Source organism: Streptomyces sp. NPDC001507, assembly GCF_042894765.1.
Lineage (GTDB): Bacteria > Actinomycetota > Actinomycetes > Streptomycetales > Streptomycetaceae > Streptomyces.
The window spans coordinates 443,270-498,514 of record NZ_JBIAVV010000008.1; the positions used below are offsets into that span (position 1 = coordinate 443,270).

General features: G+C 71.7%; 54 protein-coding genes and 3 pseudogenes (2 of these 57 only partly in view). 19 read left to right on the plus strand and 38 right to left on the minus strand.

The window, feature by feature from the left end; genetic code table 11:
• Nucleotides 1–1,840 carry the end of a lipopolysaccharide biosynthesis protein gene (locus ACFY0K_RS27060; protein ID WP_390642012.1) on the plus strand. The gene continues 2,009 nt to the left of window position 1, outside the view, so the window shows 1,840 of its 3,849 coding nt (coding positions 2,010–3,849); its start codon lies beyond the left edge, outside the window; its stop codon occupies nt 1,838–1,840.
• 27 nt (nt 1,841–1,867) lie between these two features.
• Here ACFY0K_RS27060 and ACFY0K_RS27065 read toward each other — a convergent pair whose 3' ends face one another.
• Entirely contained in the window at nt 1,868–3,292 is a 1,425-nt protein-coding gene (locus tag ACFY0K_RS27065; RefSeq protein ID WP_390642013.1) for a xylan 1,4-beta-xylosidase, read from the minus strand.
• 197 nt (nt 3,293–3,489) lie between these two features.
• Between ACFY0K_RS27065 and ACFY0K_RS27070 the strand changes: the two genes are divergently transcribed.
• Together ACFY0K_RS27070 and ACFY0K_RS27075 are read left to right on the plus strand one after the other, a co-directional pair.
• Nucleotides 3,490–4,584 carry a DUF5925 domain-containing protein gene (locus ACFY0K_RS27070; protein ID WP_351962484.1) on the plus strand — a complete coding sequence of 365 codons (1,095 nt, stop codon included), beginning with the start codon at nt 3,490–3,492 and terminating at the stop codon, nt 4,582–4,584.
• Between the two features lie 19 nt (nt 4,585–4,603).
• On the plus strand, nt 4,604–5,374 hold the full coding sequence (locus ACFY0K_RS27075) for a DUF72 domain-containing protein (protein WP_390642014.1): 771 nt from the start codon (nt 4,604–4,606) through the stop codon (nt 5,372–5,374).
• A gap of 237 nt (nt 5,375–5,611) precedes the next feature.
• Here ACFY0K_RS27075 and ACFY0K_RS27080 read toward each other — a convergent pair whose 3' ends face one another.
• Nucleotides 5,612–5,983, minus strand: a complete 372-nt coding sequence (locus ACFY0K_RS27080; RefSeq protein ID WP_390642015.1) for a GntR family transcriptional regulator — start codon at nt 5,981–5,983, stop codon at nt 5,612–5,614.
• A gap of 69 nt (nt 5,984–6,052) precedes the next feature.
• Between ACFY0K_RS27080 and ACFY0K_RS27085 the strand changes: the two genes are divergently transcribed.
• Together ACFY0K_RS27085 and ACFY0K_RS27090 are read left to right on the plus strand one after the other, a co-directional pair.
• Entirely contained in the window at nt 6,053–6,982 is a 930-nt protein-coding gene (locus tag ACFY0K_RS27085; RefSeq protein WP_390642016.1) for a GNAT family N-acetyltransferase, read from the plus strand.
• Nucleotides 6,963–7,472, plus strand: coding sequence for a DUF402 domain-containing protein (locus ACFY0K_RS27090; protein ID WP_390642017.1), 510 nt, complete (start codon nt 6,963–6,965; stop codon nt 7,470–7,472). Before ACFY0K_RS27085 ends, ACFY0K_RS27090 begins: the two co-directional genes overlap by 20 nt.
• A 6-nt stretch (nt 7,473–7,478) precedes the next feature.
• Here the strand turns inward: ACFY0K_RS27090 and ACFY0K_RS27095 are convergent, their stop codons facing one another.
• On the minus strand, nt 7,479–8,093 hold the full coding sequence (locus ACFY0K_RS27095; protein WP_390642018.1) for a class I SAM-dependent methyltransferase: 615 nt from the start codon (nt 8,091–8,093) through the stop codon (nt 7,479–7,481).
• Between the two features lie 135 nt (nt 8,094–8,228).
• Between ACFY0K_RS27095 and ACFY0K_RS27100 the strand changes: the two genes are divergently transcribed.
• Nucleotides 8,229–8,363, plus strand: coding sequence for a hypothetical protein (locus ACFY0K_RS27100; RefSeq protein ID WP_289918472.1), 135 nt, complete (start codon nt 8,229–8,231; stop codon nt 8,361–8,363).
• A gap of 21 nt (nt 8,364–8,384) precedes the next feature.
• On the opposite strand, the gene ACFY0K_RS27105 is transcribed toward ACFY0K_RS27100, so the two are convergent.
• Nucleotides 8,385–8,834 carry a GNAT family N-acetyltransferase gene (locus ACFY0K_RS27105; RefSeq protein ID WP_390642019.1) on the minus strand — a complete coding sequence of 150 codons (450 nt, stop codon included), beginning with the start codon at nt 8,832–8,834 and terminating at the stop codon, nt 8,385–8,387.
• A 178-nt stretch (nt 8,835–9,012) separates the two neighbouring features.
• On the opposite strand from ACFY0K_RS27105, the gene ACFY0K_RS27110 reads away from it, so the two are divergent.
• Nucleotides 9,013–9,231, plus strand: coding sequence for a hypothetical protein (locus ACFY0K_RS27110; protein WP_390642020.1), 219 nt, complete (start codon nt 9,013–9,015; stop codon nt 9,229–9,231).
• 73 nt (nt 9,232–9,304) lie between these two features.
• Here the strand turns inward: ACFY0K_RS27110 and ACFY0K_RS27115 are convergent, their stop codons facing one another.
• On the minus strand, nt 9,305–10,165 hold the full coding sequence (locus ACFY0K_RS27115) for an esterase/lipase family protein (protein WP_390642021.1): 861 nt from the start codon (nt 10,163–10,165) through the stop codon (nt 9,305–9,307).
• Nucleotides 10,166–10,335: 170 nt separating this feature from the next.
• A complete protein-coding gene (locus ACFY0K_RS27120) occupies nt 10,336–10,782 on the minus strand; it encodes a MarR family winged helix-turn-helix transcriptional regulator (protein WP_351962475.1) in 447 nt (148 codons plus the stop codon).
• A gap of 85 nt (nt 10,783–10,867) precedes the next feature.
• On the opposite strand from ACFY0K_RS27120, the gene ACFY0K_RS27125 reads away from it, so the two are divergent.
• Entirely contained in the window at nt 10,868–11,242 is a 375-nt protein-coding gene (locus ACFY0K_RS27125) for a cupin domain-containing protein (RefSeq protein WP_390642022.1), read from the plus strand.
• A gap of 312 nt (nt 11,243–11,554) precedes the next feature.
• Here the strand turns inward: ACFY0K_RS27125 and ACFY0K_RS27130 are convergent.
• The 3 genes and pseudogenes from ACFY0K_RS27130 to ACFY0K_RS27140 form a co-directional block, all read right to left on the minus strand.
• Nucleotides 11,555–11,957, minus strand: a pseudogene (locus ACFY0K_RS27130) (DDE-type integrase/transposase/recombinase); the annotation flags it as partial.
• Between the two features lie 32 nt (nt 11,958–11,989).
• Nucleotides 11,990–12,104: pseudogene (locus tag ACFY0K_RS27135) on the minus strand (DUF2267 domain-containing protein); the annotation flags it as partial.
• Between the two features lie 63 nt (nt 12,105–12,167).
• Nucleotides 12,168–12,599: an Hsp20/alpha crystallin family protein gene (locus ACFY0K_RS27140; RefSeq protein WP_390642023.1), complete on the minus strand. Its 432-nt coding sequence runs from the start codon at nt 12,597–12,599 to the stop codon at nt 12,168–12,170.
• A 128-nt stretch (nt 12,600–12,727) separates the two neighbouring features.
• Between ACFY0K_RS27140 and ACFY0K_RS27145 the strand changes: the two genes are divergently transcribed.
• Nucleotides 12,728–13,378, plus strand: coding sequence for a type III effector protein (locus ACFY0K_RS27145; protein ID WP_390642076.1), 651 nt, complete (start codon nt 12,728–12,730; stop codon nt 13,376–13,378).
• Between the two features lie 129 nt (nt 13,379–13,507).
• Nucleotides 13,508–15,427 carry a molecular chaperone HtpG gene (htpG, locus tag ACFY0K_RS27150; protein ID WP_390642024.1) on the plus strand — a complete coding sequence of 640 codons (1,920 nt, stop codon included), beginning with the start codon at nt 13,508–13,510 and terminating at the stop codon, nt 15,425–15,427.
• A gap of 124 nt (nt 15,428–15,551) precedes the next feature.
• Here htpG and ACFY0K_RS27155 read toward each other — a convergent pair whose 3' ends face one another.
• The 9 genes and pseudogenes from ACFY0K_RS27155 to ACFY0K_RS27195 form a co-directional block, all read right to left on the minus strand.
• A complete protein-coding gene (locus ACFY0K_RS27155; RefSeq protein ID WP_390642025.1) occupies nt 15,552–16,541 on the minus strand; it encodes an ImpB/MucB/SamB family protein in 990 nt (329 codons plus the stop codon).
• Nucleotides 16,538–19,990, minus strand: a complete 3,453-nt coding sequence (locus ACFY0K_RS27160) for a DNA polymerase III subunit alpha (RefSeq protein ID WP_390642026.1) — start codon at nt 19,988–19,990, stop codon at nt 16,538–16,540. Before ACFY0K_RS27160 ends, ACFY0K_RS27155 begins: the two co-directional genes overlap by 4 nt.
• A 507-nt stretch (nt 19,991–20,497) precedes the next feature.
• Nucleotides 20,498–21,577 carry a S1 family peptidase gene (locus ACFY0K_RS27165; protein ID WP_390642027.1) on the minus strand — a complete coding sequence of 360 codons (1,080 nt, stop codon included), beginning with the start codon at nt 21,575–21,577 and terminating at the stop codon, nt 20,498–20,500.
• A 259-nt stretch (nt 21,578–21,836) separates the two neighbouring features.
• Nucleotides 21,837–22,673, minus strand: coding sequence for a slipin family protein (locus ACFY0K_RS27170; RefSeq protein WP_390642028.1), 837 nt, complete (start codon nt 22,671–22,673; stop codon nt 21,837–21,839).
• 123 nt (nt 22,674–22,796) lie between these two features.
• On the minus strand, nt 22,797–23,696 hold the full coding sequence (locus ACFY0K_RS27175; RefSeq protein ID WP_390642029.1) for a S1 family peptidase: 900 nt from the start codon (nt 23,694–23,696) through the stop codon (nt 22,797–22,799).
• Nucleotides 23,697–23,968: 272 nt separating this feature from the next.
• The gene (locus ACFY0K_RS27180; protein WP_390642030.1) at nt 23,969–24,748 is read right to left on the minus strand and encodes a DUF1684 domain-containing protein; all 780 of its coding nucleotides are present in this window, start codon (nt 24,746–24,748) and stop codon (nt 23,969–23,971) included.
• Nucleotides 24,749–24,812: 64 nt separating this feature from the next.
• Nucleotides 24,813–25,628, minus strand: a complete 816-nt coding sequence (locus tag ACFY0K_RS27185) for an LLM class flavin-dependent oxidoreductase (protein ID WP_382728164.1) — start codon at nt 25,626–25,628, stop codon at nt 24,813–24,815.
• A 64-nt stretch (nt 25,629–25,692) separates the two neighbouring features.
• On the minus strand, nt 25,693–27,447 hold the full coding sequence (locus tag ACFY0K_RS27190) for an FAD/NAD(P)-binding protein (protein ID WP_390642031.1): 1,755 nt from the start codon (nt 27,445–27,447) through the stop codon (nt 25,693–25,695).
• 543 nt (nt 27,448–27,990) lie between these two features.
• Nucleotides 27,991–28,089, minus strand: a pseudogene (locus tag ACFY0K_RS27195) (ATP-binding protein); the annotation flags it as partial.
• An 829-nt stretch (nt 28,090–28,918) separates the two neighbouring features.
• On the opposite strand from ACFY0K_RS27195, the gene ACFY0K_RS27200 reads away from it, so the two are divergent.
• Nucleotides 28,919–29,359 carry a cell division protein SepF gene (locus ACFY0K_RS27200; RefSeq protein ID WP_293991899.1) on the plus strand — a complete coding sequence of 147 codons (441 nt, stop codon included), beginning with the start codon at nt 28,919–28,921 and terminating at the stop codon, nt 29,357–29,359.
• A gap of 37 nt (nt 29,360–29,396) precedes the next feature.
• Here the strand turns inward: ACFY0K_RS27200 and ACFY0K_RS27205 are convergent, their stop codons facing one another.
• Nucleotides 29,397–30,590, minus strand: a complete 1,194-nt coding sequence (locus ACFY0K_RS27205; RefSeq protein WP_352363576.1) for an acyl-CoA dehydrogenase family protein — start codon at nt 30,588–30,590, stop codon at nt 29,397–29,399.
• A 351-nt stretch (nt 30,591–30,941) separates the two neighbouring features.
• On the minus strand, nt 30,942–32,558 hold the full coding sequence (locus ACFY0K_RS27210; RefSeq protein ID WP_390642032.1) for an MFS transporter: 1,617 nt from the start codon (nt 32,556–32,558) through the stop codon (nt 30,942–30,944).
• A gap of 440 nt (nt 32,559–32,998) precedes the next feature.
• On the opposite strand from ACFY0K_RS27210, the gene ACFY0K_RS27215 reads away from it, so the two are divergent.
• Together ACFY0K_RS27215 and ACFY0K_RS27220 are read left to right on the plus strand one after the other, a co-directional pair.
• Nucleotides 32,999–34,291 carry a mannosyltransferase family protein gene (locus ACFY0K_RS27215; RefSeq protein WP_390642033.1) on the plus strand — a complete coding sequence of 431 codons (1,293 nt, stop codon included), beginning with the start codon at nt 32,999–33,001 and terminating at the stop codon, nt 34,289–34,291.
• A 238-nt stretch (nt 34,292–34,529) separates the two neighbouring features.
• Nucleotides 34,530–35,549, plus strand: coding sequence for a phosphatase PAP2 family protein (locus ACFY0K_RS27220; RefSeq protein ID WP_390642034.1), 1,020 nt, complete (start codon nt 34,530–34,532; stop codon nt 35,547–35,549).
• A gap of 106 nt (nt 35,550–35,655) precedes the next feature.
• Here the strand turns inward: ACFY0K_RS27220 and ACFY0K_RS27225 are convergent, their stop codons facing one another.
• Both ACFY0K_RS27225 and ACFY0K_RS27230 read right to left on the minus strand, forming a co-directional pair.
• Nucleotides 35,656–35,871 (minus strand): I78 family peptidase inhibitor, encoded by a 216-nt coding sequence (locus tag ACFY0K_RS27225; protein ID WP_093504858.1) that lies wholly within the window; start codon nt 35,869–35,871, stop codon nt 35,656–35,658.
• A gap of 494 nt (nt 35,872–36,365) precedes the next feature.
• Complete coding sequence (locus ACFY0K_RS27230; protein WP_390642035.1) at nt 36,366–37,061, minus strand: transglycosylase family protein; 696 nt, start codon at nt 37,059–37,061, stop codon at nt 36,366–36,368.
• A 541-nt stretch (nt 37,062–37,602) separates the two neighbouring features.
• On the opposite strand from ACFY0K_RS27230, the gene ACFY0K_RS27235 reads away from it, so the two are divergent.
• Together ACFY0K_RS27235 and ACFY0K_RS27240 are read left to right on the plus strand one after the other, a co-directional pair.
• On the plus strand, nt 37,603–38,388 hold the full coding sequence (locus tag ACFY0K_RS27235) for a hypothetical protein (protein WP_390642036.1): 786 nt from the start codon (nt 37,603–37,605) through the stop codon (nt 38,386–38,388).
• Nucleotides 38,389–38,550: 162 nt separating this feature from the next.
• Entirely contained in the window at nt 38,551–38,955 is a 405-nt protein-coding gene (locus ACFY0K_RS27240) for a hypothetical protein (protein WP_390642037.1), read from the plus strand.
• A gap of 57 nt (nt 38,956–39,012) precedes the next feature.
• On the opposite strand, the gene der is transcribed toward ACFY0K_RS27240, so the two are convergent.
• The 6 genes from der to ACFY0K_RS27270 all read right to left on the minus strand — a co-directional run bounded on the left by der (nt 39,013) and on the right by ACFY0K_RS27270 (nt 43,841).
• Complete coding sequence (der, locus tag ACFY0K_RS27245) at nt 39,013–40,497, minus strand: ribosome biogenesis GTPase Der (RefSeq protein WP_390642038.1); 1,485 nt, start codon at nt 40,495–40,497, stop codon at nt 39,013–39,015.
• A gap of 208 nt (nt 40,498–40,705) precedes the next feature.
• Entirely contained in the window at nt 40,706–41,293 is a 588-nt protein-coding gene (locus tag ACFY0K_RS27250) for a lysophospholipid acyltransferase family protein (RefSeq protein ID WP_390642077.1), read from the minus strand.
• A gap of 53 nt (nt 41,294–41,346) precedes the next feature.
• The gene (cmk, locus tag ACFY0K_RS27255; RefSeq protein WP_390642039.1) at nt 41,347–42,033 is read right to left on the minus strand and encodes a (d)CMP kinase; all 687 of its coding nucleotides are present in this window, start codon (nt 42,031–42,033) and stop codon (nt 41,347–41,349) included.
• Nucleotides 42,034–42,128: 95 nt separating this feature from the next.
• On the minus strand, nt 42,129–43,214 hold the full coding sequence (locus ACFY0K_RS27260; protein ID WP_390642040.1) for a prephenate dehydrogenase: 1,086 nt from the start codon (nt 43,212–43,214) through the stop codon (nt 42,129–42,131).
• Nucleotides 43,211–43,573 carry a chorismate mutase gene (aroH, locus tag ACFY0K_RS27265; RefSeq protein WP_390642041.1) on the minus strand — a complete coding sequence of 121 codons (363 nt, stop codon included), beginning with the start codon at nt 43,571–43,573 and terminating at the stop codon, nt 43,211–43,213. Before aroH ends, ACFY0K_RS27260 begins: the two co-directional genes overlap by 4 nt.
• Nucleotides 43,574–43,667: 94 nt before the next feature.
• Nucleotides 43,668–43,841 (minus strand): hypothetical protein, encoded by a 174-nt coding sequence (locus tag ACFY0K_RS27270; protein WP_351962401.1) that lies wholly within the window; start codon nt 43,839–43,841, stop codon nt 43,668–43,670.
• A gap of 124 nt (nt 43,842–43,965) precedes the next feature.
• On the opposite strand from ACFY0K_RS27270, the gene ACFY0K_RS27275 reads away from it, so the two are divergent.
• Genes ACFY0K_RS27275 through ACFY0K_RS27290 form a run of 4 tightly spaced genes read left to right on the plus strand, consistent with a single transcriptional unit; the run spans nt 43,966 to nt 46,099 of the window.
• Nucleotides 43,966–44,250, plus strand: coding sequence for a hypothetical protein (locus tag ACFY0K_RS27275; RefSeq protein ID WP_390642042.1), 285 nt, complete (start codon nt 43,966–43,968; stop codon nt 44,248–44,250).
• Between the two features lie 16 nt (nt 44,251–44,266).
• A complete protein-coding gene (locus ACFY0K_RS27280; RefSeq protein WP_390642043.1) occupies nt 44,267–44,851 on the plus strand; it encodes a DUF6529 family protein in 585 nt (194 codons plus the stop codon).
• Entirely contained in the window at nt 44,848–45,333 is a 486-nt protein-coding gene (locus tag ACFY0K_RS27285; protein WP_351962403.1) for a Rieske (2Fe-2S) protein, read from the plus strand. The genes ACFY0K_RS27280 and ACFY0K_RS27285 overlap by 4 nt, the downstream gene beginning before the upstream one ends.
• 22 nt (nt 45,334–45,355) lie before the next feature.
• Entirely contained in the window at nt 45,356–46,099 is a 744-nt protein-coding gene (locus ACFY0K_RS27290) for a DNA polymerase beta superfamily protein (protein WP_390642044.1), read from the plus strand.
• Here ACFY0K_RS27290 and ACFY0K_RS27295 read toward each other — a convergent pair.
• From ACFY0K_RS27295 to ACFY0K_RS27340, 10 genes are all read right to left on the minus strand, one after another.
• Nucleotides 46,025–46,783 carry a DNA polymerase beta superfamily protein gene (locus ACFY0K_RS27295; RefSeq protein WP_390642045.1) on the minus strand — a complete coding sequence of 253 codons (759 nt, stop codon included), beginning with the start codon at nt 46,781–46,783 and terminating at the stop codon, nt 46,025–46,027. The genes ACFY0K_RS27290 and ACFY0K_RS27295 overlap by 75 nt on opposite strands.
• A gap of 4 nt (nt 46,784–46,787) precedes the next feature.
• Nucleotides 46,788–47,810, minus strand: a complete 1,023-nt coding sequence (locus tag ACFY0K_RS27300; RefSeq protein WP_390642046.1) for an ADP-ribosylglycohydrolase family protein — start codon at nt 47,808–47,810, stop codon at nt 46,788–46,790.
• Nucleotides 47,807–48,526, minus strand: coding sequence for an NUDIX domain-containing protein (locus tag ACFY0K_RS27305; protein WP_390642078.1), 720 nt, complete (start codon nt 48,524–48,526; stop codon nt 47,807–47,809). The genes ACFY0K_RS27300 and ACFY0K_RS27305 overlap by 4 nt, the downstream gene beginning before the upstream one ends.
• A 198-nt stretch (nt 48,527–48,724) precedes the next feature.
• Nucleotides 48,725–49,849, minus strand: a complete 1,125-nt coding sequence (locus ACFY0K_RS27310; RefSeq protein WP_382727944.1) for a pseudouridine synthase — start codon at nt 49,847–49,849, stop codon at nt 48,725–48,727.
• Between the two features lie 11 nt (nt 49,850–49,860).
• Complete coding sequence (gene scpB, locus ACFY0K_RS27315) at nt 49,861–50,511, minus strand: SMC-Scp complex subunit ScpB (protein ID WP_390642047.1); 651 nt, start codon at nt 50,509–50,511, stop codon at nt 49,861–49,863.
• Nucleotides 50,508–51,629, minus strand: a complete 1,122-nt coding sequence (locus ACFY0K_RS27320) for a segregation and condensation protein A (RefSeq protein ID WP_390642048.1) — start codon at nt 51,627–51,629, stop codon at nt 50,508–50,510. The genes scpB and ACFY0K_RS27320 overlap by 4 nt, the downstream gene beginning before the upstream one ends.
• Nucleotides 51,630–51,647: 18 nt before the next feature.
• Nucleotides 51,648–52,241: a hypothetical protein gene (locus ACFY0K_RS27325; protein WP_390642049.1), complete on the minus strand. Its 594-nt coding sequence runs from the start codon at nt 52,239–52,241 to the stop codon at nt 51,648–51,650.
• A complete protein-coding gene (locus ACFY0K_RS27330) occupies nt 52,226–53,353 on the minus strand; it encodes a ParA family protein (RefSeq protein WP_351962411.1) in 1,128 nt (375 codons plus the stop codon). The genes ACFY0K_RS27325 and ACFY0K_RS27330 overlap by 16 nt, the downstream gene beginning before the upstream one ends.
• Nucleotides 53,354–53,758: 405 nt before the next feature.
• Entirely contained in the window at nt 53,759–54,883 is a 1,125-nt protein-coding gene (gene ald / locus ACFY0K_RS27335) for an alanine dehydrogenase (protein ID WP_390642050.1), read from the minus strand.
• Nucleotides 54,884–55,018: 135 nt separating this feature from the next.
• Nucleotides 55,019–55,245: the end of a tetratricopeptide repeat protein gene (locus ACFY0K_RS27340; protein WP_390642051.1), read on the minus strand. It continues 1,849 nt past the right edge of the window; only the last 227 of its 2,076 coding nucleotides appear in the window; its start codon lies off the right edge, out of view — the gene reads right to left on this strand; it ends in the stop codon at nt 55,019–55,021.

Below are 55,245 nucleotides of genomic sequence, written 5' to 3' on the forward strand. Positions count from 1 at the left end.
GTTCGCCGCGCTGCTGTGGCTGCGCCGGGAGCACAAGGCGCTGCTCCTGGTCACGGTGCTGGCGACGGTCGTGTCGCTGCACGCGCTGCCCGCCGTGATCGAGACGGAGCCGCGCTTCCCGACCGCCTGGCAGCACCTCGGGTTCATCGACTACATCGACCGGACCGGCTCGGCCGTGCCCGACCTGGACGCCCGCTGGAGCTGGCCCGGCTTCTTCGCGGCGGCCGCGTTCCTCGGCCGGGCGTGCGGGGTCACGGACTTCACCGAGGTCATCCGCTGGTGGCCGACGTTCATCCAGCTCGCCTACCTGGCCCCGATGTTCCTGCTCGTGCGGTCGCTGCGGGCGAGCTGGCGGGCGAAGTGGACGGGTATCTGGATCTTCGTGCTGTGCGGCTGGGTCGGCCAGGACTACTTCTCCCCGCAGGGCTTCACCTATCTGCTCTACCTGATGTTCGTGGCGATCCTGCTCGTCTGGTTCCGTGCCCCGCACGTCGTCTGGGCCAGGTTCCGGCCGGGCGAGGCGGAGGTCGAGCCGACGAACCGCCGTCAGCAGGCCGTGCTGCTCATGGTGCTGGTCGGGCTGTACGCGGCGACGGTGCCGGCGCACCAGCTCACCCCGTTCGTGATGCTGGGCGTGCTGGCGGTCCTGGTGCTGATCGGCCGGTCCGAACTGCGTGGGCTGCCGCTGCTGTTCGGGGTGGTCGCGGCCGTCTGGCTGGGCTTCATGGCCGAGCCGTACTGGTCGGGACACTTCAACGAGCTGTTCGGCGGGGTCGGCGGGGTCGGCAGCAATGTCTCCACCTCGGTCTCCGGCCGTATCCAGGGCGGCAGTTCGACGCACAAGCTGGTCCTGTACGTCCGGGTCCTGCTGGCCGGGAGCATGATGGCGTTCGCCGTCTGGGGCTGGTGGCGCCGCCGCTTCCACCGGTACCGCGAGCGTTCCCTGCTGGTCCTGACCTTCGTCCCGTTCCTGGGCTTCGGCATGCAGTCGTACGGCGGCGAGATGGCGCTGCGCGTCTTCATGTTCGCCGTGCCGGGCGCGGCCCTGCTGGCCGGGCTCGCCCTGTTCCCGCGCACCGGGGCCACGGCGAAGGAGCGCGAGAAGGACCGGATCAGCCTGGCGCCGGTGGCCGCGCTGCTGGCCGGGCTGCTGCTCATGGGCGGTTTCCTGGTGGCCCGTTGGGGCAACGAGTCCTTCGAGCGGGTCCGGCCCGGCGAGGTCGCCGCCATGGACTACGTGTACGCCCACGACAGGCCGACGGTGCGGCTGCTGTGGCTGAGCAACGACACCGTCAACGACGTCACCCCGGCGATCCCCTGGGGCGCGAAGGACATGGAGCGGGTCGACTACGTGCCGACGCTCGCCCCGACCGACCCGGTGCTGGTGTCGAGCCTGGTCAAGGGGCTCAAGGACGCCGGTCCGAACTCGTATCTGATGATCAACCGGAGCCAGGTCACCTATCTCCGGATGGACGCCGGCTACTCGGCGACCTGGGAGAGCCGGCTGCTCCAGAACCTGGACGACCGGCAGGACCTGACGAAGGTCCTGGTCAACGACGACGTGACCATGTACGCGCTGCGGACGCGGCCCGCGGGCGCGGTGGCGAAGCCGGATCCGGGGCCGATCGGGCCGCGGATCACCTGGACGCCGTGGTCGGTCATCGGCGGTCTGGCCGCTCTCGCGCTGGTCCTGCTGCTGACGGCACGCGAGGTGGTCCGGGTCGCGGTCCGGCCCGGGGTGCGTCAACTGCGCTGGCTGCAGGGCAGCTTCTGGTTCTCGCTGCCCCTGCTGGCGGTGGTGCTGGCCTCGTTGGCGCAGCGGTTCCTGACGCTCAAGTAGGAGGCCGGCCGAAGTGGCTCACCCGGTTCACCGGGTGAGCCACTTCACCTCGTAGGCCTTCATGTCGAACCGCTTGCCGTCCACCTGGGCACTGATCGCCCGGCCGAGGGTGTTGACCACCAGGACCGTCCTGTCGCTGGCGAGGACGCGCACGTTGGGCACGTCGTCCCGGGCGACGGAGACCGTCTCGTACCTCGTCCCCGGCGGGAACGCCTTCCCGAACCGCGACACCAGGTCGTACATGGGCAGGGCCCGCCCGCCGTCCCCGCCGTCGGTCGTGGACCACAGGCAGCCGGCGCAGTCGCCGCCCTTCCCGTCCTCCGGGTTCCAGTAGAAGCCGGAGTCGGCGCCGCCCCTGACCAGGGCGATCATGCCGGTGGCCTGGACGGCGACCCGGTGTTCCTCGGTCCAGCCGTCGCGTCGGTCCTGGCCGTCGGCGGGCTCCACGTAGTACTCGGCCCACCACAGCGGCAGGTCGTGCGTCCGACCGCGCACCCACTCGCTGACGTAGGTCAGCTTCTCCGTGGCGGCGAACTCGTCCGGCAGCATGTCGTCGTCGTTGGTGTAGCTGGATCCGTCGACGACCACGAAGTCGGCGCCCGCCTTGTGGGTGTTCCAGTAGTCGAAGGCGTCGACGACCCGCTGGTCCATGACGCCCCAGTCACCCTTGAGGGTGGCCGAGGCGTTCTCGGTCTGACGCGGGTCGAAGCTGTCCATGACGAGGTAGGGCCCGCCGACCATGATGTCCTTGTCGACGGCCTTCAACGCCTTGTAGACGAGGTTGTAGAGCTCGGTGTAGCCCTCGTAGTCCCAGCGGCCCTTCGCGTTGTTCCAGAAGCCCTTGAACTCGTTCCAGACGATGAAGTGCCGTACGTCCGGGTAGCGCCTGGCGACGGTCGCGGCGAGGTCGGCGTAGTCCTGGTAGTGGTCGGGGGTGGGTGCGGTCTCCAGGGCGGCCTGGCTCCAGTCGGTGTTGTCCACCCCGGCCCTGCCGCCCTTCATCCAGTCCGGGGAACAGCACAGGGTGATCACCGGGGTGGCGCCCGACCTGCGCATGAAGTCGACGCGCCGGTCCAGTGCCCCGAAGTCGTAACGCCCCTTCACCGGTTCGGGGTTGTCGGCGCCCCAGCCCATGATCGCCTGGTCCTGCGGCATCCCGGCGTCCTGGGCGAGCCGGTCCTCGACCCGCCCGGTGGCGGTCGCACTGCCCTCGTCGGCGCTGTACTGGGTGTGCGTGAAGCCCCAGCCCACGGACGGCCCGGTGGTGCCCGCCGGGGTGGCGGGGGTGCCGTGCACCTTGTCGCCGTCGCGGGTCGTGCCCGCGGTGTCGGCGCCTGCCCCGGGAAGTGTGCTGACCAGTGTCACGATCAGGGCGAGCGCGGCCACACCCACCCCGAGCAGGGCGGTGAGCCGCCACCGCCGAGCCCCCGAATTCCACCCATGACGTCCCATCAAGGACGACTCTATCGACGGAAATCGCTCCCGGGGGCAGGTATCGGGGATCGCCCGCCGGGCACTGGGGCGCGGGCGTTCGGGGGCCGTGCGCGTGACCTCTTCGGGATACTCCGGAAGCTCGGTACGCATCCGACACTCCTCTCCCACTTCGGAAAACGGGTGCGCCGCGGGCCACGGTGACAGATCATGGCGGCATGTCTGCCAAGCCGCACGAGACGCTGCCGATCCGGCTCAACGTCGACGACTCCGACTCCCCGTCCGACGTCGTCGACGCGCTGTTCCTCGGCCGCTTCGCGACGGGCGAGCAGCCGTACTCGCACGCGGCCAACATCGACCGGGTGCGGTCCGGGGCGACCCTGCTGCCGAAGGAGGCGCGGGTGCTTCGGGTGGCGCGCGACGACGACCGCAGCGCGACGCTCGCGGAGGGCGAGGGCTGGACCCTGCTCGTCTCCCGCTGGAACCGGGGCGCCGACGTCACCGTCACCGCCACCACCGCCGAACTGGCCGCCAAGGTGCTCAACGAGGCAACGGACGGCGCGGCCGACGAGCCGGAACCGCAGCCGGAGAACGTGACGATGGGCTTCTGGTACGTCTCTCCGCGCCGTGGCCCGCACCGCACCACGCGGCAGATCTCCGCGGGCACCTGGGACGAGGTCCGCGCCAACTACACGGCGCCGGTCGCGGACGCGATGGACCGCCTGATGAAGACGACACCGGAGGACATCGCGGGCCGCCTCCTGCTGCTGCACGGGCCGCCGGGCACCGGCAAGACCTCCGCGCTGCGCACCCTCGCCCGGTCCTGGCGGGACTGGTGCCAGGTGGACTGCGTCCTCGACCCGGAGCGGCTCTTCTCCGACGTCGGCTATCTGATGGACATCGCGATCGGCGAGGAGGACGGCGCCGGCAAGGGCCGCTGGCGGCTCCTGCTCCTCGAGGACTGCGACGAACTGATCCGCGGCGAGGCCAAGCACACGGCCGGGCAGGCGCTGTCCCGCCTGCTCAACCTCACCGACGGCCTGCTCGGGCAGGGCCGCAACGTCCTGGTCGGCGTGACCACCAATGAGGACCTGGAGCGGCTGCACCCCGCGGTGGTGCGCCCCGGCCGCTGCCTGGCCCGGATCGAGGTGGGCGCCCTGACCCACGGCGAGGCGGTGAACTGGCTCGGTACGGAGGAGGGGGTGGGCCGGGACGGGGCGACCCTGGCGGAGCTGTACGCACTGCGCCGGGGCACGGCGCCGACGTCGGTACCGGGGGCGCGGGAGGGCGCGGACGCGGGCCTGTACCTCTAGCCGGTGCTTTGATGGAGGTATGCCCTTCTTCATCGGAACGTCGGGCTGGCAGTACCGGGACTGGCGGGGCGTCCTGTACCCGGCCGACGTGCCCGTGCGCTCGTGGCTGGAGGAGTACGCGGGGCACTTCACGACCGTCGAGCTGAACAACGCGTTCTACCGCCTCCCGACCCGCGAGAACTTCGAGTCCTGGCGGGACCGGGTCCCGCCGGACTTCGTGATCGCGGTCAAGGCGAGCCGCTATCTCACGCACATCAAACGCCTCAAGGAGCCGCAGGAGCCGGTCGACCGGCTGATGACCCACGCGGCGGGCCTCGGCGACCGGCTGGGCCCGGTCCTCCTCCAGCTCCCGCCGACGCTCAGGGCGGACCCGGCGCTGCTGGACGCCTGCCTGGCCTGTTTCCCCCGCGGGGTCCGCGTCGCGGTCGAACCCCGGCACGACTCCTGGTGGACGCCGGAGACCCGCGAGGTCCTGGGGTCCCGGGGGGCGGCCCTGTGCTGGGCCGACATCCAGGCCCACCCCGTGACCCCGCTCTGGCGCACCGCCGACTGGGCCTACGTCCGCTTCCACGAGGGCCGGGCCACCCCCTGGCCGCGCTACGGCCGCCGCTCCCTGGAGACGTGGGTCGACCGCATCGCCACGGCGTACCCCGAGAAGGCCGACGTCTACACGTACTTCAACAACGACCCGGGCGGGGCGGCGGTCCGGGACGCGGTGGCCTTCGGGAGGGCGGCGGAACGGGCGGGACTGACGGTGACGAGGACGCCGGAGCTGAGCACCGGCAGGTGACGCCGTGGTCGCCGTGTCGGGCCGAGCGGAGTACGGCACCGCCGGACGCCGCCGTCGTGGCTGGTCGCCACCGCGGCGGAAGGGGTTGAAGCCCGCCGTCGTCCGCCGTTCCCACTGGGCCCTCTTCTCCCACCGGCTCTTCCCCCACCGGCCCTCTTCTGCCCGCCGCAACGGCGATCCGCCAGTACGGCGGAATCCGGCGGTGCCGGGCTGCCCTCAGCCCCCGTACGGCTCCCCTCAACCCTCGCCGTACGCCGCCCGCAGCGCATCCCGCACCGCGGCCAGCGCCTCCTCCTCGGCCAGCCCCAGCCGCCGCGCCCGCTCGGCGTAGGCCTGGGCGGCCAGCGACGCCTCGCGCTCGGCGGCCGAGCCCGCCGCGGCGACGAACGTGCCGTTGCGCCCCCGGGTCTCGATCACCCCGTCGGTCTCCAGGGCCCGGTACGCCTTGGCCACCGTGTTCACCGCCAGGCCCAGCGACTCGGCCAGCCCCCGCACCGTCGGCAGCCGGTACCCCACCGGCAGCACCCCGCCCCGAGCCTGCTCGGAGATCTGCGCCCGCACCTGCTCGTACGGTGGCGCGCCGTCATCGATGTGGATCTTCAAGGTCACGGCCCGATTCTCCCGTACCCGCCGGAAAATGAGAGGCATTCCGCACACGTCCCGCATAGCGTGCGCCCCATGACAGTGATCGTGCGTGACCTGCGCCCCGAGGTCCGGTCCGACACCGAGGGCTTCGCCCGGGTCCGGCAGCTCGCCCTCCCCTTCATGCTGTTCACCCCGGAGTCCCTGGTCCACGACCTCACGCACACCCACCCCGACGCCCGCTTCCGCCAGCTGGTCGCGGAGGAGGACGGCGAGGTCGTCGGCACCGCCCAGGTCGGCCTCGCCCACGAGAGCACGGAGCCGGGCCAGGGCTTCGCCAACGTGTACGTGCATCCGGAGCGCACCGGCCGGGGCGCCGGCACCCTCCTGGCCCGTACGGCGGAGGCGCACCTGTCGGCCGTCGGCGCGCGCACCTCGTACGCCTGGGTGCTGGACGCCCCGTCCAACCGCGCCTTCGCCGAGCGCCGCGGCTACACCGCGAGCCGCTCCGCCCACTTCCTCCGGCTCGACCTCGCGCACGGCGCGCTCCCCCCGCTGCGGACTCCCCCGCCCGGTGTGGAGCTGCGCACCGGTGACGACTTCGCCGACGACCCGCGCCCGCTCTTCGCCCTCGACGCGGAGACGACGCGGGACGAACCGAGTGACATCGACACGGAGTTCGCCGACTACCGGGCCTGGCTGGACGGGACCTGGCGGCACCCGCTGTTCAGCCGCGAGCTGACCTCGGTGGTCCTGGTCGACGGCCGCCCCGCCGCCTTCAGCGCGGCCCGCACCGACGGCGGCACCCGGTACGGCACCGTCATGACCGGCACGGCCCGCGCCTTCCGCGGCCGGGGACTGGCCAAGCTCGCCAAGAACGACTCGCTGCACCGTGCCCGCGCCGCCGGCTTCACGCAGGCGTTCACGGGCAACGACAGCGGCAACGGCCCGATGCTCGCGGTCAACAAGTGGTTCGGGTACGACATCTGCGCGACGGAGGTCAGATATGTCCGCGAACTCGGCTGAGCCGGCCGGCACGGTGGACGTCGTGCTGGTCAAGGCGGGCCGCACGAAGATCCGTTACCCCGCCGAGCTGCTGAACGACGACGGTACCCGGATCTCCGTGCGCGCCCCCTGGGCCGGCGACACGCCACGCGACTTCGGCTTCGTCCGCTTCGAACAGGGCGATGTCTTCACCGAGTTCTACTGGCGGGACCGCTGGTACGCGGTGAAGGAGGTGCGCGCCGCCGACGGCATGCTCAAGGGCTGGTACTGCGACGTCACCCGGCCGGCGACGCTCAGCGGCGGCCGGCTGGTCGTCGAGGACCTCGACCTGGACCTGTGGCGCTCCGCCGACGGTACGGACGTACGCCGCCTGGACGAAGACGAGTTCGCCGAGAGCGGGCTGGCGGCGCGGGATCCGCAGGCCGCGGCGGCGGCCGTGGCCGCGCTCGACTCGCTGGAGGCCCTGGCCCGGGAACCGGATTTCGCCGCCCTGCTGGCCGAAGCCCCCTGACACCCCTCACACCGTCGCCACCACCGCGTACCGCTCGTCGTCCACCTCCTTCCCCCACAGCGCCGCCACCGCGGACAGCGGCTCCACGCGCACGTCCGCGGCGAGCGGCGCGAGGAGGGCGGTGAGCCGGCCGGCGGGTATGCCGACCGGGGTCACGGTCCCCCACACCCCCTCCACCAGCACGAACCGTCCCCCGGGCCGCAGCAGGCCCCGCCAGTGCCGCAGCACGCGCGCGGGGTCGGGCAGCGCCCACAGCACATGCCGGACGAGCACGACGTCGAAGAGCCGCTCGCCCACCGGCGGTGCCGCCGCGTCGCCGAGCAGGAACACCGCGTCACGGCCGGCCAGCTTGGCGCGGGCCCGCTCCACCATCGCCGGGGAGCTGTCGGCCCCGGTGACCCGGTGGCCCTGCTCGGCGGCGAGGAGGGACAGGCTGCCGGTGCCGCAGCCGAGGTCGAGGACGTCGGCGGGGGGCTCGGGCAGCCACGCCCGCAGCCGCGCCGCCCAGGCCGCGCGGACCTCGGGCACGCCGAGGCCGTGATCCGGCTCCTCGTCGAACCGTGCCGCCTCGGCATCCCAGTCGACACTCACCGCAACCGTCCGATCAATTTCATTCCTCATGCCCCCAGCGTGACACCCACCACTGACACTCGTGTGACAGCGACCACTGACAGACCGCCACCGATGAGCAACTCTCGCCAAAAGCGTCTATCTCCGTGACAACGCGGAACCCGGTAGGCACTGAAGGAGGCAGCCATGCGCCGCACTACCGTGCAGAAGCCCCTGAAGAGGACGGACAGCCGCCGGCTCCGCGAGGAGGCCGACGAGCGCCCCGCCGGACGCCCGGAGGTGCGGAAGGACATCGCACGCACCTGGTGGCCGGACGGCTGACCGTGCGCCCATGCGCGCCCTTCAGTCCAGCCGCTTGCGGTAGTGGATGCGGTCGTACGGCCCGTCCACCCGCCGCTCGACGACTTCGTACCCGTGCTTCGGGTAGATCTCCTGGTTCTCCCACATCAGCGCGTTCGTGTAGAGCCTGACCTCGGGCAGGCCGAGCGCACGCGCGCGTGCGTCCACGAACTCCAGCAGTCGCCGTCCCACTCCGGTCCCACGCGCGTCGGGGTGGACGGCGATGCTGTCGAGGAACAGGTGGTCGTCGTGGGCCTCGATGACGACGAGCCCGATCACCGGCTCCCCGACGACGAACACCCGGCCCGCGGCCACATTCGCCATGTGGTCCGCTTCCATGGGCTGCGGCACCACTCCGATCCGCGCGATGTAGTGGTGGTACGCCCTGTCGGTCACGGCCTTCACGGCCGGTACGTCGGCCGGCCGGGCGGGCCGGATCTCGTCGTTCGTCATGGCGTGAACGCTAGCTACCTCAGCGCAGTCCGAACACTCCCTTAAGGCGACCATAAGGATCTCCGTCGCCCGCTCCCAGCAGGCGATTTCTCGGTTTCCTGGGGCTAGCTTTCTGATCGCCCCCACGGGATCCGGCCCGGCCGAGCCCGCCCCGAGGACCGCTCCGAGGAGTCCCCGCATGCCCGCAACACGCCGTCAGGCCGCCGTCGCCGTCGCGCTCGGCGTGGGTGCGGTCACGGACGTGGACCTCGGCGGCGGTGACAACGCTCACACCGGTACGGCCGCGACCGACGGCGACGGCTCCACGCCGTACCTGGCGATCGGCGGGGCGGCCGCACTGGCCCTGGGCTCCAGCGCGCTCTTCCTGTCGGTGCGGCGGCGGGCGCCGCGGCGTTGACGCCTCATGGTTCCGGGGCCTGACCGGCGGCTCAGGCCGGACAGGCCCCGGCGGCGTTCAGTTGGGCGGCGGCTCAGCTGAACGCCGACGCACAGCTGGTGGCGGTGGCGTGTGCCGGGTCGAGCGCGTTGGCCACCTCGTGGAAGGCGATCCGGTCGAAGAGCCCGATCGCCACGTGCTCGGAGAGGTCGAGCGAGCAGAGGTCCTGGAGCGCGACGTTGTGGACGTCGGAGCCGCTCAGGTACTGGCTCTGCCAGGGTGTGGCCACCTCGTCGTACTTGGTGGCGATGACCGTGTAGTGCACTCCGGGGACGGTGTCGCCGCCCGCGTTGAGCTTGGTGAGGAAGGCGGAGCCGGGGATCTGGTCGGCGAGGCCGGGGGTGGTGGCCTTGATCAGGTCCGAGGCGCCGGGGAAGTACGGCAGCAGGTTGGTGAGGCCGCTGAGGGTGGCGCCGTGGTTGTCGGGGGCGAGGCCGACGAGGGCGTTCACCTTGTCGGAGCCGCCGAGGAACTTCAGGTAGTAGCGGGGCATCATGCCGCCCTGGGAGTGTCCGACGAGGTCGGCCTTGGCGGCGCCGGTCGCGGCGAGCACTTTGTCTACGAAGGCGGAGAGCTGCTCTGCCGACTGGCCGATGGGGCCGAGGCCGTAGAAGACGGGGACGCCGGACAGCTGGCCGTAGTCGAGGGAGAAGACGCAGTAGCCGCGGTCCTCCAGGTACGGGGCGAGGGAGAGCCAGTTGTCGACGGAGTTGCCGAGGGTGCCGTGGACCAGGATCACCGGGCGGGGGTGGGCGGCGGAGGGGCGGCAGGAGTAGTCGTTCCAGCCGGTGGTGGGGGCACTGGAGGCGTGGGCGGTGGCGGCGGGAACGGTGGCGACGGCGGCGGCGAGGAGCAGCGCGGTCAGGGGTCTGAGCACTCGTTTCCAGGGCAGCATCGGGTGATCTCCTTGCGGCTCAAGGGAGTTACGACGGCCTTACGCCCTGTGATCCGGATCACGAAGGATGCTGTTCACTCATCAAGTTACGGACGAGTAGTGCAAGCGTGAAGTTACGCGTCGGTAAAACTTCCGAGTAACCGGTCGCGCGCAACCCGCCTGATGGGGTGTCACCAGCTGGGCCTGAGGGGACCATAGGGCGCGATACGCGCCAAACAGTCCCACAACACGCGCACTCCACCCTCCCCCAGCACGTCGCCCCAGCCCCGGACGACCTCCGCGGCCGCCTCCTCCGCGGCCCGCGTGCACGCCCACCCCCGCTCGGTGAGCACGATCAGCCGCGCCCGCGCGTCCCCGGGGTGCGGCCGGCGCTCGGCGTACCCCCTGCGCACGATGTCGTCGACAAGCTGACTCGCCGCCTGCTTGGTCACCCCGAGGTGCGCGGCGAGTTCGGTGACGGTGGCCCCGTCCGGGGCGAGCCGCGAGAAGGCGAAGCCGTGGGCGGGCCGCATCCCTTCGAAGCCACGCGCGACGACCCCGTCGTTGATGCGCTGGGTCAGCTCACCGGCTGCGGCGAGCAGGGCTGCGGACAGGGCCATGGCCTCGGAGTTCTGCACGGGGGAATTGAAACACCCTTGACAGACAGGTCAAGCAGCTTGACCATATAGTCAACCCACTTGACCATGTCGCCAGGAGGCACCCGTGCCCGTCGTCCGCTCCGCCGAGGCCACCACCCACGAGATCCACGGCGCCCGTTTCGTCTCGTACGCCACTCCCCGTACCGGCAGCAAGGAACTGTGCGCCTGGCGCGGGGAGATACCGGCCGGGACCAGGGCGCCCGCCCACACCGTCAACCGGGAGGAGATCCTCCACCTGCTGGTCGGCGAACTCCTGGTCACCGTCGACGGCCGCACCGACCGTGTCCGGGCCGGCGACACCGTCATCGTCAACCCCGGCGCCACTCTCGCCGTCGAGAACCCGACCGACCACACCGCGCTCACCTGGGTCACCACGTCCGTCGGCCTGGCGGCAGAACTGGCCGACGGCAGCCGTATCGTGCCGCCGTGGGCCAACTGACGTACCGGTGACCGACCTCAGCCCGGAGCCGCTGTCAGTTCGCCAGGGCGGCCGGTCGGAGTCCCCGCCGGCAGGCCGACGATCCGGCCGGTGGTGTGCAGGCGCATCTGCCGAGCGTGTCCATCGTGACGCGGCCGGCCCCCGGGCGGTGGCGCGCACGGACGCATAGGAGCCCGGATGAGATTCGGCATCCGTCTTCCTCCCGGACCACACCCACATTCCGGTTGATCGCCGCACGCCATATCCCAGGGGTGGGGAGGTGCCGGACGTTCGGGTGACAGGTGCGGTCACGCGGCCTCGAGGCCGGCGTGGCACGCTGAAGAAGGACTCCATGGCTGCGTTCACCCGCAGCGCCAGCCCTCCCTATCGGTCCGGCCTTCCGGCGGCGGTCGAGCGCCCCGACGAACTTCCGGGAGCGGAACTGCGATCCGCGATAGCTGTGCGGAATGCATCCGCCGACGTCTCCACGCCGGGCCACGGCATTGTCCAGGGCGGCCGCGGCCAGGCGGGGCTTCATCCGCGCGTCGATGGAGTAGCCCACGATCCTGTTGCTGAAGACGTCCTTGACCGCGTAGAGGCAGTGCTTGCCTTCAGTGGTGGCGTGTTCGGTGATGTCGGCGAGCCACAGCCGGTTCGCACAGGTAGCACTGAACTCACGGCGGACCAGGTCGCCGCGCACCGGCGGGCCGGCCTTCTTGCCCTTGCCACGCCTCTTGCCGCCCGCGCTCCACCAGCGTTGCCCCGGCAGATCAGGTCGAGGCCCTCCGGCAGGCGCGCCGGAGGGCCGGGCGCGGACCTCGCCGACCAGGTGTGCGCCGAGCAGGGGGAGCACCACGCGGGCCACGCGTTCGGCTTCCTCAGGGTGCGGAGGCCGGGATGGAGGGGAGAGATCAGGCGCCTGTCCTCCGCACCGGGCCGGCCGGTGTCAGCCGGAGATCTCCTTGTGGCCGGAGCCGACGCCGATGGAGATCTTGCGGGGCTTGGCGCGCTCGGCGATCGGGATGCGCACGGTGAGCACGCCCGCCTCGTAGTCGGCCTGGATGTGCTCGGTGTCCAGCGTGTCGGCGAGCACGATCTGGCGGGAGAAGACGCCCAGCGGCCGTTCCGACAGGTCCATCTGCACGTCGTCGGCCTTCGCCACGGGCCGGCGCTCGGCCTTGACGGTCAGCATGTTCCGTTCGACGTCGATGTCGATCGCGTCCGCGCTGACGCCGGGGATGTCGAAGGCCACCACGTACTGGTCGCCCTCGCGGTAGGCGTCCATCGGCATCGGGGACGGCCGCGACCAGGTGCCGGGGCCCATCAGCTGCTGCGTCAGCCGGTCCAGCTCACGGAAGGGGTCGGTGCGCATCAACATCGTGAAACACCTCCAGCGGGTTCGGGCAGTTGCTGCCAATGCGCTGCACTGACACCGTTGTAACATGTCATCCAATGGATGACAAACATGGTGTCGTCGACCCGATGACCGCCCGAGGGGAGGTGCCCGTGGCCGCAGCCGACCAGCCGTCCACGCCCCGTACGAACGCCCACAGCCCGGCGTCCTTCCTTGCCGCCGCGGCGGCTCTTGCCGCCATAGACGACGCGTTGCGCGATGCCCAGCACGAGATTCCCGACGCCGCCGGCCCCGGTCCCGAGCAGGCGCTGGCCTCCCTGCTGCTGCTGCGGCAGGTGCGCGAGCAGCTCGCCGGCTGGGAGACCGGCCTGATCGAGACCGCCCGCGACGCGGGCGCCAGCTGGGCCGACCTCGCCGGCCCCCTCGGCGTCGCCAGCCGCCAGGCCGCCGAACGCCGCTACCTGCGCGGCCGCCCCGGCGCCGTCGGCACCACCGGCGAGCAGCGCGTGACGGCCACCCGCCAGGCCAGAGCCGCTGAACGCGCCACCGCCACCTGGGCCCGCGCCAACGCCGCCGACCTGCGCCGCCTCGCCGGACAGATCACCGCGCTCGCCCACCTCGCGCCCGAAGCGCGCTCAGCCCAGGCCGCCCTGCACGCCGCTCTCGGCGCCACCGACGCCGCCGAGCTCATTGCGCCCCTGACCGGCATGCGTCCCTACCTCGATGCCCGCCACACCGGCCTCGTCGAATCCCTGGACGCCCTCGAAGACCGGCGAACGGCGACAGCCGCTGACGATGACTGACCCCCACCACACAGAGTCGCATCATGCGGCTGCGGTCCGGCCCTCCCCGAACCACACCGACGACGGGCAACGGTCCGTCCCAGCCCGAGTCCGAGTCCGTTCATGACGATCCCACAGAAAGAGACCCACATGGGCAGCAGTGTCGAGACACTGGAATTCCAGGCCGAGACCCGCCAGTTGCTCCGACTGGTGATTCACTCGATCTACTCGAACAAGGACATCTTCCTGCGCGAGCTGATCTCGAACGCCTCCGACGCCTTGGACAAGTTGCGGCTGGAATCGCTGACCGACTCCAGCCTCACCGAGACCGACACCACCGACCTGCACATCTCGCTCGAGGTCGACAAGGACGCCCGCACCTTGACCGTCCGTGACAACGGGATCGGCATGACCCGGGACGAACTCGTCGAGCTGATCGGCACGATCGCCAAGTCCGGCACCGCCGGCCTGCTGGAGAAGATCAAGGAGGCCAAGGACGCCGCCACCGCAGAGAGCCTGATCGGGCAGTTCGGCGTCGGCTTCTACTCGGCGTTCATGGTCGCCGACAAGGTCACCCTGCGCACCCGGCGGGCCGGCACCGACTCCGGCACCCAGTGGGAGTCCGACGGCGAGGGCACCTACGACCTCCAGAACGTCGACGGCCTGCCCGTGGGCACCTCGGTCACCCTGCACCTCAAGCCCGCCGACAGCGAGGACGGGCTCGCCGACTACCTGTCCGAGTCGAAGATCCGCCAGATCGTCAAGCGGTACTCGGACTTCATCCGCTGGCCGATCCGAATGGCCGGCGAGCGCACCGACGCCGAGGGCGAGACCACCTCCGGCATCGACACCCTCAACTCGATGAAGGCGCTGTGGAGCCGGCCGCGCAGCGAGGTGACCGAGGACGAGTACAACGAGTTCTACCAGCAGATCAGCCACGACTGGCTGCCCCCGGCCGAGACGATCCACATGCGCGCCGAAGGCACCTTCGAGTACGAGGCACTGCTGTTCATTCCCTCGCAGGCACCCTTCGACCTGTTCTCCCGCGAGACCAGGCCCGGCGTTCAGCTGTACGTCAAGCGGGTGTTCATCATGGACGACTGCGAAGCGCTCATGCCCAACTACCTGCGCTTCGTCAAGGGTGTCGTGGACGCCCACGACCTGTCGCTGAACGTCTCCCGCGAGATCCTCCAGCACGACCGGCAGATCCGCGGCGTACGCCGGCGCCTGGTCAAGAAGGTCCTCGGCGCCATCAAGGACATGCAGTCCAAGGACGCCGAGCGCTACGCCAAGGTGTGGGCGCAGTTCGGCCGGGCGCTGAAGGAAGGCCTGATCGAGGACACGGACAACACCGAGACCCTGCTGGAGCTGCTGTCTGCCGCCTCCACCCACGACCCGGAGAAGACCACCACGCTGCGCGAGTACGTCGAGCGCATGAAGGACGGCCAGGACACCATCTACTACCTGACCGGCGAGAGCCGCGCGATGGTGGAGAACTCCCCGCACATGGAAGCCTTCGCCGCCAAGGGCTACGAGGTCCTCATCCTCACCGACCCCGTCGACGAGGTGTGGGTGGACCAGATCCCGGCCTTCGACGGTCACCCTCTGCAGTCCATCGCCAAGGGCCAGGTCGATCTCGGCGAGTCCGCCGACGGCGACCAGGAAACCGACGCCGAGAAGGCCCAGCGCGAACAGGACTTCGCCGCCCTGCTGCCGTGGCTGACCACCACGCTGTCCGAGCAGGTCAAGCAGGTCCGCCTGTCCTCACGCCTGACCACCTCGGCGGCCTGCATCGTCGGCGACGCCCACGACGTGACGCCGACCCTGGAGAAGATGTACCGGGCGATGGGCCGGCAGCTGCCCCCGGTCAAGCGGATCCTGGAACTCAACCCCGCACACCCGCTGATCACCGCCCTGCGCACAGCACACGACGCGGGCGCCGACGACCCCGCACTGGCGGAGATCGCCGAGCTGATATACGGCAGCGCGCTGCTCGCCGAAGGGGGCGACCTGCCCGACCCGGCCCGCTTCACCCGGCTGCTCACCGACCGCCTGGCCCGCACCCTGTAACCACGGGGCGGCCCGGCACCGGCGAAGCGCCCGTGACGAGCCGAGGGGTGATGCCGGTGCCGTTGAACGTGCACCCCACAGGCCCGCTCGCGCCGGGAACCAGCTGAGTTCCTGGCGCAAGCGGTCAGTTCGCCAGGGCGGCCGGTCGTACCGCCCCTGGCCCGAAACGCCGGCGGGCGCGGTCCGCGGCGGCTTCGGCGGCGTGGGCGCGGGCGTCGCCGGGGTCCAGGGAGAGCTGCCGGTAGGCACTGCCGGCCGGCCGCAGCCCGTCGGCACGGATCGCGAAGGCCCGGACCCTTGCGCGCTGCAGCCCGAGGGAGGCCAGCAGCCCCAGGGCCGTCGCGGCGAGGGCCGGTGAGTGGTTGGTGGGTTCCGGCAGGGCACGTGTGCGGGTGGTGGAGCTGCGGTCGGCGTACCGCACCGTGAGAGTGAGCCGGTCGGCGACCTGGCCCTCGCCACGCAGCCTCTGGCCGATCCGGTCGGCGAGCCCGAGGACGGCCCGGTGGTGCTGGGCGGAGTCGAGGGAGTCCCGTTCCAGTACGAGGTCGGCGGCCAGGTGCGCTGCCGGTTCCGAGGGGACGACCGGCCGGGGGTCGCGGCCGCGGGCGCGCTCGGCCAGCAGCCGGGCGGGGCCCGCGCCGAGAAGCCGCTGCAGAGTCCCCGCCGGCAGGTCGACGATCTGGCCGATGGTGTGCAGGCCGTATCTGCCGAGCGTGTCCGCCGTGGCGCGGCCGATCCCCGGCAGCGCGGTGACCGGCCGCGGGTACAGCCAGTCGGCGGCGTCGGCGGTGGGCACCCAGGTGGTCTCCCCCGGCGCGGACGCGTCGGCCGCCATCGCCGCGAGCATGCGGTTGCCCGCGAGCCCGGCGCTGCTGTCGATGCCGTAGAGGGCCTTCAACCTCATCTTCGCCAACTGGACCACGTCGTACGGGGAGAGGTCGAAGTACCGGAGCGCCGACGTCAGGTCCAGCTGGACGGCGTTGGGCGGAACGACCTGGACATGCGGCGTGACACCAGACACCAGTTCGATTATATCGGCGTACTGATCCTCGTTCAGTGAGGTGTGCAGGTAAAGGTGGGCGATGTGCCGCTGCCGTGTACTCGTCCCGCTCATCCCGCGCTCCCCGGGCTTCGGTGGCCGAACTTCTTCAGGTCCGCCGAGCGGGTGCCGGCGGGCTGGAGGTCGGCGTACGGGTGGAGGCGGGCGCCGGTGGTGCCGTTGGCCAGGGTGCGGTGCGGCTGGGCGGGGGTCGGGTTCGGACGGCTCCTGCCCAGGAGGGCGAGGGCGGCCTCGGGACCGTTGTCGCGGCGGGCCGCGGCGATCTCGTCCAGGTCCCAGGCCATCGTCCCGACGACGGTACGACGGGTACCGCGCACCTGGACCGTGCCACGGACCAGGAGCAGCCCGCTGTGGAAGACCGTGTACGCGCAGGCCGGGTGGGAGTCCTCGAAGAACGCCAGGTCGACCAGCCCGGACCCGTCCTCCAGGGTGACGAAGATGATCCGCTTGCCGCTCGCGATCGGCGGCGTCTGGGTGGAGGCCCGTACCCCGGCGACCAGGACCTGCTGACCGGCGCGCATCCCTGCCAGGTGCGCCGCGTCGGTCGCGCCGATCTCGCGCAGCAGCCGGTGGTGGTGCTCCATCAGGTGCCGGGAGACGTCGATGCCGAGGGTGCTCAGCTCGGCGCTCAGGGCCTCGCGGCCGGTCATCTCCGGCAGTCCGCTCGGCTCGGCTCCACCGACCGCGTCGGCCGTGATGGGCAGTTGACCGGCACCGGCGGTCCGGTTGTGGGACTGGCGATGGAGTTCGGCGATCTGGAGCAGCAGGTCGCGGCGGGTGAGGCGGCCGTCGTGCAGACCGTTCAGGGCACCGATCTCGGCGAGACGTTCGGCGACCGGTCTGCTGGGGTGGGCCCGCTGCCAGAAGTCGGACAGCGATCCGTACGGCTGCCCCGCCTCGATCCGCGCGCACTCCGCCTCGCTGATGCCGCGCACCCCGGACAGCGCGAGGCGTACGCCCCACCGGTCTCCGTCGGCTTTCTCCACGGTGTGTTTCACGCGAGAGTTGTTGATGTCGACGGGCAGGACGGGAACCCCACCCCGGCGGGCGTCGGCGACCAGGACCCGCTTGGGCCACATCCCGGGGTCGTGTTCGAGGAGGCCGGCCAGCAGGAACGCCGGGTAGTGCGCCTTGAGCCAGGCGCTCTGCAACGCAGGCACGGCGAAGGCGACCGCGTGGGCCCGGCAAAAGCCGTACGCGCCGAAGGCCTCGACGGTCTTCCACACCTCGTCCCGCACGGCCGCGCTGTAGCCACGCGCACCGGCCCGCTCGTGGAACCAGTCCCTGATCCTGGGCAGTTGCTCCTTGTCGCCGAGCGCCCGCCGGGTGATCTCCCCGAAGGCCCGGTCGCAGCCGGTCAGCACCCGCAGCGTCTCGATGATCTGCTCGTGCCAGATGGTCACGCCGTAGGTGTCGGAGAGGACTGGTTCGAGGTCCGGGTGGGCGTAGTCGGGTGCGCCGCCGTGCCGGGCGGCGATGTACCGCTCGGGCATGCCGCCCGCGACCGGTCCGGGACGGAAGAGGCTGATGTCCGCGATGACGTCCTGCACGTCACGGGGCTGGAGGCGGGACAGCAGGTCCTGCTGACCGGGCGACTCCAGCTGGAACAGGCCCAGGGTCTGGCTGGCCTGGATGAGCTTGAAGGCGAAGACGTCGTCGAGCGGCACCTGCCCGGGGTCGTCCAGGTCGATACGGTTGCCGGTGGTCCGTTCGATCTCCGTGACCGCGTGGGCCATCGCGGACTGCATCCGGACGCCCAGGACGTCGAGCTTGATGTTGCCCAGCGCCTCGATCTCCTCCTTCGCGGCCATGGCCATGGGGTAGTCGCCCTGCGGGGTGGGCTGCACCGGCAGCCGGTCCAGGAGGGTGGCGTCACTGATGACCACACCGCAGGGGTGCATGGCCATGCCGTGGACCAGGGAGTCGAGGCCCTCGGCGAGCTCCCACAACGGCCCGTAGCGGGATGCCTCGGCGGCCAGTTGCCGTAGTTCGGGCAGTTCGGCGAGGGCGCCGGTGATGTCGCAGGCACGCAGGTGCGGGAAGCTCTTGGCGATCCGGTCCACGTCCGCGGGCGGGATACCCAACGCGAGACCGGTGTCACGAAGCGCCCGGCGCGCCCGGTAGGTCTCGGGCATCGCGGTGACCGCCACCCGCTCCTTGCCGAAGCGTTCGAAGATCGTGTCGTAGCACTCCAGGCGGCGGGCGGACTCCACGTCGATGTCGATGTCGGGCAGCGACTCCCGGCGCCTGCTGAGGAAGCGTTCGAACAGCAGGCTGTGGTCGAGCGGGTTGGCGGTGGCGATGTCCAGGGCGTGGCAGACCAGGGAGCCGGCGCCGGAGCCGCGGGCCGCGACCCGGATGCCCCTGGCCCGGATGTCGGCGACGACCTGGGCCACGGCGAGGAAGTACGCGTCGTAGTTCCAGTGGGAGATGACGGCGAGCTCCTCGTCCAGCCGGGCGCGCGCCTCCCGGTCGCGGTCGAGGCCGCGCCGGGCCAGTCCTGCCTCGCTGCGCAGGCGGAGCAGCCGGGCCGCGCCGCCGGCTCCGGGCTCGGCGCCGAAGAGCGACGGCTCGGGAAGGTGCGGGGTGCCGAGGCCGAGGTCCGCCTTCGGATCGACGGTGCACGCGTCCGCGGTGGCGGCGGTGTCCGCCAGCAGCCGGTGGGCCCGGTGGGGGTCCGCTCCGGCGCAGTCGGTGATCATGCGGGCGACGGCCGCCATCCCCCTCTCGTCCCTGAGCCAGCGCTGTCCGCTGTCCAGCCGGCGCCGGTCGATCGGACGCAGCAGCCGGGCGGCGTCCAGGACGTCGGCGAGGCGGTGCTGTTCGGGGTCGGCGTAGCGGACGGCGTTGGAGAGCACGGCGGTGGTGCCGGTGCGGTCGGCCAGGGCGAGGGTGCGGGCGGCCAGACGCAGGGATCCCGGATCTGTGCCGGAACGTTTCTGCGCGACGGCTTCCAATCGAACATCCCTCCCGAAGATCTCCTGCCAGGGCGCCAGCAGCTTCACCGCGACGTCCTCCCGGCCCACCGACAGCGCCCGTACCGGCTCCGAGAGCGGCCCGAGCAGCACGGTCAGACCGGGGCCGCCGTGCTCGCGCAGCGCCTCCCACGGCACCACCGGCGGTGTGCCTGACACGGCGCCGACATGGGCGGCCGACGTGATCCGGCACAGCCGGGCCCAGCCCGTCCGGTCCTGGGCGAGCAGCACGAACCGCAGCGGCGGCTCGGCCACGTGCGCACCGCCGCGCGCCGGGGTACGGCGCCGCGAGGCGGGCGGCGGGGGCGCCAGGGCCGCCACCGCGAGGTCGATGCCGAAGACCGGCCGGACCCCCTCCTTCGCACACGCCTGCGCGAATCGAACAGCCCCGGTGACCGTGTCCCGGTCGGTGAGCGCGAGCGCGGACATGCCCCGCTCCGCCGCCCGCTGGACGAGCTGCTCGGGATGAGAGGCGCCGTAGCGGGCGGAGTAACCGGACGCGACGTGCAGATGGGCGAAGCCCGTCATGCCGCACCTCCATCACTCCACCCCTTTTCGACCATAAGCCCGATATGCTCATCGTACGCTCGTTCGATTACTCTAACCCCATCAGCCCCGGTCAGCGACCCTGAATCGAACATGCAGACGATTCTTTGGGAGGGAGGTCGGGACGGGTGACGACCGGAACGGACACCGCCCTGTCAGTTCCTCGGCACGCCGGCACAGTTGGAGAAAGCCGCCGCCGCAGTCAGAAAATGCCGCCGCCCTGACGCACCCCTGGCGGCCGCTCCGCACCCCCGAGGAGAGACGCACTCTCGCAATCCGCATCCGATGGAGCACTCTCCGTAGCGGGCCGCGACGTGGTTCGGCCGCCCCGGGGGGCGCGGCCGACGGCGGAGCACGACGAAGGCCCTGCCCCCTCGCAGGGGACAGGGCCTCGCCGGAACACGGCGCGTGTCGGCCGCCCGGGGTACCGGTGGGTGTCAGCCGGCCCGGACGCCAGGGCCGTCAGCCGATCCGGACACCGGGGGACCGTCAGCCGATCTGGGCCCCCGTCGCCGACAGCGCCTCCGTCACCGGCTGGAAGAACGTCTCGCCGCCGGAGGTGCAGTCGCCGCTGCCGCCCGAGGTCAGGCCGATCGCGTTGCTGCCCGAGAAGAGCGAACCGCCGCTGTCACCGGGCTCGGCGCACACGTCGGTCTGGATGAGTCCGCTCACCGTGCCCTCGGAGTAGTTCACGGTGGCGTCGAGGCCGGTGACCGTGCCGTCGTGGACCTGGGTGGTGGAGCCGCTGCGGGTCACCTTCATGCCGACGGTGGCCTCGGCCGCGCCGGTGATCTGCTGGGCGGAGCCGTTGTAGAGGTCGACCTCGCTCGGGTGGGCCACGCCCGAGGTGTACTTGACCAGCCCGAAGTCGTTGCCGGGGAAGCTGGACTGGGCGTTCTGGCCGATCACGGTCCCGGAGGAGTCCGACCAGGTGGAGATGGCCTGGGTGCAGTGTCCGGCGGTCAGGAAGTACGGCTGGCCGTCCTTGACCACGTTGAAGCCGAGCGAACAGCGGCCGCCCGAGCCGGTGATCGCGTCGCCGCCGGCGATGAAGGGCTTGAACTCCCCCTTCGAGTGGCGGAGTTCGGCCTTCTCGCCGAGTCCGTCGACGACCTTGGTGAGTTTCGCCAGCTCGGCCCCGGTGACCGTCCGGTCGGCGGTGACGACGACCTTGTTGCCGACCGGGTCGGTCGCCCACGAGGTGCCGGGGATGGTCACGTTCTGCTTCAGGGTGGTGCGCGCGCCGTCGAGTTCGGCGAGGGAGTTGGCGACGAGTCTCGCCTTGGCCCCGGCCGCCTCGACGGCCTTGGCGGCGGTGTCGTCGACCACGTTGACGACGAGGTTCTTCGACCGGGCGTCGTAGTAGGTGCCCGCCGCGTCGGTGCCGAGGCCGGCGGCGAGCGTCGAGGCGAGCTTTCCGGCCGCGGGGGCGGACAGGATCTGCGGTGCGGCGGACTTGGCGGGCTCGCTCGCGTTCGCACTCTGGAAGGTCACTCCGGCGGCGACGAGCGCGGCGACACCCGCGCCGGCGAGCGCCGCCCGGCGCCGGGGTATGCGTCGGTGCTTCAACTCATGTCCTCCTGTGGGGGGTCGGCCCGCAAGGTTGTGGGGACCTTGAGGGCCGGAAGGCTGGTTGACGGCCGCCCACTATTCCGAGACCCACAGGGAGCACACAAGGTCGACTTCAGGTCTCGTGTGCGCGGATGTTGTGCGCCCCCCGTGCACGGATCGTGCACGGCCGCCGGTCACCCCAGGAGGATTCGCACTGCAAACACCGCGTGCGAGCAACGGGCGGCCGACCGTGACGTCCATCGGCGCCCTCCTCCGGCTACCCCTGGCCGGAATTCGCCCCCGCCGCCCCTTGGGCCCCGCTGGCACCCTCGGCCCCGGCCGCCGGGGGCAGTTGCTGCTGCGCCCGCTCCAGGAACCTCAGCAGCTCCACCGGGAACGGCAGCACCAGCGTCGAGTTCTTCTCGGCGGCGACCGCCACCACCGTCTGCAGCAGCCGCAGCTGGAGCGCGGCGGGCTGCTCCGACATCTCCTTCGCCGCCTCCGCGAGCTTCTTGGACGCCTGCAGTTCGGCGTCGGCGTTGATGACGCGGGCCCGGCGCTCCCGGTCGGCCTCGGCCTGCCGGGCCATGGACCGCTTCATGGTCTCGGGCAGTGAGACGTCCTTGATCTCGACGCGGTCGATGGTGACGCCCCACTCCACGGCCGGGCTGTCGATCATCAGCTCCAGGCCCTGGTTGAGCTTCTCCCGGTTGGACAGCAGGTCGTCCAGCTCGCTCTTGCCGATGATGGACCGCAGCGAGGTCTGCGCCATCTGCGAGACCGCGAACCGGTAGTCCTCGACCCGGACCACCGCCTCGGCGGGCGCGGTCACCTTGAAGTAGACGACGGCGTCGACGCGTACGGTCACGTTGTCCCGGGTGATGCCCTCCTGCGCGGGCACCGGCATCGTGACGATCTGCATGTTGACCTTCTGGAGCCGGTCCACGAACGGGACGATCATGGTGAACCCGGGCTCGCGCACCTCCGGTCGCAGCCGGCCGAGGCGGAACACCACACCCCGTTCGTACTGCCTGACGACCCGTGCCGCGGCCAGCGCGTAGACCGCTCCGACGGACACGAGAGCGGCCCCGGCCGCCACCAACGCCTCGACCATGCCGACCCCCAGGGGGTGACTCCAATGGTCCTTCGACGGTAACTCCGGCACCCCGTCAAAAGGGAGCCCCCGCACGCCGGTTGCGTACGGGGGCCCACCGGGAGAACCGGTCCGGGAGGATCGTCAGCCGACGCTCACACCGTAGTAGCTCAGCGCCTCGGTGACCGGCTGGAAGAAGGTCGTACCGCCGGAGGTGCAGTCGCCGCTGCCGCCGGAGGTCAGACCGTAGGCGACGGAACCACCGTAGAGCGGGCCGCCGCTGTCGCCGCCCTCGGCGCAGACCGTGGTCTGGATCAGGCCGTAGACGATGTCACCGCTGCCGTAGTTGACGGTGGCGTTGAGCGCGGTGACCCGGCCGCTGTGGGTGCCGGTGGTCGAACCGCGGCGGTACACCGTCGTCCCGACGCTGGGCGTGGCCGCGCTGGAGATGGTCTGGCTGCCGACCGCGCTCGGGTGCGCGATCGAGCTGTTGGTGTACTTCACCAGCGCGAAGTCGTTGCCGGGGAAGCTGTAGCTGACGTTCGTGCCCAGGACCGTGGTGTGGCCGGAGTTGCTGTACCAGGTCGAGGCCACCTGACCGCAGTGCCCGGCGGTCAGGAAGTAGTACGTGCTGCCGCTGTGCACGTTGAAGCCGAGCGAGCAGCGGTAGGAGCCGCCGTAGATGGCGTCGCCGCCGGTGATCAGCTTCTTGAAGGTGCCGGGGGTGTGCTTGATGGTGAGCGCGCCGGAGTTGACGCCCGCCTGCCGCTTGATCTTGGCGATCTCGGCGTTGGAGACCGTGGAGTCGACGGTGACGACGACACGGTTGGTCTTGCTGTCGACGGCCCAGGCGGTGCCGGGGACGTCCGCCTTCAGGACGGAGCTGTTCACGGCCTTCAGTTCGGTGGTGCTGAAGGTGTGAACGTCACTCGCGCTCGCGGTGGGGACGGCGAACGCTGCCGCGGCCAGGAAACCGGAGGCCACGGCGATCAGCCGGGTCCGTCTCGCGATACCGCTGCGGGGGGTCGTGCGCTTGATCCTCACTTGTCGTTCCCTCCCAGGGGAAGTCGGGGGCCCGCGTGGGGTCGGGGCCCGTGAGGCGCAGCCAGTGGGTGGCGCCCGGTTTTCGGACACGCAATGCCCCTGACAAGCGCTGTGGGGGAGTATTCGGGCGAACGACCGGTACCCGCAAGGGTGCCTTTCGGCCGTGCGACCGTGTTCGAACCGTGCCGACTTTGTGCGATCTCGTCGTGGTCCGGGCGAGTTGACGCCCTGACCGTGTCCGTCGAATATCCGTCGAATGTCCGCCGGATGCCTCAGGCGAGCTTCCGCTCCCCCGCCTCGACGGCGAGGTCCAGCGTGTTGCCCGGCGGCGGGAAAGGGCAGATGAAGTGGTCCGCGAAGGCGCACTGCGGCAGCTGCGCCCGGTTGAAGTCGACGGTGGTGGAGCCGTCGGCGGCCGGGGCGGCCGAATAGAGGAACCTGAACCGGAAGCCGCCGGCTCCGCCGGTGGTGTCGGCGAACACCGCCCACAGCCGGCCGTCGGGCTGCTCGGCGACCTGAAGCGTCAGCTCCCGCCCGGCCAGGGTGAAGCCGAGCTCCCCGGCGAGCACGAGGGCGCGCTCCACTCCGTCCGCGGTGCCGACGCGCACGGTGCGCGGGTGGCCGGCGTACGGCGTGAAGCGTCCCGGGACCGACCAGCGCGGGTCGTACGGGGTGGCGTCGATGCCCCGGAAAGAGCGGCGGGCCCCGGCGGCCGGGTCGTACTCCCGTACCCCCCATATGCCCTCGCGGACCAGGACGACCAGCCGGCGCTCGCCGAGCGTGACCCGGGCCGAGGGTTCGGGGTCGGCGGCGAGCCGGACCTCGCCGGCGAAGGGCTCGCCGTCCAGGGCCAGGCCGTCGGCCGCCGTCGCGGTGAGCACGACGCCGTCCCCGTCGGCCGCCCAGATCCCGGGGAGGGCGGGGAGCCGGCCGTCCGGATGGTCCTCGATCCAGTGACTGCCGACCAGCGCGAGCGGCCCGTACGGCGCCGACACCGTCTCCTCACGGTGTGCGTGCCAGCGCTTCCAGTCCCCGGCCGCGTCCGCGTTCATACGTTCAGTCCTTCCGTCGCCTTCATCGTCGTTCCTGTCATGTCTCTCCTCTGCGCAAGGTATTTCACGGCGCCGCGAGTTGCCCGGCGGGCCGGGCGAGGCCGAGGTGCTCGCGCAGGGTGCTGCCCGGGTAGAAGGTGCGGAACAGGCCGCGGTGCTGAAGGAGCGCCACGGTGCCGTTGACCAGACGCTCCAGGTCGCGGCGCGGCTCGGCGGGGACCAGGTGGAAGCCGTCGGTGGCGCCCTCGCCGTGCCAGCCGGCGACCAGCTCCGCCAGATCCACCGGACCACCCCGGTACAGCGGCCCCTGCACGGTCTGCCGGGGGCCGCCGCCACCGTGCCCCGGCTCGGCCGCGCGCTCCCCGTCGCCCAGATCCACCAGGAGGCTCACCAGCACCCGCAGGGCCTCCGGCTCCCGCCCGAACTCCTGCGCCTGCCTCCGCAGTTCCTCCCGAACGGCGGCGGCCTGCGCGGAGCTCGCGGCCCGCACCAGGGCGACGTCGGCATACCGGGCGACGGCCTGCCGGGCGGCGGGCTCGGTGGCGTCGGCCACCCGGACCGGCTGCTCCGGCGCGGGCCCCGGGGTCTCGGTCCACCGGCCGGCCCGGCCCCGGCTCACCCCGTCGAGGTGGGCGACTGCAGCCTCGGGGCCGGCCGTCACCGGCACCAGCCCGATCCGCCGGGTGGCCGGGGCCACCTGCGCCAGCGCGCCGACCGCGTCGGTCTCCGGCCACCCGAACCGGTCGTCGAGCGTCACGAAGTCCAGTCCGCCGCTCTCGGCCAGCCGCACCAGCTCGACGCAGCGCTCCGCGTCGAACACGCCGGCCTGGTCCACCGCGGCGGCCAGATGCAGCAGCCCCCGGCCGTACGAGCCGGTCATCACCACGAACAACCTCCCTGTAGGACAGCCTGTAAGACAGACGTGCGCCGGCCGTGCCGCCCGCTCATGACCCGACTCCCGCCAGGTCGGCCAGGAAGGCGAGGGCCGCGCGCGCCGTGGCGTCGTTCTGCCGGAACGCGGGCCCTCCGGTGCGCGGCCGGGTGAACGCGCCGGGCGTACGGCCGTTCGTGAACGGCCCGAGCGCGAACCGCCGGGGATGCGGCCGCCCGGCCCCGTCGAGGATCCGCCCGTCGGCGGGGTCCACCCTGAGCAGCCCGTCGGCGGTCTCGGCGGCCTCGTCGGCGGGCAGCCCGCGCAGCAACGCGTCCCGGGCCCGCCCCACGGTGGGTTCGGGCAGCCGCGCCTCGACAAGTGCCCGCGCCTCCACCGCGAACCCGGGCACCGTGTCGGCGGACGCCCGGAACACCCCGTCCTCGGCCGTCACCGTCATCCCGGCGCCGACGAACCGCAGCACCCCCGCCCGGGACAGCGCAAGCATCTGCCGCAGCCGGGGGCCGGGCGGCCCGGAGGCGAGGTAGCTGAAGAACCCGTGCCACCAGGAGCCGATGTCGCCGAGGCGGACCAGCTGCCCGTAGACGGAGAGCAGTCCGAGGAAGACCGCCAGGTCTGCGCTGTACGCGGGGTCGTGCCTGCGGTCCAGGTCCGCCTCGATGTAGCCGCGCAGCTCCTCCTGGAACTCCTCGTGGGACCCGTACCGCACCCCGTCCAGCGGGTGGTCCAGGGCCGCGAGGTCGAGACGGTCGGCCGGATCGGGTACGGCGGCCGCCACCAGCGCCCGCACTTCCGCCTCGCCCTCGGCGGCGGCGTACTTCTCCTCGAAGTCCCGCCAGGCGACGGCCGTCCGCTCCGGGTGGACGGTGAACAGCCGGTGGTAGTGGGCGAAGCCCAGCTCCTTCGCCACCAGCGGCCACACGTCCCGCCGGAAGTCGAAGCCGTCCGGCCGGGCGAGCAGTGCGTCGATCTCGCCGGGGCCGAGGAAGCGGGGCAGCGGCGGGCGTTCGCCGGTCCAGTCGTACCCGATCTTCGAGTGGTACGGCACGCCGCGCCGCGACCCGACGTACAGCACCGGCTCCTGCCCGGACGGCACGTAGGTGTCGCCGTCGTAGTGGCCGCCCCGCCCCTCGGTGAGCAGGACCATCAGGTCGACGAAGGCGAGCCCGAATCCCCGCACGAGCACCGGTTCGCCGGGCCGCAGCGCGGACAGGTCGCTGTCGGCCGTGAAGTCGGGCGGCAGGTGGACCAGGCCGTGCGCGTCGGCGTACGCGGCCAACGCCGCCTGTTCCGGGTCGAGTTCGGCGTCCAGGTGGCCGAGGGCGAGGACGACGAGGTCGGCGAGGAGCGGACGCGGCCGGCCCTCCAGCCAGACCTGCTGGCGGCCCTCGCGCGGCCCGCTGACCCGCAGGGCCCGGCGCGGGTGGTGGTGGACGGTGATGCCGTCCGGGAGGTCGGCGACGGCGCGGTCGTGGACGTGGCGCAGGTAGCGGCCCTGGATCTGCCGGTCGGCGAAGGTGCGGCCGTCCAGGCCCGCCCACTCGTGCAGGGTGGGTCCCTCCCGCACCGGCCCGGCCATCCGCACGGTCTCGTCCGTGAACATGGTGACGTCCTCGGCGTGCGAGTTCATCCACAGCAGCGGCGACTGGGCGGCCCGCCAGATGCGTCCGGCGCCCGGCGGATGCGGGTCGACCAGGTGGATGTCGAGACCCGGACCGGCGTACAGCTCGGGCGCGTTTGCTGCGATCCGCTCCAGGAGTCCGGTCCCGCGCGGCCCGGCTCCCACGATCACCAACTGGGGTCTCATCGGGCAGCCCCGGGCCCGGGTATGCCGAAGGCGGGGAGGGTGGCGGTTGTGGCAAGGGTCTCGGAAGACATGCGAAGGCTCCGTGGCGGATCAATCGAACACGGTGGACGCGCACACGGGGGTGCGGGTGCCTTCACACGGAGCGCCGGAGTACGGCGCTCTTACGGCCGAGCCCCTCAGCAGGGCCGTCCGTCGACTCTACGGTGCCGTTTCCCCTCGTTGTCAAGGGTGTCCAGAGTGTGAGCGGCGCGTCTCAGGTCAGTTGACGGAAAACCGGAGACCTGTTCCACTTGGCCCATGCATCCGCAGCAGTGGCTGGTCACCCGCTCCCACATCGACTTCGGTCGAGTGTGGTCCTGTTCCTGTTGAGCTGACCCCCTGCGCCCCGCGAACAGCGGGGACTCCCCGCGTTCCCCCTTCGCCTTCACACGCACACCCCCTCCCTCGCAACAAACGCCCAGTTCACGCGCCCCGTAAAGGGCGCGGGGAACTGCGCGAGCAACCACACACAACCAGCACTCGCCACACAACCCGCGCGCCGTCGAAGCGAAAGGCGCCCGGGCGTCCCAACAGGTACAGCGCGACAGCGGGGTCCAGCGTGATCCGGCCGGAGTCGAGCGCCACGGTCGTCGTGGTCTGTCCGGTGGGGAGAAGCTGAGCACGTTCCCGATCAGCTCGGCGAGGAGATGGGCGATCTCGCGACGACCGCGCCGGTGAGGCGGGCCGGCTCCACCCGGCGCAGGGTGACCCGGCGGTACTCCTCCGAGGCCGAGCCGGCCGCGGGCGGCGTCGGTGGCCTTCGGCCGAGGCGTTGCGGTGGGCGGAGATCTGCTCGGCGGCCGCGACGCCCGGCAGCGTCAGCAGGACGGCGAGGGCCAGGGCCAGGACCCTCAGGAGCCCGGTGCGATTGGTGGAGTGCCTTCATCACGAGGCGAGTTGATGAAGGTGCGGAACCCGGGGAAAAATGGTTCTGCGCTCCGGCCAACGAACCTCTTCGGGCAGCGGTCACCCGATCATGTTTTTGTTTTACGTCACGGAAACAGGATCAAGGCGAATCCCGAGACGGCGGCCCCGGCGCCGCACTTCCGTATACGGTGACGGCCCTCACCCCGGTTGACGCCGCCCGCCGCCGCACCCGCGCGGGCGAGGTTCTCCTGAGTGTGCGTCAGACCGCCCCCGGAGGCAGCCCGAAGAGGCCCGGAAGGCGCGACAAGGGGACTTCGGACCGCCTCCGCCCGTTCACCCGGACGCACCGCCCATCACCCGTACGCCGGGAACAATCATATTTCACTCTCAGTCAGCAGACGTGTGAGCTAACGCCCTTGGGGTACCTGGGCTCTCGACGTTTTGGCTCTGCACCAGTACCGTCACAAACCCCCCGTGCGGCGTCTATCCACTTGGCGCGACATCCGCATCATGGACGACCATAGGGATGCGGAAGCAAGAAAGACCGCTGTGAGAGGAGGCGTCCATGGGATCGGTACGCAAGGCGAGTGCCTGGCTCGGCCTCGTCGACGACAACGATGACGAGCGCTACTACGACGACGACTACTCCGAAGGGACCGAGCAGCCCGGGGATGCCTGGGTCACCGACCCGCGGGTCAAGGTGGCCACGGACACCGCCGAGGAGAAGGGCCGCCGGATCGGCACGGTCACCCCGGACAGCTTCCGGGACGCCCGCGCGATCGGCGAGCTGTTCCGCGAGGGCGTGCCGGTCATCGTGAACCTCACGGCCATGGAGCCGGGCGACGCCAAGCGTGTCGTCGACTTCGCGGCCGGGCTGACCTTCGGCCTGCGCGGCACGATCGAGCGGGTCGCCAACCGGGTCTTCCTGCTGACCCCCGCGAACACCGAGATCGTCAGCGGTGAGCCGGCCAGGCGCCGCGAGGACGGCTTCTTCAACCAGAGCTGAGGCAGGGCCTTCACCGGCCCTGCCCCCGCCGCGGGGTTCACCGGAAGGCGTCGAGTCCGGTGAGTGCCTTGCCCAGCACCAGCTGGTGCATCTCGACGGTGCCCTCGTAGGTGAGCACCGACTCGAGGTTGGTCGCGTGCCGCATCACGGGGTACTCCAGCGAGATCCCGTTCGCCCCGAGGATCGTCCGCGCGGTACGGCAGATCTCGATGGCCTCGCGTACGTTGTTGAGCTTGCCGAAGCTGACCTGCTCGGGACGCAGGCGACCGGCATCCATCCGCCGCCCCAGGTGATGGGCGAGCAGGATCCCCTTGTGCAGTTCGACGGCCATGTCGGCGAGCTTGGCCTGGGTGAGCTGGAAGCCGCCGATGGGGCGGCCGAACTGCTCGCGTGACTTCGCGTAGTCGACGGCGGTCTCGAAGCAGGTGCGTGCCGCGCCCATGGCGCCCCACACGATCCCGTACCGGGCGTGCGACAGACAGCTGAGCGGCCCCTTGAGTCCGGTGACCTCGGGCAGCACGGCATCGGCGGGCAGCCGCACGTCGTCCATCACCAGCTCGCTGGTGACGCTGGCCCGCAGCGACCACTTGTGCTTGATCTCCGGCGCCGAGAACCCGGGTGTGTCCGTGGGCACGGCGAACCCCCGGATCCCGTTGTCCGTCTGCGCCCACACGACGGCGACGCCCGCGACCGACCCGTTGGTGATCCACATCTTCCGCCCGCTCAGCACCCAGTCGCCGCCGGCGTCGCGCCGGGCGTACGTCCGCATGGCGGCGGGGTCGGACCCGTGGTCCGGCTCGGTGAGCCCGAAGCACCCGATGACGTCACCGGCGGCCATGCCCGGCAGCCACCGCTGCTTCTGCTCCTCGCTCCCGAACCGGTGGATCGCGTACATGGCGAGCGAGCCCTGCACGGACACGAGGGACCGGATCCCCGAGTCGGCGGCCTCCAGCTCCAGGCAGGCGAGCCCGTACTGCACGGCGGAAGCACCGGCGCACCCGTACCCGCTGAGCGACATCCCGAGGGCCCCGATCGACCCGAGCTCCTTCGCGAGCTCCCTGATGCCGGGCAGCTCCCCGCTCTCGTACCACTCGGCGACGAACGGCAGCACCCGATCCGCCGCCCAGCTCCGCACGGTCTCCCGTACGGCGAGATCCTCCGGCTCCAGAAGATCGTCGATCCCGAGCGGGTCACCGGCATCGAACGGAGGCAGCTTCACGGACGCGGACATTCAGAACCCTCCCAAAACTAGCAGCGCTAGTTGCAGTCTCCCTGTTCCCGTACCCACGCACCACCCGTGCGGGTCACCTCAGAAGGCGAACTCTCCCGTGGCACGCCCTCACCGTCGGCAACCACACGCACACGCCCATCCACGAATCCACCGCCCACCTCCACCCCCGCACCCGCACCCGCACCCGCACCCGCACCCGCACCCGCCGACGGCGAACCACCCCCACAGGTCGCCCCACCCCTCCCCCAACCCGCACGGGCGGTGCGTGGATGGGAGAAGTTCTGACCCGCACCCGCCAATGGCGACCCACCCCCACGGGTCGCCCCCACCGACGGCGAAGGCCCCGGTCGGCTACGCGGAGACGCGGGAGCGTTCCGCCTCTCTCGGGGCAGGGAGGTCCACCGACGCCGCGGCGTCCTCGCACTGCATCGCCCGCGGCAGGCGCAGCGCCATCACCGCCCCCAGCAGCAACAACCCCGCACTCACCAGCAACGTCACATGCAGCCCGTGCACATAGGAGTCCCGCGCCGCCCGCCGCAACGCCGCCCCCGCCGACCCGCCCAGCCGCCCGGCCACCTCGTACGCCTCGCCCAGTGAACGCCCCGCGGACGCGGACGCCGACGCCGGCACCCCCGGCACCCCGGCCAGCCCCGGCGCGTACGCCGCGTTCATCACGCTGCCGAGGAGCGCGATCCCGATCCCGGCGCCCAGCTGGTACGACGTCTCGCCGATCGCCGCCGCCCCGCCGGCCTGCGCCGCCGGCGCCTCGCTCAGCATCGACTCGTACGCCCCGAAGAGCGTGGTCTCCAGGCCGAAGCCGAGCAGCAGGAAGCCGAGGAGCAGCAGACCGGCGTTGTCGGTCCCGCCCATCGGCGTCAGCGTGAGCACCGCCGCCGCGGTCAGGCAGAAGCCGAAGCACACCATCCGGCGCGGCCCGAACCGCCGCAGCAGGCGCGCCCCGGCCAGCCCCGCCGCCATCGCGGCGAGCGTCAGCGGCAGCAGCCGCAGCCCCGTCTGCAAGGGCGAGAGGCCCAGCACCAGTTGCAGGTACTGCGCGGCGATCAGTTCGAGACCCACCAGCGCCAGCATCGCCAGCACGATGCAGCCCACCGCCGTGCAGAACGCCGGCCGCGCGAACATCTTCAGGTCGACCAGCGGGAACGTCCGCCGCCGTTGCCGTCGTACGAACAGCACCAGCAGCAGCGCGCCGAGCACGAGCGGTGCCACCGTCAGCGCACTGCCCGCCGGCTCGCCGCCGCCGAGGCGCTTCACCGCGAACACCACGCCGAACAGGCCGACCGCCGCCATCAGCGCGCCGAGCACGTCCCAGGGGCCGTCGCGGTCGCCGTGGGACTCGGGGAGGAGGAGACGCCCGACAGGAAGGCTCACCAGCATCAGCGGGATGTTGACCAGGAAGACGGAGCCCCACCAGAAATGTTCGAGGAGGAAGCCGCCGAGGAGGGGGCCGACGGCCGCACCGACCGCCGCCACCGCGCTCCAGATACCGATCGCGAGGGCCCGCTCACGCCGGTCGGGGAAGACCGCCCGGAGGATGGAGAGGGTCGCGGGCATGATCATCGCGCCGCCGACCCCGAGCAGCGCCCGGGCCCCGATCAACGCCGCCGCGCTCGGCGCGAGGGCGGCCGCCGCGGAGGCGATGCCGAAGAGGGTGTAGCCGAGGAGGAGGACGCGCCGCCGGCCCACCCGGTCGCCGAGCGTGCCGAAGAGGATCAGCAGCGAGGCGCAGACGAGCGGGTAGACGTCGACGATCCAGAGCAGTTCGATGGCGCCGGGCTTGAGGTCCTCGGTGACGGAGGGCATCGCGACGTGCAGCACGGTCGCGTCGAGGGCGACCAGCAGCAGGCTGACGCAGAGGACGACGAGGACGACCCAGCGGTTGGCACCGGCAGCGGCCCTGGACACCGCACGACGGCGCGGTCGTACGGCGGCCGTGGTCGTCCCGGACATGTACGTACCTCCCAGATGGTCACTCGCGTGGGCGGACCGGCGGGGTGGGGACTCCCCGTCGTACGGCCGGAGAGGAGCGGGGTCTCCGGCCCGCGCGGACGAACGCGAGTGACATGTCAGCGTACGCGAGTCCGCTGCGGGGGCACGTGGCGGACCTCTCACACGCTCCGGAGAACTCATGTGGCGTACGCCACTGCCCCGCGCCGACTGCGGCGCGGGGCAAAGGAGCGCGGGGCACTGCGCGCTCAGCCCCCACCGGTCTGCGGCCGGGCCCGAAGCGCCGTGGCCCCCGCGGTCCGTCGTGGCCGGTCGCGCAGTTCCCCGCGCCCCTTGCAGGGCGCTGATCACGCCGCCGCGGGGCAGTGGCGTACGCCACCTCCTCGCTCCGCACCCCGCCCGCGCGAACCCCGTGGTTCCGCGGCCCGTCGATAATCGAGGCCGTGACCGATCTTGAAACGCCCGTGGCGGCACCGCACACCCCCGCCCTGCGCCGGGCGGCGCCGGCTCTGCTCGGGTACGCGGCCGTACGCGCCCTCGGCCTGGCCGTGCTGGCCGGGTGGAGCGCGGCACGGGGCAAGAGCGCTTACACCTTGTTGACGGCACGCTGGGACTCGCTGTGGTACACGCGGGTCGCCGAACTGGGCTACGGCTACCAGGTGCGGCTCCCGAACGGCGACGTCCACTCCAACCTGGCCTTCTTCCCGCTGCTGCCCTGGCTTGAGCGCCTGTTGCACGCGCTCGCTCCCCTGTCGTACGCCGACGCCGGCTTCACGGTGAGCCTGCTCGCCTCGCTCGCCGCGGCCTGGGGGATCTTCGCGGTCACGGACGTCGTGTACGGCCGGCGGGTGGGGGTCTGCGCGGTGCTGGTGTGGGCCGTGCTGCCCGTCGGGATCGTGCAGTCGATGGCGTACAGCGAGTCGCTGTTCACGGCGCTGGCCGCGTGGTCGCTGTACGCGGTGCTGACCGGCCGGTGGGTGGCCGCCGGGGTGCTGGCCGCGCTGGCGGGACTGACCCGGCCGGTGGGGCTCGCCGTGGTGGCGGCGGTGTGGGCGGCGGCGGTGGTCTCGTTCGTGCGGGATCGCGGCAGGGGCGCGCGGGACGGTGGTACGGCGCAGCCGGACGGCGCGCATGTCACCGAACGCGCCCCCGACGCGGCCGGACGGGCTCGGGCAACCGGCGCACCACAGGCAGCACGCGCCCCCCACGTCACCACCACTGCCGCCCCCGCCGCCCCCGCCTGGCGCCGCGTCCTCGGCATGCTCCTCGCCCCCGTCGGCGCCGCCGCCTATGTCCTGTGGGTCGGCCACCGCACCGGCCGGGGTCCACTCGGCTACCTGGACGTCCAGGCGGGCTGGCGCAACGGCTTCGACGGCGGCTATGCGTTCGCGCGCTTCACGGCCGACAAGTTCACGTCATTTCCGTCCGCTCTCGCCGGAGCGGGTTTGATCCTCGGCGTCGGCCTGCTGCTGTGGCTCTACGTGACCGGCGTCCGCCAGCGGCAACCGCTGCCCCTGCTGGTCTACACGGGTGTCGTCCTCGCACTCGCGCTGTGCGCGTCGAGCTACTTCGGGTCCAAGCCGCGGCTGCTGATGCCGGCCTTCCCGGTGCTGCTGCCCCTCGCCGGGGCCCTCGCCCGGCTGCGCACCGGCAGATCGGCGCTGGTCACGGCGGGTGTGGCGGTGGCCTCGGCGGTCTATGGCGCGTTCTGGCTGAACGGCTCCGGACCTCCATGATCATTGCGGTGGCCCCGATGAGCAGCGGGAGAATTCCACCCCATGCTTTGGTTAACGAATTCATAAGTGCCATAAAACGGCGACCCGACATGATCAAAGGAATTGAAGGGCGGACCCGCCGCGGATTACGGAATCCTTAGAATTCGGAGACCTCCTGAGAGGTTTCCCACATCACATCGTCATCACAAAGCCGCTGTTTCGTCCGGGAACAGAGCTCACTCGCTGTAACGTCGATTGGGTGCGTACCGAACGAAACCTCACCCGTCTGGACCGGGTGTTCGCCAGGCTGGACCGTGAGCCGGAACGGCCGGCCCACATTGATGTGCCGAAGATGAGCCGGCACCGGGTCGTGTTGTTCACCGCGACCCTCGCCTTCTACCTGGCGATCGTGTGGGCCGTCGTGATCACGTCCTGGCTGGTCCGGCTCGACTGGCAGGTCATGTTCTTCCGGCCGTACCAGCAGTGGGCGGGAATCCACTGGTTCGTCGACTACTACGTGGTCCTCGGCCAGCGCGGCCCGACCGCCGTGATGGTCGCGGCCTGGCTGGGCTGGCGTTCATGGCGGCAGCACACCCTGCGCCCGCTGCTCACCCTCGGCGCCTCGCTGCTGCTGCTCAACATCACGGTCGGCGCCGCCAAGCTCGGCATGGGGCGCCTCGGACCGCACTACGCGACCGTCATCGGCTCGAACGAGATGGGCCTCGGCGGCGATATATTCCCCAGCGGACACACCGCCAACGCGGTGGTGACCTGGGGAATTCTGGCATATCTGGCCTCCACCCCGAGAGCCCGCCGCTGGCTCTCCGCCGCCTCGGCTGTCACCTCCCTCGGCGTCGGCATGTCCACCGTCTACCTCGGTACGCACTGGCTGAGCGACGTGTTGCTGGGCTGGGCGGCGGGGCTGCTGATCCTGCTGGCGCTGCCGTGGTGCGAGCCGTTCATCGCCACCGCCGAGACCTGGCTCTTCGACCTGCGCGACCGCTGGCGCGCCCGCCGCGGCAGCACGGTGCCCGCAGCGGTCCCGGTGCCGGTGGTCCTCAAGCCGCGCCCGGCGCCCGTCGAGCAGGCGGCGCCGGAACGTGAACCGGTCTCCCTGTCCCGTCCGCCCAGGGCCCCGATCCACCTGGCGCCCGGCCCGCACACGGCCCGCTCGGAGCGCACCCCGGTGACCCCGGTGGGCAGCCGTCGTCCGCAGCACCCCGAGCGGCCGCCGCGCGGCACCCCCGCCCAGGCGGCCCGCCCGCTGACGGGCGGCTGACGGCCGTACGGAGGCGTCGGCGGGGTCAGGTACGCACAGCCGGCCCCCGGCACCGCGAAGGCCCCGGTTCCCCACTGCGGGAACCGGGGCCTTCACCGTCGTACGGTCAGCCCTTCCAGGCGCGCGCCACCACGCCGTCCCGTACCTCGAAGTTGAGCCGCCCCTGCCGGTACTCCATGGTGATGATCGCGCCCGGCGGCAGCGAGCGCACGGTGGTCCATCCGCGCTGCCGGGCGAGCCGTTCCGCGTCGCCCGCGTCGCGGCCTACGTACCCTTGCGGGCTGTCCTGGGGCTCCGTCGGCGGAGCGGTGTCCGGTGCCATGCCGCCCACGCTAGGCCGCTTCCGGCGGCGGCGGAAGCCGGAGTCCCGCGTCCGCCCCCGGTCACACTTCTGTCACAGAACCACGACACGCGTTTCGGTCGAACTCCGTCACACGTATGAGCGGTTCCCTGCGTCTTCCTGGCGCATTCGAGCGCAATTCCCCGATGCCGGTAGGGTCTTCCGAAAAGCCGCCGGAAAGAGCCGGGAGCGGGGATCCGGGACGCTCCGGCGCCTGCATTCCATTTCGATTCCGACGGTCCGCGCCGAAGCTGACACCGCATAAGAGATTCACCGGTTCGGCACAGAACCCCCGTACCACGCGGGTAGGACCGGCGTTGCGGCAACGTGAACTCGGAGCGTGCCGTCCGCACGTGAATCGCCCTCACATACGGGCACTCACCCCCATTCGGAGCATGTACATGCCCCCACAAAACGCACCGAGCCCCGCCCGGTCGGACCGGGCGGGGCAGAGTGGTGCGGGGCAGGGGTTCGCGTCAGAGCGCGAGGCGCTGCCCGGGCATGATCAGGTTCGGGTCGTCGCCGATGACGGCCCTGTTGGCGGCGTAGAGGCGCTGCCAGGTGGTGCCGTGCCGCTCGGCGATCCGGCTCAGGGTGTCGCCCTCTCGGACGGTGTAGTCGCCCTTGGCCGAGGTGCGGCCGGTGCCTGCCGTCGAGCGCTGCGGCGCCTTCGCCGCGGGGGCCGACTTCCGGATGGTCGACGTTGCCGACGACTTCGTCGACCTGGTCGCCGACTCCGTGCTGCTCCTCGTGCTCGCCGAGGCGCTCTCGGGCGCCGAGCCGGTCGCCCCGGCCCGCCCCGAGCAGACCGGCCACGCGCCCCAGCCCTGGGCGTGCTGGACCTTGGTGGCGACGGCGATCTGCGCTTCCCTGGAGGCCTGGTCGGCCGTCGCCGCGTAGGCGGTGCCGCCGTACGCGCGCCAGGTGGAGGCGGAGAACTGGAGTCCGCCGTAGTAGCCGTTGCCGGTGTTGATGTGCCAGTTGCCGCCGCTCTCGCACTGGGCGATGCGGTCCCACACTCCGTTGTCCGCCGCCGCGGCGTTGCCGGTGGCTGCCAGCAGGCCCAGCGGGGCGAGCAGCGCCGCTCCGGCCAGGGCGGCCGTCGTACGGCCCTTGCGGGAGCCGTTCTTGTTCGCGGCGGTCTCACGGGTGGTATCGGCACACTCGGACATGTATTTCCCTCTCCACGTACCCGGGGTCCCCCGGGCGGGACGCGGTCCCCGCGCAATGGACGCGGTTCCTCGCGCTCGCCCCGTCCGCCGCGGCCGGTACTGCGGTGGTGCTCTGCCTGGTGCCGGCCGGCGGACGTACCCGAGCGGTGCTCGCTGCACACGGCGGAGGAATCTAGAGATCGGGAACGCCCGAAATCAACCAACTCCCTGTCGGGCCAGGCCAGTTCGGTGTTACCGTGGGTAGCGGCGATTTCCAGCCACCCACTACATTCCAGGATTTCGTGATTTGTCGACCACGGGTTCGACGGATCTGTGATTCACTTCACCGCGTCAAACTCCTTTGGCTTGCGAAGAGTTGACGGGGAGTGCCGGATTCCGCACGACGGGTGACCCTGCGCAGTGGATGGTTCGATCCCGATCCCCCCAATGCGTGACCCCCACCACAGATCGCCCGTTGTCTTCTTCATGAGCCCGCAACCCCGGGGGCTCACGGACCGGGAGCGACCCGGGCCTTCACGTACCGCATCCCGAGGGAGCCACCGTGCCGCGCATGCTCGACGTCAGCGACGAGGTACGCGCCGAGATCGGCGACGAAGAAGCCGACCGGCTGCTCGCCGGAGACAACGCCCCCGGCAGCTACGACTGCACGTCCTGCCGCACCCCGGGCGACTCCGAACAGGAGCGCACCAGCACCGTCCTGTTCATCGGCGAGGAGACCGCCGTCCTGGCCTTCGCCCACGCCACCTGCCTGCCCTCGCAGGTCGTCCAGGTCACCGAGGAGCAGCTGCAGGGCGCGGTCCGCTCCATCAGCGGCGACGGCGCGCCCGGCGGCGGAGCGCGGAAGTCCGTGCCCGAGCAGGCGGTGCTCGGGGTGACCAGCGGACTCGTGCTGATCGCCGGGGAGTTGCACCCCGCGCTGGTCGTGGAGCCGACCTCGCCGGTCGTGCGGCCCGGCACGGACGGGGTGGGCGACGACTTCCTGCCGCTCCTCATCGAGCAGGGCTTCATGCCGGTGCCGGAGCTGGCGGCGGTGCCGCCGGTACTGCACGGGTGGTCGGTGCTGCTGGCGGTGGGTCAGCTGCACGCGGTGCTGCAGCCGGGTCCGGTGGGCGGGCAGCCGGTGGCATGGTGGCAGGCGCATCAGCCGCTGCAGGTGACCGACGGGTGGCGGGCGGCCGCCAACAAGCACCAGCAGGTGCTGATGTTCGCGGCGCCGGTGGGGTCGATCGGGCGGCAGCCCCGGGAGGATCTGCTGCGCGACGCGATCGACAAGGCGGCGGCGAACGGGAAGCTGGTGGCGGCGGCGTTGCCGCTTGCCGGGGTCTGAGAGGCGCCCGAAGGGGCGGCAGCTGTGGCGCGTGGGCGGCTGCGGGTACGTCGTGGCTGGTCGCGCAGTTCCTCCCCCAGCCTTCGGCCGGGGGTACCCCCAGCGCCCTGAACGAGCGCCTCAGGGCCGCATCTCTTTGAAGGCCTGGTCGTTTGGACATACGTGCACGCATACGACCTTCCTCCCCACCGGCCGTCCTTCTCCGCCGTTCCCGCTGCCCGGGTGGCTCCGGAGGCCCCGGGCGGGCTCTCGGCCACGCCGATCTACGACTCGCTCTACACGGAGTGGGTCAAGGCCTTCCGTACGCTGCCGGGTGATCGCAGCGGGGAGGAGTCCATGGGGTTCGTCGCCTTCGGCACCGCCCCGTTCAGTACCGGCACCCACGGTCTGGGGTCGTACGGGGGGAGCTCGTACAGCGCATACAGTGCGGGTGCCTACAGCGCCCGCAGCAGCGGGCAGCCGCAGCCGCCACAGTGGCAGCGGATCGGGACGCTCGGGCGTGCCCAGGAGAACGGGATGGCACCCGTGCCGGTGGCGCTTCCGCCGGCGCCGCGCCGGGGGATGTGACGCAAGGGGAGAGGGGGGGCCACCGGATTCGGTGGCCGCCCCTCTCCCCTTGCGTTCCTACTTCTTCTTCGCGCCGCGCTTCTCGCGCACCCGCACGGAGATATGGATCGGCGTGCCCTCGAAGCCGAACTCCTCGCGCAGCCGGCGCTCGATGAAGCGGCGGTAGCCCGCCTCGATGAAGCCGGAGGCGAACAGCACGAACCGCGGCGGCTTGGTGCCGGCCTGGGTGCCGAACAGGATGCGCGGCTGCTTGCCGCCCCGGACCGGGTGCGGGTGCGCCGAGACCAGCTCGCCGAGGAAGGCGTTCAGGCGGCCGGTGGGAACGCGGGTCTCCCAGCCGGCGAGGGCGGTCTCGATGGCGGGGACCAGCTTCTCCATGTGCCGGCCGGTGCGGGCCGAGACGTTGACCCGGGGAGCCCAGGCGACCTGGCCGAGCTCGGTCTCGATCTCGCGCTCCAGGTAGTAGCGGCGCTCCTCGTCGAGGGTGTCCCACTTGTTGAAGGCGAGGACGACCGCGCGGCCCGCCTCGACGGCCATGGTGACGATCCGCTGGTCCTGAACCGAGATGTTCTCGGAGGCGTCGAGCAGGATGACCGCGACCTCGGCCTTCTCGACGGCGGCCGCGGTGCGCAGCGAGGCGTAGTAGTCGGCGCCCTGCTGCAGGTGGACGCGCTTGCGGATGCCGGCGGTGTCGACGAACTTCCAGGTGACCCCGCCCAGTTCGATCAGCTCGTCGACCGGGTCGCGGGTGGTGCCGGCGATCTCGTTGACGACGACCCGCTCCTCGCCCGCCACCTTGTTGAGGAGGGAGGACTTGCCGACGTTCGGGCGGCCGATGAGGGCGATCCGGCGGGGGCCGCCGATCCCGGCGGCGCCGAAGGTCTGCGCGGGCGCGTCGGGCAGCGCCTCCAGGACGGCGTCGAGCATGTCGCCGGTACCGCGGCCGTGCAGGGCGGAGACCGGGTGCGGCTCGCCGAGGCCCAGGGACCACAGGTAGGCCGCGTCGGCCTCGCCGCTGGGGCCGTCGACCTTGTTGGCGGCCAGCACGACCGGCTTGCCGGCCTTGCGCAGCAGCCGTACGACCGCCTCGTCGGTGTCGGTCGCGCCGACCTTGGCGTCGACGACGAAGACGACCGCGTCGGCCGCCTCGATCGCGTACTCGGCCTGGGCGGCCACGGAGGCGTCGATACCGAGGACGTCCTGCTCCCAGCCGCCGGTGTCGACGACCTTGAAGCGGCGGCCCGCCCACTCGGCCTCGTAGGTCACGCGGTCCCGGGTGACCCCGGGCTTGTCCTCGACGACGGCCTCGCGGCGGCCGATGATGCGGTTGACCAGGGTCGACTTGCCGACGTTGGGGCGGCCCACGACGGCGAGGACGGGCAGCGGGCCGTGCCCGGCCGCCTCGATGGCGCCCTCGACGTCCTCGATGTCGAAGCCCTCTTCGGCGGCGAGCTCCATGAACTCCGCGTACTCGGTGTCACCGAGCGCCCCGTGGTCGTACTCGTGCTCAGCCGAGTCGCCGGGCTGGCTGTGGTCGTTCATGAAGTCCGTACCTCGTCGTTCATCGTGGTGATCGGTGGACCGGCCGCCGCAGAAAGGGCTGATCCACTACTAAGTCTCGCCCTAGGGCCTGTGGGCCTGTCCGGCGGATCCTGCCGGAGACGCGGGGTGTGGCACGCGCATCACACCCCGCTCAACCGAGAATAAGGGGCACCGCTGCTTTCCTCCGACTTGATCCGCCGGACAGGCCCTAGCGTCCGGTCAGACGCCTGGCGTTTTCCAGGTGGCCGGCGAGCTGCTTCTGGATGCGCTCGGTGGCCTCGTCCAGGGCCTTGCGGGTGCGCCGGCCGGTGCCGTCGCCCGCCTCGAAGGGGTCGCCGAAGACGACGTCGACGCGGGACCGCAGCGGGGGCAGCCCCTTTATCAACCGTCCCTGCCGCTCGGAGCTTCCCAGTACGGCCACCGGGACGATGGGCGCCCCGGAGCGCACCGCGAAGTAGGCGAGCCCGGCGCGCAGGGCGGCGAAGTCGCCGTCGCCGCGGCTGCCCTCGGGGAAGATGCCGAGCACTCCCCCGGCCTCCAGCACACCGAGCGCCCGGGTGATCGCGGTCCGGTCGGCGGACTGGCGGTCCACCTTCAGCTGGCCGATCCGGGTCAGGAACGGGTCGAGCGGCCCGACGAACGCCTCCTTCTTGATGAGGAAGTGCGTCGGCCGGGGCGAGACGCCCATGACCATCGGGCCGTCGATGTTGTGCGAGTGGTTCACGGCGAGGATCGCCGGGCCCTGCGCGGGCAGCTTCCAGGAGCCGAGCACGCGCGGCTTCCACAGCCCGTACATCAGGCCGACCCCGATGCGCCGTCCGGTCTCGGCGCCGCGCTGCGACGGAACGCTCACTTCGCGGCCCGCTTCTCCTCGACGAGGGTGACGACGCACTCGATGACCTGGTCCAGCGTCAGCTCGGTGGTGTCCACCTCGACCGCGTCACCGGCCTTGGCGAGCGGCGAGGTCTTGCGGGACGAGTCGGCGGCGTCCCGCTTGACCAGGGCCTCGCGGGTGGCGTTGACGTCGGCGCCCTTCAGCTCGCCGCTGCGGCGGGCCGCGCGGGCCTCCGGGGAGGCGGTGAGGAAGACCTTCAGGTCGGCGTCGGGCAGCACGGTCGTGCCGATGTCGCGGCCCTCGACGACGATGCCGTGCGCGGCGGCGCGGGCCAGCGTCCGCTGCAGTTCGCTGATCCTGGTCCGCACCTCGGGTACCGCGCTGACCGCGCTGACCTTGGAGGTGACCTCCTCGGTGCGGATCGGGCCGGAGACGTCCACGCCGTCGACGGTGATCGTCGGCTTGACCGGGTCGGTGCCCGAGACGATCTCCGGCTTGCCGGCCACCGCGGCGATCGCGGTCGGGTCGGTGAGGTCGATGCCGCTGTTCACCATCCACCAGGTGATCGCCCGGTACTGGGCGCCGGTGTCCAGGTAGCTCAGGCCGAGCTGCTCGGCCACGGCCTTGGACGTGCTCGACTTGCCGGTGCCCGAGGGGCCGTCGATCGCGACAATCACGGGCTTTACGGCGCCGTTTTCCACGGGTGGACACCTTCCGGGTGCAGGTGGTGGGTGATGTGCGGGCGGCGGTGCGCCCCGCACAAGGTTACCGGCCCCGGGGACCGCCGTTCTCAGCGCTACTGCCGCAGCGCCCAGCCCCGGTCCCGCAGCGCAGACGTGAGCACGGGCACCGCCTTCGGCTCCACCCACAGCTGGACTAGACCGGCCTGCTGACCGGTCGCGTGCTCGATCCGCACGTCCTCGATGTTGACGCCGGCCGCCCCGGCGTCCGCGAAGATCCGGGCCAGCTGTCCTGGCTGGTCGTCGATGAGCACCGCCACGACCTCGTACGCCCGCGGCGCCGAGCCGTGCTTGCCGGGTACCCGCACCTGGCCGGCGTTGCCGCGGCGCAGCACGTCCTCGATGCCGGCCCCGCCCGCGCGCCGCTTGGCCTCGTCCGAGGACTGCAGGGCGCGCAGGGCGCCGACCGTCTCGTCGAGGTCGGCGGAGACGTCGGCGAGCAGGTCGGCGACCGGGCCGGGGTTCGCGGAGAGGATGTCGATCCACATCCCGGGGTCGGAGGCGGCGATCCGGGTGACGTCCCGGATGCCCTGTCCGCACAGCCGCACGGCCGACTCGTCGGCGTGCTCCAGGCGGGCGGCGACCATGCTGGAGACCAGGTGGGGCATGTGGGAGACCAGGGCGACGGCGCGGTCGTGGGCGTCGGCGTCCATGACGACCGGCAGGGCCCGGCAGAGCGAGACCAGCTCCAGGGCGAGGTTCAGCACCTCGGTGTCGGTGTCCCGGGTCGGGGTGAGCACCCAGGGCCGGCCCTCGAAGAGGTCGGCGGTGGCCGCCAGCGGACCCGACTTCTCCCGGCCGGACATGGGGTGCGTCCCGATGTACGACGACAGGTCCAGGCCCTTGGCCTCCAGCTCCCGGCGCGGGCCGCCCTTGACGCTGGCCACGTCGGCGTAGCCGCGGGCCAGGCCCCTGGTCATCGCGTCCGCGAGGACGGCGGCGACGTGGGCGGGCGGGGCGGCGACGATCGCCAGGTCGACCGGCCCGTCGGGCGCCTGGTCGGTGCCGGCGCCTAGCGCGGCCGCGGTGCGGGCCTGCTCGGGGTCGTGGTCGGCGAGGTGGACGACGACGCCCCGCTGGGCGAGGGCGAGCGCGGCGGACGTACCGATGAGACCGGTCCCGATGACGAGCGCGGTCCTCACTGGGCGATGTCCTTGCGCAGGGCGGCGGCGGCGCCGAGGTAGACGTGGTTGATGTCGGCGCGGGGCCGCTCGGACTCGATGTGCGCCAGTATCCGCACGATGCGGGGCATGGCGCCCGCGATGTCCAGCTCCTGGGCGCAGATCAGCGGCACGTCGACGATGCCGAGCTTGCGCGCGGCGGCCGCCGGGAAGTCGCTGTGCAGGTCGGGAGTGGCCGTGAACCAGATGCTGATCAGGTCGTCGGCGGTCAGGCCGTTCCGCTCCAGGATGGCCGTGAGGAGTGCTCCGACCTGCTCGTCCATGTGGCCGGCCTCGTCCCGCTCCAGCTGGACGGCCCCCCGGACCGCTCGTACCGCCACGGTGCTGCTCCTGTTCTGACGTCGCCCTCTTGCTCCGTCCAGCGTAGTCAGGCCGCCGCCGGACCCGTGCGCCGTGCCCGCCCGCTGAGACGTCCTAGTCCTTCCGCGCGGCCGGAGCGGACTTCGCGAGGGTTTCCAGGAGCCCGCCGAGCGAGCCGCCGCCCTGGCCGTGGCTCATCGCGCCGATCAGCGTGGTCAGCATCCCGGCGCCCTCGCCGTCGTCGCCCAGGAGGCTGCCGAGTATGTTTTCGAGGTCATCGCCTGCCATGGCCCCAATGTCACGCGTACGACCCAATTCCGCTACTCGGGGTGAACCGCTCCTGTGCGCCTCTGCACGCCGGGCCCGTCGGTCCGCTCTCATGGCAGACAGACCCGCCTCGGGGAGGCCCGCCATGAAACGCCCCGGTCCGTTGCTGACCCTGCTCGCGGGTCTGCTGCTCGGCCTGCTCACGCTGACGCTCGACGCGACGGCGGGGACGAGGAATCTCTCCTCCCCGGCCCAGTCGCCGCCGAAGATCGCCGACGCCCCTTACGCCGGCCGCACCGACGCCGACCCGTCCCGTCCCGGTCCGCGACGCGGGGCCGTCAAGGGACCGGGCCTGTACCGGGCCACGGCGACCGTGCGCGGGGCGAAGGCCGACGGCGGCTGGATCGTGCTGGCCGGCATCCGGCCGTGACCCGAGGGAGCCGACCATGACCGTCGACCCGAACGCCGCCGCCCAGAGCTGGCCGCCGCCCGAGCCGAACCGCCACGGCCCGCACCCCGTCCGCTATCTCGTCCCCGTCCTGGTGGCCGGTGCGGTCGCGGTCGCCCTCGGCGTGTACGGCAGGGTCCACCACCCGACGGGGCGCGTCTTCGGCCTCGGCGCCTTCAGCAGCACGTTCGCGGGGAAGTCGTGGCTGGCCTCGATCGCGGTCCTCTTCGCACTCGTCCAGGTGGTCTCCGCGCTGATGCTGTACGGCAGGCTGCCGGGACCGCGCTGGGCCTCGGGTCTGCACCGCTGGTCGGGGCGGATCGCCTTCCTGGTCGCCGTCCCCGTGGCGGTGCACTGCCTGTACGCGTTGGGCTATCAGACGTACGAAACACGCGTTTTGTGGCACTCCATCCTGGGTTGCTTCTTCTTTGGTGTTTTCAGTGCCAAGATGCTGCTGCTCCGCTGGGAGCGACTCCCTGGCTGGCTGCTGCCGATCGTCGGTGGGCTGGTGTTCGCCGTGCTCACGCTCGTCTGGCTGACGTCCGCATTCTGGTTCTTCCGCACGTTCGGGGTGACGACATGACCGACGGCTCCACTCGACGCACCGTGCTCACGACGGGTACCGCGGCGCTAGCCGCGACCTGCGTGGGCTGTGGTGGCAACAACGGCAACGGCTCCTCCAGCTCGTCCGGGACGCCGACCTCGTCCGGGACGCCCGCCTCCCCCGCGTCACCCACCGCCGGGTCGTCCGCCTCCGGGTCGGCGAGCGCGGCCTCCGGGAAGGCGCTGGCGCAGACGAGTGACATCCCCGAGGGCGGCGGCACGATCTTCAAGGACCAGAAGATCGTGGTGACCCAGCCGACGAAGGGTGAGTTCAAGGCCTTCTCGGCGATCTGCACCCACATGGGCTGCACCGTGGACAAGGTGGCGGACGGCACCATCGACTGCCCCTGCCACGGCAGCAAGTACCACATCGCCGACGGCTCGGTCGCCCACGGCCCGGCGACCAGGGCGCTGCCGGCCGAGTCGATCACGGTGAGCGGAAATTCGATCACCATGGGCTGACCGGCCACGTACGCTCCCGGGCATGCAGCCCGAGGACCTGGTACGCGACCACACGATCTACGCCTGTGTCATGGGGTCGCGGGCCTTTGGTCTGGCCACCGAGGACAGCGACACCGACCGCCGCGGGGTGTTCCTCGCCCCCACTCCCCTGTTCTGGGGCTTCGAGAAGCCGGCCACGCACGTCGAGGGGCCGGGCGAGGAGCGGTTCTCCTGGGAGCTGGAGCGGTTCTGCGAGCTGGCGCTGCGGGGCAACCCGAACATCCTGGAGTGCCTGCACTCGCCCCTCGTCGAACACGTCGACGACACGGGCCGCGAACTGCTCGCCCTGCGCGGCGCCTTCCTCTCCCGGCGCGCCTACGACACCTTCACGCGCTACGCCCTCGGCCAGCGCCGGAAGCTCGACGCGGACGTCCGGACGCACGGCGCCCCGCGCTGGAAGCACGCGATGCATCTGCTGCGGCTGCTGACGAGCGCCCGCGACCTGCTGCGCACCGGTGAGCTGACGATCGACGTCGGCGACCGGCGCGCGGAGTTCCTGGCGGTGAAGCGGGGTGAGGTCTCCTGGGCGGAGATCGAGTCCCGGATGGCCCGGCTGGCCGCGGAGACCGAGCGGGCCCTGCACTCCAGCCCGCTCCCGGCGGAACCGGACCACGCGCGCGTGGCCGGCTTCCTGTTCCGGGCGCGCCGGGACTCAGCCCTCCAGACGCACGCGGACCACCAGGTCGTGCAGGGCGTCGTGCGCACGAGGCACGTCGGGCAGCGCTGAGCCGTTCTGCGCCTCGTCGAGCAGGACGTGCAGCCGCTCCACGTCGGCCTCCACGCGCGCGTGGTCCACAGCGGCCTTGCCGTGCTCCTGCTCGGCCTTGGCGGCGATCAGCTCGGGCAGGTGGGCGGGGGCCTCCGGCACCTCCCCGAGGAGCGTGGGCAGATGAGCCTGCACCTCGCCGCTGCGCATCAGATGGATGCCGGTGAGCAGCACCCGGAACGTGTAGAGCAGCGGCTTGAGCTCGCCGGTCTTCTCGAACAGTCGCCACTGGGTGACGGCGAACCCGCGATAGTGGTGGGCGTGGTGGCCGGTGAGCACGCCGGGGGCGAGCGCGGCCAGCTCGCGATGCGTGTCGCCGGTGTGCGCGACGAGCGGCGACAGGAGCTGCTCCAGCACATAGCCGTTGCGGCGCAGCATCAGCCGGGCGAACTTGCGCAGGTCGTGGGTGACGAGGTCCATCTCGACGCCGTAGCGCACCCAGGTCTTCGAGCGGGTCTCCTCCGGCTCGCGCAGCCCGACCAGGTCGGCGGCGGGCAGCAGGTGGACACCCCGCAGGTCCAGGTCGGAGTCCCGGGACGGGAAGCCGTACAGGTGCGCGCCGGAGACGGTCGCGAACAGCAGGGGGTCGGGCTGTTCGGCGATGACGGGCGCCAGGTCGAGGTCCGGGTCAAGGTCGTCGATCATGCCCTCAAGCGTCCCAGAGCGCGCCCAGGGTCAGCAGGTCGCCCCCGTACTCGATCCGGTCGGCCCACTCCGTCGGCCAGGCGTCCGCGCCGAGCCGGGCACCCGCGAACGCGCCGGTCAGACAGGCGATCGAGTCCGAGTCGCCGGAGGAACAGGCGGCCCGGCGCAGCGCGAGCAGCGGCTCGCCGGGGAAGAGCAGGAAGCAGAGCAGCCCGGTGGCCAGCGCCTCCTCGGCGATCCAGCCGGCGCCGGTGGCCAGGCACGGGTCGGCCTCCGGCGAGGCGGTCCGCACGGCCTCCTGGAGCCGGTCCAGGACCTCCAGGCACTCGTCCCAGCCGCGCGCCATGAACGACTCCGGCGTCGCGTCCTGGCTGCGCGTCCACAGGTCGCCGAGCCAGGTGTGGTGGTAGCGGGCGCGGTTCTCGCGGGCGTACGACCGCAACTGCCCGACGAGCCCGTCCGGTTCGGCCCCCTGCGCGAGCAGGTGCACGGCACGCGCGGTGAGGTCGGATGCGGCCAGGGCGGTGGGATGGCCGTGGGTGAGCCCGGCCTGCAACTGGGCGGCCCCGGCGCGCTGTTCGTCGCTCAGTCCCGGCGCGAGCCCGACGGGGGCGACCCGCATGTTGGCACCGCAGCCCTTGGAGTCGATCTGGCTGGCGTCCTGCCAGGCGCGCCCCTCGTCCTTCAGGAGGTTGCAGGCGCGCAGGCAGGTCCGGCCGGGCGCCCGGTTGTTCTCGGGCGACTGGTACCAGTTCACGAACTCCTCGCGCAGCGGCCGCTCCAGACGCTTGGGGGCGAGCACTCCCCGGTCCATGGCGGTGCGTATCGCGTGTCCCACGGCGAGGGTCATCTGCGTGTCGTCGGAGACGAAGGCCCGCTTCGGCAGCTGCATCTCCCGCCAGGGCCCGAACTTGGCGAGGATCGAGGGCACGTCGTCGAACTCGGTGGGGAAGCCGAGCGCGTCCCCGAGGGCGAGGCCGATCAGGGAGCCGGTGGCGGCGCGTTTGTCGCCGATGTTCGCGGTCATGCGGGGCGTCCTTCCCGGGACGGGCGGAGCAGGGGCGGGTGCAGCGCGGTGGCGGTGCCCGCGCGGTAGAGGGCGGCGGGTTTGCCGCGGCCGCCGGTCAGCCGGGCGGCGCCGGGGACGGGTTCGACGAAGCCGGGGGTGGCGAGCACCTTGCGGCGGAAGTTGGGGCGGTCCAGCGGGACGCCCCACACGGTCTCGTAGACGTGCTGCAGCTCGCCGAGGGTGAACTCGGGCGGGCAGAAGGCGGTGGCGAGGCAGCTGTACTCCAGCTGCGCGCCGACCCGTTCGTGGGCGTCGGCCAGGATCCGCTCGTGGTCGAAGGCGAGCGTCCTGCCCGGGTCGTACGGCAGCCAGCGCGCCTGGGCCGCGTCGCCGCCGCCGTGCGGCTCGGGGGCGTCGGGCAGCAGCGCGGTGAAGGCGACGGAGACGACCCGCATCCTCGGGTCGCGGTCCGGCTCACTGTAGGTCCGCAGCTGCTCCAGGTGCAGTCCGGACACGTCCGACAGGCCGGTCTCCTCGGCGAGTTCCCGCCGCGCCGCCGTCTCGGCCGACTCCCGCGGCAGCAGGAAGCCGCCGGGCAGCGCCCACTGTCCGGCGTACGGCTCCTGCCCGCGCTCGACGAGCAGCACGTGCAGGGCGCCGGCGCGGAGGGTGAGGACGGCGAGGTCGACGGTGACGGCGAAGGGTTCGAAGGCGTACTTGTCGTAGCCCTGCATGCGCCCGTCCACCCCCTCGATGATCGGTACGACTAATAGTCGCCACGACTATAAAGAGTGAGGGGGAGGCGCGCAAGCCCTCAGCGGCCGCAGGAGCCTCGTGCGCGGATACGGCGACGGCCGGTCCCGGAGAACCCGGGACCGGCCGTCGGAGAGCCGCACACGCCCCTCACGGGGTTGTACGGGCCATGGAAGGGCCTAGAGGTCGACTTCCTTCATGAGCATCCCGACCTCGGTGTTGGACAGGCGGCGCAGCCAGCCCGACTTCTGGTCGCCGAGGGTGATCGGCCCGAAGGCGACCCGCACCAGCTTGTCGACCGGGAACCCGGCCTCCGCCAGCATGCGCCGCACGATGTGCTTGCGGCCCTCGTGCAGGGTGACCTCGACGAGGTAGTTCTTGCCGGTCTGCTCGACGACCCGGAAGTGGTCCGCGCGCGCGTACCCGTCCTCCAGCTGGATGCCGTCCTTGAGCTTCTTGCCCAGGTCGCGCGGGATCGGGCCCACGATGTGCGCGAGGTAGGTCTTCTTCACGCCGTACTTGGGGTGGGTCAGCCGGTGCGCCAGCTCGCCGTGGTTGGTGAGCAGGATGACGCCCTCGGTCTCGGTGTCCAGGCGCCCCACGTGGAAGAGCCGGGTCTCCCGGTTGGTGACGTAGTCGCCGAGGCACTGCCGCCCGTCCGGGTCCTCCATGGTGGAGACCACACCGGCCGGCTTGTTCAGCGAGAAGAACTGGTACGACTGCGTGGCGACGGTCAGCCCGTCGACGCGGACCTCGTCCTTCTCCGGGTCGACGCGCTTGCCCTGCTCCAGGACGATCTCGCCGTTGACCTCGACCCTGGCCTGCTCGATCAGCTCCTCGCAGGCGCGCCGGGAGCCGTAGCCGGCGCGGGCGAGCACCTTCTGGAGCCGCTCGCCCTCCTGCTCGGCGCCCGGGAAGGTCTTGGGGAGCTTCACGTCCTTCTTGCCCGCGTACCGCTCGCGGTTGCGCTCCTCGGCGCGGGCGTCGTACTCACGGGAGCTCGCCGGAGCCCAACGGCCGCGCCCGGTGCTCTGGCCCTGCTTGGGGCCGCCCTTTGCGCCGCCGCGCGCCGAGGCGCCGCGGCCCGACTTCGGGCCGTCCTGGGTGGCGCCCGGGCCTACGTCGTAGCGCCGCTCCTCCGGGCGCGGCTTCTTCGGCCGGCCGGTGCCCTGCTTGTCGTCGCGGGCGTTCCCGGCGCCGCGGTAGTTACCGCGCCCGCCGCTGCTCCCGCCGCGGCCGCCGCTCGTGCCACCACGGCTCCCGCCGTTGTTTCCGCTGCTGTTCCTGCCGCTGCTGCTTCGCATCAAAGTTCCGTCTAGTCGTCTGCGTCGTCTGCACCCGGCGCATCGGGTGCGTCCGGATCGAACGACGGCACCCCCTCCTGGGTCTCGGCCTCGATCGCCTCCGCCTCCGGGAGGAAGGGCGCGAGTTCCGGGAGCTCGTCCAGGCCGCGCAGGCCCATCCGCTCCAGGAAGTAGTTCGTCGTCCTGTACAGGATCGCACCTGTTTCGGGTTCCGCGCCCGCCTCCTCGACCAGACCGCGCTGGAGCAGGGTGCGCATCACACCGTCGCAGTTGACCCCGCGGACGACCGAGACCCGGCTGCGGCTCACCGGCTGGCGGTACGCGACGACCGCGAGGGTCTCCAGGGCGGCCTGCGTCAGCCGGGCGGTCTGCCCCTCCAGGACCAGCCGCTCGACGGCGGGCGCGTACGCGGCGCGCGTGTAGAAGCGCCAGCCCCCCGCGACGTACCGCAGCTCGAAGCCGCGGCCCTGCGCGGTGTACTCGTCGGCCAGCGCCCGCAGCGCCTTGGTGATCGTCTGCCTCGGCCGCTCCAGGAGCTTGGACAGGTGCTCGACGGTGGCCGGCTCGTCCACGACCATGAGGACGGCCTCCAGGGCCGGCTTGAGATCGAGCTCGGCGACGGGCCGCAGCCCCGCCGGCAGCTCCGCGGTCTCCTCGCTCACGCCTTCTCCTTCTCCTCCTTGGGCGGCTCGGGCGGCCGGTCGAACTCGTCGGTCACCGTCGGCTGGGTCCCCGCGTCCCCGCCGGTCCACCGCACGATCAGGTCCCCGAGCGCGGTCTCCTGGTCGAGGGCGACGGCCTTCTCCCGGTACAGCTCCAGGAGCGCCAGGAAACGGGCCACGACGGTGAGCGTGTTGTCGGTGTCCTCGACGAGCACCCGGAAGCTGGCCTCCCCCAGCTCCCGCAACCGCGCCACCACGATCCCCGCCTGCTCCTGCACGCTGACCAGCGGGGCGTGGATGTGGTCGACGTACACCTGCGGCTTGGGCCTGGGCTGCATCGCCTTGACCGCCAGCTTGGCGAACCCCTCGGCCCCGATGCTGATGACGACCTCGGGCAGCAGCTCGGCGAGATGCGGCTCCAGGCCGACGGTACGGGGCCAGCGGCGGGCCTCCTCGTCCAGGCGCCGGTTGAAGATGTCGGCGATCTGCTTGTACGCCCGGTACTGCAGCAGCCGCGCGAACAGCAGGTCCCGCGCCTCCAGCAGCGCCAGGTCGGCCTCGTCCTCGACCTCGGCGGCCGGCAGCAGCCGGGCGGCCTTCAGGTCGAGCAGGGTGGCGGCGACGACCAGGAACTCGGTCGTCTGGTCCAGGTCCCAGTCCGGCCCCATGGCCCGGATGTGCGCCATGAACTCGTCGGTCACCTTGGAGAGCGCGACCTCGGTGACGTCCAGCTTGTGCTTGGAGATCAGCTGGAGCAGCAGATCGAAGGGCCCCTCGAAGTTGGCGAGCCGCACCTTGAAGACGCCGTCAGGGACGTCTGGGGGCTCCTCGGCGCCGGGCTCCTTTCCAGGCTCGCCCGCCGCGTCTTCGTGCTCGCCCGCCGCGTTGTGGGCAGGCGTTCCGCCGGGGGTCCCCCCAGACCCTTCAGGCACTGGGGGAGGAACGGGTGGGCACAACGCCCCACCGGCCTCAGCCGACCCCTCGACCGCAACCGGCGACGACCCCTCGTCCACCAACGGCACCGCTTCGGGCGCCGGAGGCGAAACCCCCGGCCCCCTCCCCAGGGCACGCCGACGAGCGCCGGAGGCACCGGAAGCGGGAGCGTCGTTCGAGGTCATGGCCCCCGCAGGCTACCCCTACCGCCCGCGAAGCCGTCGCACGAGGATGCTCGCGTCCCCGCGGGACTCCAGGTCCGCCAGGACCACGGCGACCGCCTCGCGGACGATCCGGCCCCGGTCCACGGCCAGCCCGTGCTCGCCCCGGAGCACGAGCCGGGCGTGCTCCAGGTCCATCAGCTCCTCCGCGGAGACGTACACGGTGATCTTCTCGTCGTGCCGCTCCCGCCCGCTGGGCCGCCGGGCGGGCGCCCTGCCACCGCGCTTGCGCGGCTGGGCCTGGGCGTCGGCGCCAGAACCTTCCTGCGGCCCCTGCCGGCGCGGACCGGCGGCCGCCACCGTGGCCGCCGCCGCGTGGTTGCGGGACTCCCCGGCGTCGGCCGGCTCGGCCTCCACCGCCACGTGTTCCGCACCCTCCCCGTCGCCGCCCTGCACGGGCACCGACTGGGGCGCGTCCTCGGCGGCCGCGGCCGCCGTCTCGTCGCTCTCCCCCGCGGGAGCCGGCACCCGGGCCTCGCCGTTGACCGGGCGCCTGGGCGTGGACGGCTGCAACGCCATCCCCCCGGTCGTACGGAACAGTTCGTCGGCCCCGGGCAGACTCACTCGGCGTGACACCGGGCGAGCACCTCCCTGGCGAGCTGGCGATAGGCGGCGGCACCGACGGAGTTGGAGGCGTACGTGGTGATCGGCTCGCCGGCGACCGTGGTCTCCGGGAAGCGGACCGTGCGGCCGATGACCGTGTGGTAGACGTGGTCGTCGAACGCCTCGACCACACGGGCCAGCACCTCACGGCTGTGGACCGTGCGCGAGTCGTACATCGTGGCGAGGATGCCGTCGAGCTCCAGCTCCGGGTTGAGCCGCTCCTGGACCTTCTCGATGGTCTCGGTCAGCAGGGCGACACCGCGCAGGGCGAAGAACTCGCACTCGAGCGGCACGATCACCTTGTGAGCGGCCGTCAGCGCGTTGACCGTGAGCAGGCCGAGCGAGGGCTGACAGTCGATCACGATGTAGTCGTAGTCGGGCAGCAGCGGCTTCAGGGCGCGCTGCAGCGTCGACTCGCGGGCCACCTCGGAGACCAGCTGGACCTCGGCGGCCGACAGGTCGATGTTCGAGGGCAGCAGGTCCATGTTGGGGACCGCGGTCTTCAGGAGGACCTCGTCGGCCGCCATGCCCCGCTCCATGAGCAGGTTGTAGACGGTGAGGTCGAGCTCCATCGGGTTGACGCCGAGACCCACCGACAGCGCGCCCTGCGGGTCGAAGTCCACGAGCAGCACCCGGCGGCCGTACTCCGCGAGCGCGGCACCCAGGTTGATGGTCGACGTGGTCTTGCCGACGCCGCCCTTCTGGTTGCACATCGCGATGATCGTCGCGGGGCCGTGACTGGTCACCGGGCCCGGGATCGGGAAGTACGGGAGCGGGCGCCCGGTCGGGCCGACGCGCTCGCGGCGCTGGCGGGCCGCGTCGGGCGCGAGCGTGGCCGCGTACTCCGGATCGGGCTCGTACTCGGCGTCGGGGTCGTAGAAGTGCCCGTCGGGCAGTTCGTCGTAGTCGGCGAATTGGTTGTGGGGCGCGCCACTTCCGTCGCCGGCCATGGCGTTCACGTGATGGCCATCCATGCTCTGGTGTGCTGTCCGCGTGGTCAGCGGAGTCCGGGCTGCTGCGAAGGTACGCACCGCGACGGAGCCGACAGCCTCGAACCCCGCGGGACCCTGGTCCCGTACCGGCATTCCTGGTTGACCACCCCCGGGAGAAAATGTCGACTCATTCACAAGTCGTCTTACCTCCTTGGTGACCAGGAAACTTCTAGACAGGTCAGCGTGGCACTATGCCGACGGTTGGCGACTCTATGGCGTGTCGGGCGTTCGCAGCAACACAATCCGCCGGACCCGGCAGGATGTGTCGGCAATGAAACATCCCGCTGTCAAGGGCGTACGGCCGTCGCACAGCAGGTTTCACCGGTGTGCGAATCGGTCGAAGGGTTACGTTCGAGGCGAGTTGACCGCAAGTCGCAAAGTGACCATACACACATCTGGCCGGACCTTGTCGGGCAAGGTCCGGCCGGGTGTGCGCGATTGACGCGCCTTGTTGACGTATCGCCTTTACGAAAAGGTGACTTGCCGGTCGGGGTCGGTTCAGCCGATGAGCGTGTCGAGGTCGACGTGCTCCAGGCCGTGCGCCTCCGCGACCTCCTTGTAGACGACCTTGCCGTCATGCGTGTTGAGGCCCTTGGCGAGCGCGGCGTCGCGGCGCAGCGCCTCGACCCAGCCGTTGTCCGCGAGCGAGACGATGTACGGGAGCGTGGCGTTGGTGAGCGCGTAGGTGGAGGTGTTGGGCACCGCACCGGGCATGTTGGCGACGCAGTAGAAGACCGACTCGTGGACCTTGAAGGTCGGCTCGGCGTGCGTGGTGGGGCGGGAGTCCTCGAAGCAGCCGCCCTGGTCGATCGCGATGTCGACAAGGACACTTCCCGGCTTCATGCGGGAGACCAGCTCGTTGGTGACGAGCTTCGGGGCCTTGGCGCCCGGGATGAGCACCGCGCCGACCACGAGGTCGGCCTCCAGGCAGGCCTTCTCCAGCTCGAAGGCGTTGGACATGACGGCCTTGACCTTGGCGCCGAAGATCCGGTCGGCCTCGCGCAGCTTGTTGATGTCGCGGTCGAGCAGGGTCACGTCGAAGCCCATGCCGATGGCGATCTGCACGGCGTTCCAGCCGGAGACGCCGCCGCCGATGACGACGGCCTTCGCGGGCAGCACGCCCGGGACACCGCCGGGCAGGACGCCACGGCCGCCCGCGGCGCGCATCAGGTGGTAGGCGCCGACCTGCGGGGCGAGCCGGCCCGCGACCTCGGACATGGGCGCGAGCAGCGGGAGCGCACGGCTGGGCAGCTCGACGGTCTCGTAGGCGATCGCCGTGGTACCGGACTCCAGGAGGGCGTCCGTGCACTCCTTGGAGGCGGCCAGGTGCAGGTAGGTGAAGAGGGTCTGGTCCTTGCGGAGGCGGTGGTACTCCTCCGCGACCGGCTCCTTGACCTTCAGCAGCAGGTCGGCGGTGGCCCACACCTCGTCCGCGGTGTCCAGGATCGTGGCGCCGGCGGCGGTGTACTCGTCGTCCGGGATCGACGAGCCGAGGCCCGCACCGCGCTCGATGACGACCTGGTGGCCGTGGCGCACCAGCTCGTGCACGCCGGCCGGGGTGATGGCCACCCGGAACTCGTTGTTCTTGACCTCGCGGGGGATGCCGACCTTCACGTCGATCACGGTCCTTGGCTCAGAGGATGTGGGGGCATAGATGCACATACCAGGCATGCGGCGGCATACCAGGAGACACCGCGGAAGAACCGGCGGCAGAGCCAGTTTAATGAAGGCGTTCCGGCTGTCTAGCCTTTCATTGCATCAATCTTCGCCGGAAGCACTACGGATTTCGCAGGCGTTAGCGCCATGTTCCGGGTCGGAGTCGGGGTCCGAGGCCCCGAACAGGTCCGGCGGCTCCTCCCCCAGCATGCGCTCGGCGGCCGAGCGGTGCAGGCTCGCGGCGGTGGAGTCGCCGAGGCGTTCCAGCGTGTCGGCGAGCCGCAGCTGGAGCGCGGACTGGAGCCGGATGTCCTCGGCACGGCGCGCCC

What these genes read in the sequence shown, in the direction of transcription:
- ACFY0K_RS27155 (WP_390642025.1), bottom strand. Translation starts at nt 16,541, where the DNA reads ATGAGCGGGACGAGTACACGGCAGCGGCACATCGCCCACCTTTACCTG.
- ACFY0K_RS27200 (WP_293991899.1), top strand. Translation starts at nt 28,919, where the DNA reads ATGGGATCGGTACGCAAGGCGAGTGCCTGGCTCGGCCTCGTCGACGAC.
- ACFY0K_RS27295 (WP_390642045.1), bottom strand. Translation starts at nt 46,783, where the DNA reads ATGATCGACGACCTTGACCCGGACCTCGACCTGGCGCCCGTCATCGCC.
- ACFY0K_RS27285 (WP_351962403.1), top strand. Translation starts at nt 44,848, where the DNA reads ATGACCGACGGCTCCACTCGACGCACCGTGCTCACGACGGGTACCGCG.
- ACFY0K_RS27140 (WP_390642023.1), bottom strand. Translation starts at nt 12,599, where the DNA reads ATGTTGATGCGCACCGACCCCTTCCGTGAGCTGGACCGGCTGACGCAG.
- ACFY0K_RS27115 (WP_390642021.1), bottom strand. Translation starts at nt 10,165, where the DNA reads ATGCTGCCCTGGAAACGAGTGCTCAGACCCCTGACCGCGCTGCTCCTC.
- ACFY0K_RS27210 (WP_390642032.1), bottom strand. Translation starts at nt 32,558, where the DNA reads ATGTCCGGGACGACCACGGCCGCCGTACGACCGCGCCGTCGTGCGGTG.
- htpG (WP_390642024.1), top strand. Translation starts at nt 13,508, where the DNA reads ATGGGCAGCAGTGTCGAGACACTGGAATTCCAGGCCGAGACCCGCCAG.
- ACFY0K_RS27185 (WP_382728164.1), bottom strand. Translation starts at nt 25,628, where the DNA reads ATGACCGGCTCGTACGGCCGGGGGCTGCTGCATCTGGCCGCCGCGGTG.
- ACFY0K_RS27110 (WP_390642020.1), top strand. Translation starts at nt 9,013, where the DNA reads ATGCCCGCAACACGCCGTCAGGCCGCCGTCGCCGTCGCGCTCGGCGTG.
- ACFY0K_RS27070 (WP_351962484.1), top strand. Translation starts at nt 3,490, where the DNA reads ATGTCTGCCAAGCCGCACGAGACGCTGCCGATCCGGCTCAACGTCGAC.
- ACFY0K_RS27180 (WP_390642030.1), bottom strand. Translation starts at nt 24,748, where the DNA reads ATGAACGCGGACGCGGCCGGGGACTGGAAGCGCTGGCACGCACACCGT.
- ACFY0K_RS27250 (WP_390642077.1), bottom strand. Translation starts at nt 41,293, where the DNA reads ATGTACGGGCTGTGGAAGCCGCGCGTGCTCGGCTCCTGGAAGCTGCCC.
- ACFY0K_RS27065 (WP_390642013.1), bottom strand. Translation starts at nt 3,292, where the DNA reads ATGGGACGTCATGGGTGGAATTCGGGGGCTCGGCGGTGGCGGCTCACC.
- ACFY0K_RS27170 (WP_390642028.1), bottom strand. Translation starts at nt 22,673, where the DNA reads ATGGTCGAGGCGTTGGTGGCGGCCGGGGCCGCTCTCGTGTCCGTCGGA.
- ACFY0K_RS27205 (WP_352363576.1), bottom strand. Translation starts at nt 30,590, where the DNA reads ATGTCCGCGTCCGTGAAGCTGCCTCCGTTCGATGCCGGTGACCCGCTC.
- ACFY0K_RS27310 (WP_382727944.1), bottom strand. Translation starts at nt 49,849, where the DNA reads ATGCGAAGCAGCAGCGGCAGGAACAGCAGCGGAAACAACGGCGGGAGC.
- ACFY0K_RS27300 (WP_390642046.1), bottom strand. Translation starts at nt 47,810, where the DNA reads ATGACCGCGAACATCGGCGACAAACGCGCCGCCACCGGCTCCCTGATC.
- ACFY0K_RS27090 (WP_390642017.1), top strand. Translation starts at nt 6,963, where the DNA reads ATGTCCGCGAACTCGGCTGAGCCGGCCGGCACGGTGGACGTCGTGCTG.
- ACFY0K_RS27100 (WP_289918472.1), top strand. Translation starts at nt 8,229, where the DNA reads ATGCGCCGCACTACCGTGCAGAAGCCCCTGAAGAGGACGGACAGCCGC.
- ACFY0K_RS27290 (WP_390642044.1), top strand. Translation starts at nt 45,356, where the DNA reads ATGCAGCCCGAGGACCTGGTACGCGACCACACGATCTACGCCTGTGTC.
- ACFY0K_RS27225 (WP_093504858.1), bottom strand. Translation starts at nt 35,871, where the DNA reads ATGGCACCGGACACCGCTCCGCCGACGGAGCCCCAGGACAGCCCGCAA.
- ACFY0K_RS27330 (WP_351962411.1), bottom strand. Translation starts at nt 53,353, where the DNA reads ATGCCGGTACGGGACCAGGGTCCCGCGGGGTTCGAGGCTGTCGGCTCC.
- ACFY0K_RS27160 (WP_390642026.1), bottom strand. Translation starts at nt 19,990, where the DNA reads ATGACGGGCTTCGCCCATCTGCACGTCGCGTCCGGTTACTCCGCCCGC.
- ACFY0K_RS27105 (WP_390642019.1), bottom strand. Translation starts at nt 8,834, where the DNA reads ATGACGAACGACGAGATCCGGCCCGCCCGGCCGGCCGACGTACCGGCC.
- ACFY0K_RS27230 (WP_390642035.1), bottom strand. Translation starts at nt 37,061, where the DNA reads ATGTCCGAGTGTGCCGATACCACCCGTGAGACCGCCGCGAACAAGAAC.
- ACFY0K_RS27320 (WP_390642048.1), bottom strand. Translation starts at nt 51,629, where the DNA reads ATGACCTCGAACGACGCTCCCGCTTCCGGTGCCTCCGGCGCTCGTCGG.
- ACFY0K_RS27305 (WP_390642078.1), bottom strand. Translation starts at nt 48,526, where the DNA reads ATGCAGGGCTACGACAAGTACGCCTTCGAACCCTTCGCCGTCACCGTC.
- ACFY0K_RS27075 (WP_390642014.1), top strand. Translation starts at nt 4,604, where the DNA reads ATGCCCTTCTTCATCGGAACGTCGGGCTGGCAGTACCGGGACTGGCGG.
- der (WP_390642038.1), bottom strand. Translation starts at nt 40,497, where the DNA reads ATGAACGACCACAGCCAGCCCGGCGACTCGGCTGAGCACGAGTACGAC.
- ACFY0K_RS27190 (WP_390642031.1), bottom strand. Translation starts at nt 27,447, where the DNA reads ATGAGACCCCAGTTGGTGATCGTGGGAGCCGGGCCGCGCGGGACCGGA.
- ACFY0K_RS27095 (WP_390642018.1), bottom strand. Translation starts at nt 8,093, where the DNA reads ATGAGGAATGAAATTGATCGGACGGTTGCGGTGAGTGTCGACTGGGAT.
- ACFY0K_RS27085 (WP_390642016.1), top strand. Translation starts at nt 6,053, where the DNA reads ATGACAGTGATCGTGCGTGACCTGCGCCCCGAGGTCCGGTCCGACACC.
- ACFY0K_RS27270 (WP_351962401.1), bottom strand. Translation starts at nt 43,841, where the DNA reads ATGGCAGGCGATGACCTCGAAAACATACTCGGCAGCCTCCTGGGCGAC.
- ACFY0K_RS27275 (WP_390642042.1), top strand. Translation starts at nt 43,966, where the DNA reads ATGAAACGCCCCGGTCCGTTGCTGACCCTGCTCGCGGGTCTGCTGCTC.
- ACFY0K_RS27280 (WP_390642043.1), top strand. Translation starts at nt 44,267, where the DNA reads ATGACCGTCGACCCGAACGCCGCCGCCCAGAGCTGGCCGCCGCCCGAG.